This is a genomic window from Collimonas sp. NPDC087041 (genome assembly GCF_044745265.1).
Lineage (GTDB): Bacteria > Pseudomonadota > Gammaproteobacteria > Burkholderiales > Burkholderiaceae_D > Collimonas.
Map to the genome: position 1 here is coordinate 113,106 of NZ_JBIUZX010000003.1, position 56,561 is coordinate 169,666.

The 56,561-nt window shown below is 57.5% G+C and carries 55 protein-coding genes (2 of these 55 cut by a window edge); 22 read left to right on the forward strand and 33 right to left on the reverse strand.

The window, feature by feature from the left end; genetic code table 11:
- A protein-coding gene (locus ACIPF8_RS06360; protein ID WP_400418468.1) for an allantoate amidohydrolase crosses the window boundary here: on the forward strand, positions 1-526 show its end. The gene continues 713 nt to the left of window position 1, outside the view; only the last 526 of its 1,239 coding nucleotides appear in the window; the start codon falls outside the window, past its left edge; the stop codon is at positions 524-526.
- Between the two features lie 18 nt (positions 527-544).
- Positions 545-2,185 (forward strand): histidine ammonia-lyase, encoded by a 1,641-nt coding sequence (gene hutH, locus ACIPF8_RS06365; protein ID WP_400418471.1) that lies wholly within the window; start codon positions 545-547, stop codon positions 2,183-2,185.
- Between the two features lie 7 nt (positions 2,186-2,192).
- Here hutH and ACIPF8_RS06370 read toward each other — a convergent pair whose 3' ends face one another.
- From ACIPF8_RS06370 to ACIPF8_RS06420, 11 genes are all read right to left on the reverse strand, one after another.
- Positions 2,193-2,780, reverse strand: a complete 588-nt coding sequence (locus ACIPF8_RS06370; protein ID WP_400418474.1) for an RBBP9/YdeN family alpha/beta hydrolase — start codon at positions 2,778-2,780, stop codon at positions 2,193-2,195.
- Between the two features lie 2 nt (positions 2,781-2,782).
- The gene (locus ACIPF8_RS06375; protein WP_400418476.1) at positions 2,783-3,670 is read right to left on the reverse strand and encodes an EAL domain-containing protein; all 888 of its coding nucleotides are present in this window, start codon (positions 3,668-3,670) and stop codon (positions 2,783-2,785) included.
- Between the two features lie 43 nt (positions 3,671-3,713).
- The gene (locus ACIPF8_RS06380) at positions 3,714-3,929 is read right to left on the reverse strand and encodes a molybdopterin-binding protein (RefSeq protein ID WP_014007003.1); all 216 of its coding nucleotides are present in this window, start codon (positions 3,927-3,929) and stop codon (positions 3,714-3,716) included.
- 59 nt (positions 3,930-3,988) lie between these two features.
- Positions 3,989-4,204 carry a molybdopterin-binding protein gene (locus ACIPF8_RS06385; RefSeq protein WP_061532758.1) on the reverse strand — a complete coding sequence of 72 codons (216 nt, stop codon included), beginning with the start codon at positions 4,202-4,204 and terminating at the stop codon, positions 3,989-3,991.
- Positions 4,205-4,254: 50 nt separating this feature from the next.
- On the reverse strand, positions 4,255-5,124 hold the full coding sequence (locus ACIPF8_RS06390) for an ATP-binding cassette domain-containing protein (protein WP_400418480.1): 870 nt from the start codon (positions 5,122-5,124) through the stop codon (positions 4,255-4,257).
- 44 nt (positions 5,125-5,168) lie between these two features.
- Entirely contained in the window at positions 5,169-6,014 is an 846-nt protein-coding gene (gene ssuC / locus ACIPF8_RS06395) for an aliphatic sulfonate ABC transporter permease SsuC (RefSeq protein ID WP_400418482.1), read from the reverse strand.
- Between the two features lie 10 nt (positions 6,015-6,024).
- Positions 6,025-7,173 carry an FMNH2-dependent alkanesulfonate monooxygenase gene (gene ssuD / locus ACIPF8_RS06400; protein ID WP_400418484.1) on the reverse strand — a complete coding sequence of 383 codons (1,149 nt, stop codon included), beginning with the start codon at positions 7,171-7,173 and terminating at the stop codon, positions 6,025-6,027.
- A 31-nt stretch (positions 7,174-7,204) separates the two neighbouring features.
- On the reverse strand, positions 7,205-8,242 hold the full coding sequence (locus ACIPF8_RS06405) for a sulfonate ABC transporter substrate-binding protein (RefSeq protein WP_400418486.1): 1,038 nt from the start codon (positions 8,240-8,242) through the stop codon (positions 7,205-7,207).
- 11 nt (positions 8,243-8,253) lie between these two features.
- Positions 8,254-9,240, reverse strand: a complete 987-nt coding sequence (locus ACIPF8_RS06410) for a sulfonate ABC transporter substrate-binding protein (RefSeq protein WP_400418487.1) — start codon at positions 9,238-9,240, stop codon at positions 8,254-8,256.
- A gap of 106 nt (positions 9,241-9,346) precedes the next feature.
- Complete coding sequence (ssuE, locus tag ACIPF8_RS06415) at positions 9,347-9,937, reverse strand: NADPH-dependent FMN reductase (RefSeq protein ID WP_400418489.1); 591 nt, start codon at positions 9,935-9,937, stop codon at positions 9,347-9,349.
- 70 nt (positions 9,938-10,007) lie between these two features.
- The gene (locus ACIPF8_RS06420; protein WP_400418492.1) at positions 10,008-11,024 is read right to left on the reverse strand and encodes a sulfate ABC transporter substrate-binding protein; all 1,017 of its coding nucleotides are present in this window, start codon (positions 11,022-11,024) and stop codon (positions 10,008-10,010) included.
- A gap of 310 nt (positions 11,025-11,334) precedes the next feature.
- On the opposite strand from ACIPF8_RS06420, the gene ACIPF8_RS06425 reads away from it, so the two are divergent.
- Positions 11,335-11,805, forward strand: a complete 471-nt coding sequence (locus ACIPF8_RS06425) for a DM13 domain-containing protein (protein ID WP_400418495.1) — start codon at positions 11,335-11,337, stop codon at positions 11,803-11,805.
- 13 nt (positions 11,806-11,818) lie between these two features.
- On the opposite strand, the gene ACIPF8_RS06430 is transcribed toward ACIPF8_RS06425, so the two are convergent.
- The 3 genes from ACIPF8_RS06430 to ACIPF8_RS06440 form a co-directional block, all read right to left on the reverse strand.
- A complete protein-coding gene (locus tag ACIPF8_RS06430; protein ID WP_400418498.1) occupies positions 11,819-12,964 on the reverse strand; it encodes an MFS transporter in 1,146 nt (381 codons plus the stop codon).
- 29 nt (positions 12,965-12,993) lie between these two features.
- Entirely contained in the window at positions 12,994-13,770 is a 777-nt protein-coding gene (locus tag ACIPF8_RS06435; protein WP_400418501.1) for a DeoR/GlpR family DNA-binding transcription regulator, read from the reverse strand.
- Positions 13,771-13,949: 179 nt separating this feature from the next.
- Complete coding sequence (locus ACIPF8_RS06440) at positions 13,950-14,375, reverse strand: diacylglycerol kinase (RefSeq protein ID WP_400418504.1); 426 nt, start codon at positions 14,373-14,375, stop codon at positions 13,950-13,952.
- Positions 14,376-14,584: 209 nt separating this feature from the next.
- Here ACIPF8_RS06440 and ACIPF8_RS06445 point away from each other — a divergent pair, with 209 nt between their 5' ends.
- Positions 14,585-15,367, forward strand: a complete 783-nt coding sequence (locus tag ACIPF8_RS06445; RefSeq protein ID WP_061532749.1) for an IclR family transcriptional regulator — start codon at positions 14,585-14,587, stop codon at positions 15,365-15,367.
- A gap of 154 nt (positions 15,368-15,521) precedes the next feature.
- On the opposite strand, the gene pbpG is transcribed toward ACIPF8_RS06445, so the two are convergent.
- Positions 15,522-16,697: a D-alanyl-D-alanine endopeptidase gene (pbpG, locus tag ACIPF8_RS06450; protein WP_400418506.1), complete on the reverse strand. Its 1,176-nt coding sequence runs from the start codon at positions 16,695-16,697 to the stop codon at positions 15,522-15,524.
- Between the two features lie 433 nt (positions 16,698-17,130).
- Complete coding sequence (locus tag ACIPF8_RS06455; protein ID WP_400418508.1) at positions 17,131-17,898, reverse strand: class I SAM-dependent methyltransferase; 768 nt, start codon at positions 17,896-17,898, stop codon at positions 17,131-17,133.
- A gap of 137 nt (positions 17,899-18,035) precedes the next feature.
- Between ACIPF8_RS06455 and ACIPF8_RS06460 the strand changes: the two genes are divergently transcribed.
- Positions 18,036-18,818: a helix-turn-helix transcriptional regulator gene (locus tag ACIPF8_RS06460; RefSeq protein WP_400418511.1), complete on the forward strand. Its 783-nt coding sequence runs from the start codon at positions 18,036-18,038 to the stop codon at positions 18,816-18,818.
- Positions 18,819-18,835: 17 nt separating this feature from the next.
- Here ACIPF8_RS06460 and ACIPF8_RS06465 read toward each other — a convergent pair whose 3' ends face one another.
- The 3 genes from ACIPF8_RS06465 to ACIPF8_RS06475 all read right to left on the reverse strand — a co-directional run bounded on the left by ACIPF8_RS06465 (position 18,836) and on the right by ACIPF8_RS06475 (position 21,312).
- Positions 18,836-19,681, reverse strand: coding sequence for a DMT family transporter (locus ACIPF8_RS06465; protein ID WP_400419461.1), 846 nt, complete (start codon positions 19,679-19,681; stop codon positions 18,836-18,838).
- Between the two features lie 78 nt (positions 19,682-19,759).
- Positions 19,760-20,695 (reverse strand): histone deacetylase, encoded by a 936-nt coding sequence (locus ACIPF8_RS06470; RefSeq protein ID WP_400418514.1) that lies wholly within the window; start codon positions 20,693-20,695, stop codon positions 19,760-19,762.
- Between the two features lie 116 nt (positions 20,696-20,811).
- A complete protein-coding gene (locus ACIPF8_RS06475) occupies positions 20,812-21,312 on the reverse strand; it encodes a YybH family protein (protein WP_400418516.1) in 501 nt (166 codons plus the stop codon).
- A 301-nt stretch (positions 21,313-21,613) separates the two neighbouring features.
- On the opposite strand from ACIPF8_RS06475, the gene ACIPF8_RS06480 reads away from it, so the two are divergent.
- The gene (locus ACIPF8_RS06480; RefSeq protein ID WP_400418519.1) at positions 21,614-22,705 is read left to right on the forward strand and encodes a threonine aldolase family protein; all 1,092 of its coding nucleotides are present in this window, start codon (positions 21,614-21,616) and stop codon (positions 22,703-22,705) included.
- 105 nt (positions 22,706-22,810) lie between these two features.
- Here ACIPF8_RS06480 and rhaI read toward each other — a convergent pair whose 3' ends face one another.
- The 3 genes from rhaI to ACIPF8_RS06495 form a co-directional block, all read right to left on the reverse strand.
- Positions 22,811-24,106, reverse strand: coding sequence for an L-rhamnose catabolism isomerase (gene rhaI, locus ACIPF8_RS06485; protein ID WP_400418522.1), 1,296 nt, complete (start codon positions 24,104-24,106; stop codon positions 22,811-22,813).
- A 126-nt stretch (positions 24,107-24,232) separates the two neighbouring features.
- Complete coding sequence (locus ACIPF8_RS06490; protein ID WP_400418525.1) at positions 24,233-26,341, reverse strand: bifunctional rhamnulose-1-phosphate aldolase/short-chain dehydrogenase; 2,109 nt, start codon at positions 26,339-26,341, stop codon at positions 24,233-24,235.
- 45 nt (positions 26,342-26,386) lie between these two features.
- On the reverse strand, positions 26,387-26,644 hold the full coding sequence (locus ACIPF8_RS06495) for a hypothetical protein (protein ID WP_400418527.1): 258 nt from the start codon (positions 26,642-26,644) through the stop codon (positions 26,387-26,389).
- A 72-nt stretch (positions 26,645-26,716) separates the two neighbouring features.
- Here ACIPF8_RS06495 and ACIPF8_RS06500 point away from each other — a divergent pair, with 72 nt between their 5' ends.
- The 8 genes from ACIPF8_RS06500 to ACIPF8_RS06535 all read left to right on the forward strand — a co-directional run bounded on the left by ACIPF8_RS06500 (position 26,717) and on the right by ACIPF8_RS06535 (position 35,100).
- Positions 26,717-27,523 carry a DeoR/GlpR family DNA-binding transcription regulator gene (locus ACIPF8_RS06500; protein ID WP_400418529.1) on the forward strand — a complete coding sequence of 269 codons (807 nt, stop codon included), beginning with the start codon at positions 26,717-26,719 and terminating at the stop codon, positions 27,521-27,523.
- Positions 27,524-27,581: 58 nt separating this feature from the next.
- On the forward strand, positions 27,582-28,586 hold the full coding sequence (gene rhaS / locus ACIPF8_RS06505) for a rhamnose ABC transporter substrate-binding protein (protein WP_400418532.1): 1,005 nt from the start codon (positions 27,582-27,584) through the stop codon (positions 28,584-28,586).
- Positions 28,587-28,737: 151 nt separating this feature from the next.
- Positions 28,738-30,303 (forward strand): sugar ABC transporter ATP-binding protein, encoded by a 1,566-nt coding sequence (locus tag ACIPF8_RS06510; protein ID WP_400418534.1) that lies wholly within the window; start codon positions 28,738-28,740, stop codon positions 30,301-30,303.
- On the forward strand, positions 30,300-31,298 hold the full coding sequence (locus ACIPF8_RS06515) for an ABC transporter permease (RefSeq protein WP_400418537.1): 999 nt from the start codon (positions 30,300-30,302) through the stop codon (positions 31,296-31,298). The genes ACIPF8_RS06510 and ACIPF8_RS06515 overlap by 4 nt, the downstream gene beginning before the upstream one ends.
- A gap of 35 nt (positions 31,299-31,333) precedes the next feature.
- The gene (locus ACIPF8_RS06520; protein WP_400419464.1) at positions 31,334-32,320 is read left to right on the forward strand and encodes an ABC transporter permease; all 987 of its coding nucleotides are present in this window, start codon (positions 31,334-31,336) and stop codon (positions 32,318-32,320) included.
- 32 nt (positions 32,321-32,352) lie between these two features.
- Complete coding sequence (locus tag ACIPF8_RS06525; protein ID WP_400418540.1) at positions 32,353-32,682, forward strand: L-rhamnose mutarotase; 330 nt, start codon at positions 32,353-32,355, stop codon at positions 32,680-32,682.
- Between the two features lie 3 nt (positions 32,683-32,685).
- Positions 32,686-34,065 (forward strand): FGGY-family carbohydrate kinase, encoded by a 1,380-nt coding sequence (locus ACIPF8_RS06530; RefSeq protein ID WP_400418543.1) that lies wholly within the window; start codon positions 32,686-32,688, stop codon positions 34,063-34,065.
- A 465-nt stretch (positions 34,066-34,530) separates the two neighbouring features.
- Positions 34,531-35,100 carry a phasin family protein gene (locus tag ACIPF8_RS06535; RefSeq protein ID WP_400418545.1) on the forward strand — a complete coding sequence of 190 codons (570 nt, stop codon included), beginning with the start codon at positions 34,531-34,533 and terminating at the stop codon, positions 35,098-35,100.
- Between the two features lie 705 nt (positions 35,101-35,805).
- Here ACIPF8_RS06535 and ACIPF8_RS06540 read toward each other — a convergent pair.
- From ACIPF8_RS06540 to ACIPF8_RS06565, 6 genes are all read right to left on the reverse strand, one after another.
- Positions 35,806-38,358: a DUF349 domain-containing protein gene (locus ACIPF8_RS06540; protein WP_400418548.1), complete on the reverse strand. Its 2,553-nt coding sequence runs from the start codon at positions 38,356-38,358 to the stop codon at positions 35,806-35,808.
- 98 nt (positions 38,359-38,456) lie between these two features.
- Positions 38,457-39,260 carry a competence/damage-inducible protein A gene (locus ACIPF8_RS06545; protein WP_400418550.1) on the reverse strand — a complete coding sequence of 268 codons (804 nt, stop codon included), beginning with the start codon at positions 39,258-39,260 and terminating at the stop codon, positions 38,457-38,459.
- 150 nt (positions 39,261-39,410) lie between these two features.
- Positions 39,411-40,286, reverse strand: coding sequence for an EI24 domain-containing protein (locus ACIPF8_RS06550; protein WP_400418553.1), 876 nt, complete (start codon positions 40,284-40,286; stop codon positions 39,411-39,413).
- On the reverse strand, positions 40,286-41,272 hold the full coding sequence (locus ACIPF8_RS06555; RefSeq protein ID WP_400418556.1) for a sterol desaturase family protein: 987 nt from the start codon (positions 41,270-41,272) through the stop codon (positions 40,286-40,288). Before ACIPF8_RS06555 ends, ACIPF8_RS06550 begins: the two co-directional genes overlap by 1 nt.
- A 6-nt stretch (positions 41,273-41,278) precedes the next feature.
- Complete coding sequence (locus ACIPF8_RS06560) at positions 41,279-42,064, reverse strand: polysaccharide deacetylase family protein (protein WP_400419466.1); 786 nt, start codon at positions 42,062-42,064, stop codon at positions 41,279-41,281.
- A 68-nt stretch (positions 42,065-42,132) separates the two neighbouring features.
- Positions 42,133-43,152 (reverse strand): cytochrome D1 domain-containing protein, encoded by a 1,020-nt coding sequence (locus tag ACIPF8_RS06565; RefSeq protein ID WP_400418559.1) that lies wholly within the window; start codon positions 43,150-43,152, stop codon positions 42,133-42,135.
- 186 nt (positions 43,153-43,338) lie between these two features.
- On the opposite strand from ACIPF8_RS06565, the gene ACIPF8_RS06570 reads away from it, so the two are divergent.
- From ACIPF8_RS06570 to ACIPF8_RS06580, 3 genes are read left to right on the forward strand one after another with little or no spacing between them, the layout of a single operon-like run.
- On the forward strand, positions 43,339-43,695 hold the full coding sequence (locus ACIPF8_RS06570; protein ID WP_400418562.1) for an FKBP-type peptidyl-prolyl cis-trans isomerase: 357 nt from the start codon (positions 43,339-43,341) through the stop codon (positions 43,693-43,695).
- 37 nt (positions 43,696-43,732) lie between these two features.
- The gene (locus tag ACIPF8_RS06575) at positions 43,733-43,969 is read left to right on the forward strand and encodes a hypothetical protein (RefSeq protein WP_400418565.1); all 237 of its coding nucleotides are present in this window, start codon (positions 43,733-43,735) and stop codon (positions 43,967-43,969) included.
- A gap of 52 nt (positions 43,970-44,021) precedes the next feature.
- The gene (locus ACIPF8_RS06580; RefSeq protein WP_400418567.1) at positions 44,022-44,276 is read left to right on the forward strand and encodes an acyl-CoA-binding protein; all 255 of its coding nucleotides are present in this window, start codon (positions 44,022-44,024) and stop codon (positions 44,274-44,276) included.
- Between the two features lie 81 nt (positions 44,277-44,357).
- Here the strand turns inward: ACIPF8_RS06580 and ACIPF8_RS06585 are convergent, their stop codons facing one another.
- From ACIPF8_RS06585 to ACIPF8_RS06600, 4 genes are all read right to left on the reverse strand, one after another.
- On the reverse strand, positions 44,358-45,368 hold the full coding sequence (locus tag ACIPF8_RS06585) for a 2-hydroxyacid dehydrogenase (RefSeq protein WP_400418570.1): 1,011 nt from the start codon (positions 45,366-45,368) through the stop codon (positions 44,358-44,360).
- A gap of 10 nt (positions 45,369-45,378) precedes the next feature.
- Entirely contained in the window at positions 45,379-46,788 is a 1,410-nt protein-coding gene (locus tag ACIPF8_RS06590; protein ID WP_400418572.1) for a sodium:proton antiporter, read from the reverse strand.
- Positions 46,789-46,867: 79 nt separating this feature from the next.
- On the reverse strand, positions 46,868-48,058 hold the full coding sequence (pncB, locus tag ACIPF8_RS06595; RefSeq protein ID WP_400418576.1) for a nicotinate phosphoribosyltransferase: 1,191 nt from the start codon (positions 48,056-48,058) through the stop codon (positions 46,868-46,870).
- Between the two features lie 283 nt (positions 48,059-48,341).
- The gene (locus tag ACIPF8_RS06600) at positions 48,342-49,259 is read right to left on the reverse strand and encodes a cation diffusion facilitator family transporter (RefSeq protein ID WP_400418579.1); all 918 of its coding nucleotides are present in this window, start codon (positions 49,257-49,259) and stop codon (positions 48,342-48,344) included.
- Between the two features lie 294 nt (positions 49,260-49,553).
- Here ACIPF8_RS06600 and fdxA point away from each other — a divergent pair, with 294 nt between their 5' ends.
- From fdxA to ACIPF8_RS06625, 5 genes are all read left to right on the forward strand, one after another.
- On the forward strand, positions 49,554-49,877 hold the full coding sequence (gene fdxA / locus ACIPF8_RS06605) for a ferredoxin FdxA (RefSeq protein WP_061532733.1): 324 nt from the start codon (positions 49,554-49,556) through the stop codon (positions 49,875-49,877).
- 243 nt (positions 49,878-50,120) lie between these two features.
- The gene (locus tag ACIPF8_RS06610) at positions 50,121-51,209 is read left to right on the forward strand and encodes an NAD(P)/FAD-dependent oxidoreductase (RefSeq protein WP_400418582.1); all 1,089 of its coding nucleotides are present in this window, start codon (positions 50,121-50,123) and stop codon (positions 51,207-51,209) included.
- A 400-nt stretch (positions 51,210-51,609) separates the two neighbouring features.
- Entirely contained in the window at positions 51,610-53,025 is a 1,416-nt protein-coding gene (locus ACIPF8_RS06615) for an MBOAT family O-acyltransferase (RefSeq protein ID WP_400418584.1), read from the forward strand.
- A 24-nt stretch (positions 53,026-53,049) separates the two neighbouring features.
- Entirely contained in the window at positions 53,050-54,108 is a 1,059-nt protein-coding gene (locus ACIPF8_RS06620) for a DUF459 domain-containing protein (protein ID WP_400418587.1), read from the forward strand.
- Complete coding sequence (locus ACIPF8_RS06625) at positions 54,105-55,274, forward strand: alpha/beta hydrolase (RefSeq protein ID WP_400418588.1); 1,170 nt, start codon at positions 54,105-54,107, stop codon at positions 55,272-55,274. Before ACIPF8_RS06620 ends, ACIPF8_RS06625 begins: the two co-directional genes overlap by 4 nt.
- Before the next feature lie 107 nt (positions 55,275-55,381).
- Here the strand turns inward: ACIPF8_RS06625 and pnp are convergent, their stop codons facing one another.
- Positions 55,382-56,561, reverse strand: partial view of a polyribonucleotide nucleotidyltransferase gene (gene pnp, locus ACIPF8_RS06630; RefSeq protein WP_400418590.1) — the 3' portion only. Its footprint extends 956 nt past the window's final position; only the last 1,180 of its 2,136 coding nucleotides appear in the window; its start codon lies off the right edge, out of view; its stop codon occupies positions 55,382-55,384.

Sequence of the window (56,561 nt, forward strand, 5' to 3'; positions counted from 1 at the left end):
GCGCGATGCCGCCATGGCCGCAGCCGAGATCGGCTTGTATATAGAACAGCGTTGCAGTGGCACGCGCGGACTGGTCGGCACCGTCGGCCAGTTCAACGTGCCGAATGGCGCCGCCAACGTGGTGCCGGGGAAAACCATTTTCTCGATCGATATCCGCGCCGAACAAGATGCGATACGCCTGGCTGCGGTAAGCGATGTTTTGGCAAAGATCAAACAGATGGCCGCGCGCCGCAACGTCGTGATCCAGACCCGCAAGACCCACGAGGCCGTCAGCGTACCTTGCGCGCCGTGGCTGCAACAACAGCTGGCCGGCGCCATTGAAGAGAGCGGCCTGCCGCTACGCCACCTGCCCTCGGGCGCGGGTCACGACGCCATGGCGATGGCCGCCATCACCGACGTCGCGATGCTGTTTGTCCGTTGCGGCAACGGCGGCATCAGCCACCATCCGGATGAAATCATGAGTACCGCCGACGCCGCACTCGGCGCCCGCGTATTCAGCCGCTTTGTCGAAAATTTTAAACACTGACCACCTTTGGATGGGAACATGACTACTACCACCATCACCATCGACGGCTTCAACCTGACTGCACAGCAAGTGGTCGACGTCGCCCGCGCACCGCACCTGCCGGTAACCCTGGCCGACTCTTCGCGTGCCGCGCTGAAGGAAAGCCGCGACTACATCGAATCGACCTGGATGCACGATGAAGCGCCGATGATGTACAGCTTCAACACCGGCGTCGGCCTGCTGAAAGACACCCGCATCAAGGTCGAACACATCGAGCTGTTCCAGACCCAATTGATCAAGGCGCACTGCGCCGGCATCGGCGAGCCGTTCTCGGAAGAAGTCAGCCGCGCCACCATGCTGTTGCGCGCCAACGCTTTCGCCAGCAATTACTCGGCGCCACGGGTTGAAGTGGTTGATCGCCTGTTAGCTTTCCTGAACGCCGGCATCCATCCGATCATGCCGCAAAAGGGTTCCGTTGGCGCCTCCGGCGACCTCGCGCCTTTGTCCTATCTGGCGGCAGCAATCGCCGGTTTTGATGAAGCTGAAGTGATGTACCAGGGCCAGCGCATGAGTGCGCCTGAGGCCATCACCAAGTCCGGTGTCGGCCCTGTCAAATTCGATCTGAAAGCCAAGGATGCGTCAGCCCTGATCAACGGTTGCACCGCTTCGCTGGCTGTGGCGGTACTGGTGGCGCACGATGCGCGCAACCTGCTGAGCGATGCTTGCCTGTCGCTGGGATTGACGCTGGAAGCGATGCGCGCTGAAATGGCCGCATTCGATCACCGCATCCAGCAAGCCCGTCCACATGCTGGCCAGATCAAGACCGCCGCCATCATCCGCAAGCTGCTGGCCGGTTCCACCCGCACCACACATGAAGCGCGCGCGGTACAGTTTCCGGAAGAAAGCCGTCGCACCGATATCCCTTACACCGCGCGCATCCAGGATGTGTACTCGCTGCGCTGCTCACCGCAAGTCTACGGCCCGGTGTTCGATGCACTCGATTACATCGACAACATCGTCGACAAGGAAATCAATTCGGCCACCGACAACCCGCTGATCTTTGATAAAGAAGGCGGCGGTTTCGAGATCATCTCCGGCGGCAATTTCCACGGCCAGTACCTGGCGCAGGCGATGGATTTGCTGGCGATGGCGATCACCGATCTGGGCAGCATCTGCGAACGCCGCGTCGCGCGCCTGATCGATCCGACCCTGTCGTGGGGCTTGCCGCGCAACCTGATGAGCGGTGTACGCGGCGTCAACACCGGTTATCCGGTGGTGCAATGCTCGATGAGTTCGCTGGTGATGGAAAACCGCACGCTGTGCATGCCGGGTAGCGTCGACAGCATTCCGGCCAAAGGCAACAGCGAAGACCACGTGTCGAACTCGACCTGGTGTGCGCGCAAGGCGGCCACCGTGGTGGCCAACACGCAGTACATCATCGGCGTTGAAATGCTGCTGGCGGCGCAGGCCCTGACCATGACGGAAGATTTGCTGCCGGGCTTCGTGCTGGGTAAAGGCACGCAAGCTGCGTACCAGGAAATCCGCCGTCAGATTCCGGCTTGCCTGGAAGGCGATCGCTGGTTCCACAACGATATCGCGGTGGCGCAGTCGTTCGTGGTCAGCGGCTCGGTGCGCAATGCGGTGATCAAGCAGATTGGTGAGTTTGTCCAGGCAGCGTAACGCTGCTTCAGCGCTGCACGGTGGAGCGGCGGGCCGGTTCCCGCTGCCCCCAAGCGCCGGGAAATAAGGATGTCTGCTGCACCAGGCGCTGCAGCAGCGATTGACCATACAGCCAATCGCCCAGGTTGGACTCGGCGTTGATGTGTCCCAGTGCCCCGGCGTCGACGTAGTCGGCGCCCCAGGTTTGCGCCCACTGCCGGGCACGGCCGCTTTCCATCCACGGATCGTTGAGGCTGCCGACCACGATTGCCGGCACCGGCAGTTGTCCGCGCACAGCCTGGCTGACATCGAATTTATCGGGATCGGCCGGCGCCACTAGCAGCGCCCCGGCCAAATTGGGTATGTCGGTCAAGGCGGCATGCACCGTAGTGAGGCAACCGAAGCTGTGGGCGATCACCAATGTCGGTTGTTCCGATTGCCGCAACTGATGCTGCAAACGTTGCGACCAGACTTCCAGCACCGGTGCATCCCACTTCTCTTGCTCAACCCGCTCGAACGCCGGATAGAGACGTTGCCATCGCGATTGCCAATGCAGCGGGCCGCTGTTATACAGCCCCGGGGCTACCAGCACACGAAACGATGACAATGTCGGCATCTTCAGCCTCCTTCTGTATCCAGCACCTCAGCTGAGGCGCCGCCCTGCGTATCGGTCAACGCGGAGAAAGCATGCAATGAAGCCTGCGGCAAATCCCACAGGAATCCCTGGGCATGCAACGGCCAGGCAATTTCCTGCGCCAGTTGCTGCAACACCTCCAGATCACGCGCCTTTTCCAGCCTCTTGAAAATCACCTGGATGCCGCGCGCCGCACAATCCTGCAGCAAATCCACGGTCTGTGGATCCTGATTAATGCCACGCGCATCAATCTTGACAACATCCGGCTTGACTCTTTCTAGCAAGACCTGTGCCTGTGCTACATCGTCAGCATTCACCGCCAAGCGGAAATGATTGCGCCGGTAGTTGTCCAACACATAATTCAACAGCCAGCCCTGGTTTTCGGTGATGGTCGGCAGTTGCAATACGATTCGCTCTTGCGGCAAGCCCAGCAGTGTCAGGATACGCCGGAATGCCATGCCGTGATTGCTGTCGACCGCAGCCAGCAGGCGCGCGTGCACGCTCAGGTACAAATCGGTGCCGGCCGCCTCCGGTTGCCGGTAGAAATTGATCGAGTGCAGCATGCGGCACAAGCGGTCGAGCTCGATCGATTCATCGTCGCTGGCGGCGTGATCCAGCAATTTCCACAGGTACAGGCCGTTGTCGTTGGCCGAGTAACTATGGGCGAAGCCTTCATGGCCGACGGCGACGCCCTTACCCGCCGTACCATCGATGCGCCGCACCGGCTGGAATGCGGTAGTCAGCGTGGTGTTGAAATAGCGCCCTTGGGCGCGCCCATCCTGGTCCAGCCAGACCCGGCTGTCGCTGCGAGTTTCGTCGTGCGCGCCGCCGTTCAAACGGGCCAGGTATTGCTCCAGAGCTGGAAAGGACATGGCTGCCTCTTTAGGGTCAGTCGAAAGGATCAACGCGCGGCAATCAGATCTTGGCGATCGACACTTCGGTCGCCTTGACCAGCGCCACCACTTCAGTGCCGATCACCAGGCCCAGGTCCTTCACGGAACGCGTGGTGATCACCGAAGTGACGATGCCGGCAGGAGTTTCAACATCGACTTCCGACACCACAGTGCCTTCGATGATCGCCTTGATCTTGCCCTTGAATTGATTACGTACGTTGATAGCTTGGATAGTCATGATTTTTTCCCGAGAGAATACGATTGAACAGCAAATGAAAAATTTGTAAAAATGGAAATTTAAAGCTTGGCGATGGAGACTTCAGTCGCCTTCACCAGCGCCACCACTTCGGAACCAACCACCAACCCCAGGTCGCGCACCGAACGGGTAGTGATCACCGACGACACGATGCCGGAAGGAGTTTCGATATCGAGCGCGGATAACACCTCATCCTCGGTAATGCTCTGGATCTTGCCGCGGAACTGGTTGCGGACATTAATTGCCTGGATGCTCATGCTTTCTCCTTTGGTAATACGGTTATGTCAAAAACGCTTGCCTCAAAAAATCAAACAGCCCAGCCAACCTGGCTGAACGTACGTTGTAGCGACAGATCGCCGAGGGCCGCATCCGGCTGCGGCGCCGGGTGTTTCAGCACGCGCGCCAAAATCCGCTCTTCCAGCTGAGCGAAGGCCAGGTTGCCGCGCGCCCTTGGACGCGGCAAATCGACCCGTTCGTCCAGCGTGATCTCGCCATCCTCGATCAGCAGCACCCGGTCCGCCAGCGCAATCGCCTCTTGCACATCATGCGTCACCAGCACCGCGGTAAAGCCGCGCGCTTCCCACAGCGATTCGATCAGCTGCTGCATCTCGATGCGGGTCAGCGCATCCAGCGCACCAAGCGGTTCATCCAGCAACAGCAATTCCGGATCATGAACCAGCGCCCGCGCCAGCGCCACCCGTTGCCGCTGGCCACCCGACAGCACTGCCGGCCATTCGTTGGCACGCTGCTCCAGGCCGACCTGGGCCAGTGCCTTGGCCGAAGCCTGCGAGGCGCGCGGCAATCCGAGGCCGACGTTGGCCAGCACGCGCTTCCACGGCAGCAGGCGCGAGTCCTGAAACATGATGCGAATTTCCGGCTGCTTGGCAGGACTGGCGCACGCCGCGCAATCGGCATCATTACCGAAATCAATACGCCCCGCGCTTTGCTGCTCCAACCCGGCGATCAGACGCAGCAAGGTGCTCTTGCCGCAACCGCTGCGGCCGACAATGGCCACAAATTCGCCGGCGCCAATCTCAACATTGAGCGTCTTCAGCACTTCCCGATCGGCGTACGATTTCGAGACAGCGCGCACGCTGATGCCGACGCCACGGCCGCCAGTCACGCCATGCCCGGCGACGGCTTTTACTTCGGCATTTTCAACAGGATCATTTTGCATATTCGATTCCAATTTCTTTGATACGCATGAGCGGCAAGCCGCGCTTACTGATAACCGGGATGCCAGCGCAGCCAATAGCGCTCCAGTCCACGCGCCAGCATGTCAGCCAGCTTGCCCAGCAGCGCGTACAGCAGGATGCCGACCAACACCACATCGGTTTGCAGGAATTCACGGGCGTTCATCGTCATGTAACCGATCCCAGCTTGCGCCGAAATGGTCTCAGCCACGATCAGCAACACCCACACCAGTCCCAGCGAGAAGCGCACGCCAACCAGGATCGACGGCAACGCGCCCGGCAGGATCACATCCCGATACAGCGGCCAGCCGGATAAACCATAGCTCCGCGCCATTTCAATCAAACCCTTGTCGACCGAACGGATGCCGTGGAAAGTATTCAAATAGAGCGGGAAAAATACGCCGATCGACACCAGGAACAGCTTCGACGATTCATCGATGCCAAACCACAAGATCACCAACGGAATCAGCGCCAGCGCCGGAATATTGCGAATCATCTGGATGCTGGTGTCGAGCAGGGTTTCCGCCCGCTTGAAAGTACCGGTCAGCAAACCCAGCAACAATCCCAGGCCGCCGCCAACGGCAAATCCGGAAATCGCCCGCCAGGCGCTGATGCGTACGTGCGTCCACAGCTCGCCCGATATCGTCAACGACCAGGCCGCACGCGCCACAGCCCATGGCTCCGGCAAGATGCGGCTCGACAGCCAGCCGACCTTGGCGGCGAACTCCCAACCGAGGATCAGCAACACCGGCAGCAGCCATGGCAGCAGCCTTTCCTTCCAGATCCGGGCGGCTCGCCCTTTTTCCTTGGCGCGGGCTTGCGATGGCCGCTTTGCCGAAGCTGCCGATGTGATGGTGCTACTGATTGCGCTCATGCCGCCTCCTTCAACTTTGCGATGCCTTCGGCAGCAAGCCGTTGGCAATCACTTCACCGAACGGCCCGGTCAGAGGCTGTTCACCGGATGCCTCGCGGCCCTTGCCCAGCAACGGGAACACCAGTTCGGCAAAGCGATAGGATTCTTCCAGATGCGGGTAGCCGGACAGGATGAAAGTATCGATTCCCAGCGCTTCATATTCGCGCATGCGTTCGGCCACGGTCTCGGCATCGCCGACCAGCGCAGTACCGGCGCCTCCGCGCACCAGGCCGACGCCGGCCCAGAGGTTCGGCGCAACTTCCAGCTTGTCGCGGCGGCCGCCATGCAATGCCGCCATGCGGCGTTGGCCTTCCGAATCCATCTTGGAAAATGCTGCCTGTGCGCGGGCAATCACATCATCGTCGACATGGCTGATCAGCTCTTCAGCGGCAGCCCAGGCGGCTTGATTGGTGTCGCGCACGATCACGTGCAGGCGAATCCCGAAACGTACCGTGCGGCCGTGCTTGGCGGCACGCGCGCGGATATCGGCAATTTTCTCGGCAACTGCAGCCGGTGGCTCACCCCAGGTCAGGTAGACATCGACCTGCTCTGCCGCCAGTTCATGCGCCGGCTCCGAAGAGCCACCAAAATACAGCGGTGGATACGGCTTCTGCACCGACGGATACAAGGTCTTGGCGCCCTTCACCTTGATGTGCTTGCCGATGAAGTTATAGCCACTGTCGCCACCTTCTCCAGACAAGGCGGCGCGCCAGACTTTCAGGAATTCAGAAGTGATTTCATAACGTTCGGCATGCTCGGCAAACAAGCCGTCAGCCTCCAGTTCCGCCTGGTCGCCGCCGGTCACCACATTGATCAGCAAGCGGCCGTTCGACAGGCGATCGAAAGTCGACGCCATGCGTATCGCCAAGCCCGGCGTACTCAAGCCGGGGCGGATCGCCACCAGGAATTTCAGGCGCTGGGTAAAGCCGATCAGGCTCGACGCCGTCACCCAGGCATCCTCGCAAGAGCGTCCGGTCGGCAGCAGCACGCCGTCATAGCCGAGCGTATCGGCGGCAACCGCGATCTGCTTCATGTAATCGAAGTTGACCGGACGCGCACCGTGCGAAGTGCCAAGATAACGGCTGTCGCCGTGGGTGGGGATAAACCAGAAAACGTTCATGACTGCTTCCGTATTCGTTAAAAAATAAAATTTACTGCCGCGCCAATGCTGCTGGCTTCGGCTGCCAGACAATATCGGCGACCTTTATTGCACGCGGAATCAAGCCGATTTCCTTGAAGCTGTCGGCTACCCGTTGCTGATCCGCCACCATCTCTGGACTAATCACCGTAGTTGGCGACGGCGCTGCACGACGGCTCAGGAACAGATGCACAGTGGCCAGATTCAGGCCGCTGATATCGGAAATCAATTGCGCGACTTCCTTGCGATTTTGCAGCTGGTACTGGTCGGCCTTGGTCAGTTCATCCAGCAAGGTCAGCACAGTGCCAGGATAGTTTTCGGCAAAAGCACGTGACGCCAGATAAAACGAATTGTTGTTCGACAAGCCGCGACCATTGGTCAGCACACGCGGCTTGAAGCTCAATTCAGCGGCGCCGTAGTACGGATCCCAGATCGCCCAGGCATCGACGCTACCGCGCTCAAACGCAGCGCGTGCATCGGCCGGCGCCAAATAGATCGGTTGGATATCGGCCCAGGTCAGTCCGGCTTTTTTCACCGCCTGCACCAACAGGAAATGTGCGCTCGAACCTTTTTGAACCGCGATCCGCTTGCCTTTCAAATCTGCCAGCTTGTGGATCTGCGAAGCCGCCTGCACCAGGATTGCGGAACTGTTCGGTTTCGGCGGTTCAGCGCCGACGTACAACAGATCCTTGTTGGCGGCCTGGGCAAACACCGGCGGACTATCGCCGGTCAACCCGAAATCCAGGCTGCCGGCCGACAAGGCCTCCAGCAATTGCGGTCCTGCCGGAAACTCCAGCCAGACAATCTTGCTGTTCTTGAAGCGCTGTTCCAGCGTATTGCGCTGCTTCAGGATCACCAGGTTGACCGCACTTTTCTGGAAACCGATGCGTATCTGCTCCGGTTCTTTCTTGTCCGCTTGTATCTGCGCCTGCGCCATGGCCATTGGCACCAGCCCGGCCAGCAGCAACAGCAAGGTCGCGCCGGTGTTGCGTGCAATGCGAGCGCCCCATTCACCGACCGCTTTTTTCACACTTGGTATGGCGAGTGTCATGATGATTGCGCTCAGGTTTTGTTCGCCAGCACAGCGTCATGGGTCGAGATCTTCTTTGGAATCAGTTTCAATTCGTAGAAGGTATCGGCTATCCTTTGCTGCTCATCCAGCACCTTGCTGTCGATCGGCTTGTAGATATGGGCGTAATGCTTGAGGCCGATTTCGATCACATCTGCATCCAATCCCTGGATCGGCGCCAGCTGCGCAGCTGCTTCCTTGTAATTGGCCCGGATCCATTGGCCTTCCTTGCCGACTTCTTCCAGGATCGTGCTGATCACTGCCTGATTCTTTTCTGCGTACTTGCGCGCGCTCAGGAAAAATTGGTGATGGCTGACCACGCCCGTGCCGCTGGCAAGTACGCGCGCATCGATCTGTTTGATGGCGGCGCTCTGGAACGGATCCCAGATCGCCCAGCCATCGACTGCGCCGCGCTCGAACGCTGCACGTGCATCAGCCGGCGCCAGGTAGATCGGCTGGAATTCACCATAGCCGACGCCGCCTTTCTTCAGCAGGCTGATCACCAGCCAGTGCACATCGGAGCCTTTGTTAAAAGCGATTTTCTTGCCCTTCAACTCGGCCAGTGTCTTGATCGGCGAATTCTTCGGCACCAGGATGCTTTCCGCTTCCGGTGTCGGGATTTCATAGGCGCTGTAGACAAAATCGGCGCCGGCAGCTTGCGCCACAATCGGCGGCGCTTCACCGACATAACCGAAATCGACCGAGCCGACATTCAGCGCTTCCAGCAATTGCGGCCCAGCCGCAAACTCGGCCCACTTGACCTCGATGCCTTGCGCCGCCAGCCTTTTTTCCAATGTGCCGTGCGCTTTCAACAGCACCAGCGTGCTGGCCGCTTTCTGATAGCCGATGCGCAGCACCTGCTTGTCCTGCGCCTGCGCCAGTTGCGGTGCGCCGACAATGAATGCGCCGGCGATTACAGCCGACAACAGCGCCAGTACATGGCGACGGGTATGTTGTTTGTTCCTGGTCGAATCGGTCATTGCATGCTTCCTGATATTTTTAGACAAAGCGATCCCCCGCCACTGGAAAAATGGCTTTTTTGATGACTACCGGGCGGGGTAAATTATTTAATAGGGCGTCGGGTTATTACACGCTACATCGCACTTGCGAAAATGGGATCGGATGGAATTCATTGCTGGCGGCCTTGTTCAATGCCTGCAAACTATCCGACAGCTGCTGCACACCCTCATTGATGCGCTGGACAATATTTTCATCAAGACTCAGGCCGTCTTGCTCCGACCACAACACCTGCGCCTCTGTCGCATAAATGCTCGGCAACACATGCTTGGCAGCCAGCGAAGACAACACCGGCCGCAGCGCGTAATCCAGCGCCAACATATGCGACTGACTGCCGCCGGTCGCCAGCGGCAACACCAGCTTGTCGGTCAATCCGAACTGCGGCAGCAAATCCAGGAAGGCCTTCAGCACACCGCTGTAAGCCGCCTTGTAGACCGGTGTCGCCACCACCACCGCAGTGGCTTGCGCCACTTGCGACAACGCGGCCAGAATTTCCGGATTCTTGAAATCGGCCCGCAGCAGCGCATCGCCGGGTAAGTCGCGTACATCCAGTTTGCTGTATCGATGGCCCAGCAGCGCCAGCTTTTCACCTACATGATGCAATACCCTGGTAGAACGGGAAGGCGCCGACGGGCTACCGGCCAACAGCAAAATAGTCATTTATGGCAATCTTGAAAACTGATATGGCGTCGCCATCGATAGCGACGCCAGGGTTAAACGACGATACGAATTATTTCGCGCCCGGCTGGTAAATCTTGTCGAACACGCCGCCATCGCTGAAGTGCGTTTTCTGGGCCTTGGTCCAGCCGCCGAAAGTGTCGTCGATGGTGAACAGGCTCAGCTTCGGAAACTTCGACGCGTACTTGGCTGCAACCTTAGGATCAGTAGGACGGTAGTAATTGCGTGCCGCGATTTCCTGGCCTTCAGGCGAGTACAGGTATTCCAGGTAGGCTTGCGCAATCTTGCGCGTTCCACGCTTGTCGACCACCTTGTCGACCACGGCAACCGGCGGTTCAGCCAGGATGCTCAGCGACGGGAACACGGTATCGAACTTGCCCTTGCCAAACTCGGCTTCCACCAGGTAAGCCTCGTTTTCCCACGACAGCAGTACATCGCCAACGCCGCGTTCCGCAAATGTCACGGTCGAACCGCGCGCGCCGGAATCCAGCACCGGCACATTCTTGTACAGCTTGGTGATGAAATCGCGTGCCTTGGCGTCGTCGTTATTATTTTTCTTCAACGCATAGCCGTAGGCTGCCAGGTAAGCCCAGCGTGCGCCGCCGGAAGTCTTTGGATTGGCCACCACCACCGATACGCCCGGCTTGACCAGGTCGTCCCAATCCTTGATCCCCTTTGGATTACCCTTGCGCACCAGCAGCACAATGGTCGAGGTATATGGGGTGCTGTTGTGCGGCAAGCGCTTTTGCCAATCGGCTGGCAGCAGCTTGGCCTTCTCTGAAATCTCGTCAATGTCGTAAGCCAGCGCCAGAGTCACCACATCGGCTTCCAGGCCGTCGATCACCGAACGCCCCTGCTTGCCGGAACCGCCATGCGATGCCTTGATCGTGACATTGTCGCCTGTCTTTTCTTTCCAGTATTTGGCAAAGGCCTTGTTGTAGTCCTGGTATAGCTCGCGTGTCGGATCATAAGAGACATTGAGCAGCGAAAAATCTGCCGCATGGACAATCTGCGCACTCTGCGCAACCAGGGCAATGGCAATCACCGTACGAACGATTTTCTTCAACATATTCTTCTTCCCTCGTGAACGTTTTTGTTTTGAGGAGTACAGATTAATGAGGCGCCTTTAAAAACAGAACGAATTCTTTCTTCTCTCGTTATGCGCAAAACAGATATGCATGGACCTGCCGAATGAATAAGGACGGTGCATATTCCAGCTGAATTGGTATAAAGCTGGCCGTATGGAAATGTGCGGCAGGCGGTGGAAGGAAGGGATTGCCAGGCGATCTTATTAAAAATGTAAGGATCGAAGGATGTGTGCGACTAGACAAGGTAATTCGCTGCAACTTCGTTCAACGCCATTTTTACCAGGATCGCAAATGAAAAAAATCTTCGCCTACACCGCCTCGCATCTGCTGGCTGCCGTCATCGGCTTTGCCGCCGGCATTTACCTGCTGCCCATCCTGACGGCAGGAGAAGGCCCGACCGCCGCGCAACTGAAACAGGCGGCCGGCAACGCACAATATAAAGGGGTGTTCAAGAAGGATTTGGCCGGCAGCGATTTTGTGCACTGGGCGCAAGGCACAGTTGCCGTCGGCGACAAGCAAATTGCCTTTGAAGGCAGTGTCGCTCCTGGTCCCGACTACAAGGTGTACCTGACGTCCGAATTCGTCGACAGCAAGCAAGGCTTCCTCGATATCAAGAAGCAAGCGCTGCGGGTGGGTGAAGTAAAGACCTTCGACGGCTTTATCGTTGACTTGCCGCCAGGAGTCGACCTGTCGCGCTACAACACCGTTGTCATCTGGTGCGAGGCCTACTCGCAGTTCATCAGCGCGGCGCAATTCCGCTGAGCCGACGGCCCGCTCAGGCAGCTTTCTTCGACGCGGCGCCCAAGTGGGCGCTGGCCGCCACCAGCAGCAGCGCACAACCCAGCATGGCAAACGCTACGTTGAGGCTGGTCGCATGCGCGATAAAGCCGATCAGCGCCGGCCCGGCCAGGATGCCGGCGTAGCCGAGGGTGGTGATGGCAGCAATCGCCAGCCCGGCCGGCATCGTGGCCTGGTTACCCGCAGCACTGAACAGGATCGGCACGATATTGGAGGCGCCCAGGCCGATCAAGATAAACCCTATCAAGGCGACAGCTGCGGTCGCCGCCGAGACAGCCAGGAAGAAGCCGCCGGCCGCACACAGGCCGCCCAGCAACAGCACGCGCTTGCCGCCGAAGCGCTTGACGATGCGGTCGCCGGTCAGGCGGCCGGTCGTCATGGCGATGGCAAAGGCGGCGTAGCCAAGCCCTCCTTGGCTGGCGTCCAGGCCACGCGCAGCAGTCAGGAACAGCGCGCTCCAGTCAAGGATCGCCCCCTCGACCAGGAACACGATGAAACACAGCACGCCGATAAAAATCACCGCGCCATGCGGCAGCACAAACAGCGCGTCGCGATCGGACTGCTCCGGCTCCCGCAGCAAATGCGGCGCAGCCACCAGCAACACGAGTGCAACCAGCAGCACCGCAGCCACGCTCGACCAGAATGGACTCAAACCGCCCCACAGCAGCAGCGCCATGCCGCCAGCGCCGACGAATCCGCCGACACTGAACAAACCATGGAAACCCGACATCAACGCACCGCCGCTGGCTTTTTCCACCATCACCGCCTGCACATTCATGGCCACATCCAGTGTGCCGATGGCGGCGCCGAATACAAATAGTGCAATGCCCAACTGCAGTGGACTGTCCGCCAGCGCCAAGCAAGGCAACAGCAGACAGGTCAGCGCGCCCGCAGTCAGGATCACGCGCCGGCAACCGAGGCGCGCCGCCAGTACGCCTGTCAGCGGCATCGCCAGCAAAGAACCGACGCCAAGGCAAAGCAGCAGCAAACCAAGCGATCCCTCATTCAGTCCAAGCCGCGCCTTTGCATATGGCACCAACGGCGCCCAGGCGGACATGCACAGACCGGCGCTAAGAAAGGCAAGACGGGTGGCAAGGCGTTGCTTGGGGCCGATCTGGTTCATGGCATGGCTTTCGGAAAAATGGAGGACGATTATTCGACGTCGGCGCGCAGCAATTGCACGCCATGGCTGGCGAATGCCGCCAGTTGCTCGGGGTCGGCATCCTGCTCGACCACCAGGTGCGTGAGATGCCCCGCAGTGAGCACCGAATACGGCGCCGCGGTGCCTACCTTCTCGCTGGTGACGGCCACCGCTACTGCCCGGCTGGCGGCCGCCAGGCTGCGCTTGAATTCGGCTTCTTCATAATTGAAGCAAGTGACGCCGGCCGCGGCATCGATGCCGCAGCCGCCCAGGAAAAACAAATCCGGCCGCAACCGTTCGGCATCGCGCAATGCGGCAGCGCCGAGGCTGGCGCCGCTGCGCCGGTCAACCCGGCCGCCGATCAGGATCAATTCGATTGCCGCACGTTCCTGCAGCGCCACAGCAATCGTCGGCGCATTGGTAATGACAGTCAGCGGCAACTCCGGCAGTGCCTCAGCGATAGCCAAGTTGGTCGAACCGGCATCGATGAACAGCACACTGTCGGCAGTAACCAGCCGCACCGCCGCGCGTGCCAGCCGGGCCTTGCGTTCCACCGCTTCCATCCGCCGTTCCGCCAGCGGCGCGTTGGTAGGCGAGATTGGCAGCGCGCCGCCATACACGCGCTGGCACAGCCCGGCTGCGGCCAGGTCGCGCAAATCGCGACGAATGGTGTCTTCCGACACATTCAATTGCTGCGCCAGATCCTGCGCCAGGACCCGTCCCTGCGTCTGCAAAGACTGCCGGATCAGCGCATGACGCTCTTTCAGAAGGAGGTGGGTCAGGGCCATTTTTATCCAATCGAACCAAAATACGCATAAACACGTACAAATATACACAAACGTGCAAACAAGGGCAATATTTTAGTGCCGACCAAAAGAATCAGTAAATTGAATCAATGAATGGGAAAAGATCCGCGCAGGGACGGCGGAGTGGGCATCCAGGTTGCTTCAGGATGCCGCAGCGTCAATCAGGAAAACAACAGGGGATAAAGAATGACAGCCCAGGTGGCGACGGCCAGGATGCAGGTCAGCAACACGGCGGCGCTGCCAAAATCCTTGGCGTTCTTCGACAATGGATTACGCTCCAGCGAAACGCGATCGACTACCGCTTCAATCGCCGAATTGATCAGTTCGATGATGATGATCCAGACCAGCACGGCAATCAGCATCAGTTTCTGTATCACGGAAACCGGCAGCAACAAGGCGACGATGATGCCGGGAATCACCAGCATCAGCTCCTGGCGAAACGCATGCTCGTTTTTCCAGGCCGACTTGAAACCTTCTATCGAATAGAAAAATGCCGAGAAAATTCGTTTGAAACCGCTGGTGCTCTTGAATTCGCTGATGCGCTGCGTAGGCTCTTGCGACTGCGGTGATTGCGGTTTTTTGCTCATGCTGTGCTGATTTTGAAAGTTAGCGCAGGGTTGCGCCGACAGATTTTAACAGTCTTGTTGCGGCGCACGCCAAATGCTTGCAATTGTTTTTTCGTCATGCCAGATACCTGCGCTACCAACTTGTGCCGCCACTCTAATCGGTGACAATACTAAAGCATAATTTTTCACATTATGATATAAAGATTCCATTGCAATGCACCAATAGCCCAATGAAAACAGCCACGACTGACGACGCCGGTAAAATTTCCATCCAGGTCATCGAACGCATGATTTCGCTACTGGATACCCTGGCGCTCTACCCCGATCCGGTCAGCCTGAAAGAACTTTCGGCGGTCACCGGTCTGCATCCATCCACCGCACACCGCATTCTCAACGACCTCGTGGTGAAGCGCTTTGTCGACCGCTCCGAGCCGGGCAGCTATCGGCTTGGCATGCGCCTGCTGGAATTGGGCAATGTGGTCAAGAGCCGTCTCAACGTGCGGGAAGCAGCGCTCGACTTCATGCGCGGCCTGCATCGCAAGACCAATCAGACAGTGAACTTGTCGGTGCGCCAAAGCGACGAAATCGTCTACATCGACCGCGCCTTTTCCGAGCGCTCCGGCATGCAGGTGGTGCGCGCCATCGGCGGCCGCGCGCCGCTGCATCTGACCTCTACCGGCAAGCTGTTCCTGTCCATCGACGATCCGAAAATGGTGCGCGCTTACGCCACCCGCACCGGACTGGCCGGCCACAACAAGAATTCCATCACCGACCTCAGCAAGCTGGAACGCGAACTGAGCCTGGTGCGTGCGCTCGGCTATGCACGCGATAACGAAGAACTGGAACTCGGCGTGCGCTGCATGGCAGCCGGCATCCGCGACGATTCCGGCAAGATGGTGGCAGGACTGTCGATCTCGGCGCCGGCGGATCGCCTGCAGGAAGAATGGGTAGAGGATTTGATCAGCACCGCGAACCAGATTTCCGCCGTGCTCGGCTATTCGTCGCAACAGTAATCGTAACAATATAGGACTGCGCCCGCAGCCAAGCCTGCCGCGCAATAAACAAGCAGCCAATAAAAAGAGCTTATTCGTCAATCGAATAAGCTCTTTTTTACGTTCAGTACATCAGAGGCGGGGCCAACACTGCATCGCCGACACACCTCAGGAATTAACTCTGGCGGTCTGCAACCTTAACGCCGGTCAAGGTCGATGGATGCGCTTCAGCCAGCCAGCGGCGTACGCGATCGGCATCGGCCTGGCGCGAATACTTGCCGCGCGAATCGAGGAACACCATCACGATCTGACGGCCATCGATGGTGGTCTGCATGACCATGCAGCGCCCTGCTTCGTTGATGTAGCCGGTCTTTTGCAGGCCGATCTGCCATTCAGGATTTTCCACCAGGTGATTGGATGTCGAATATTGCAGCGAGCGGCCGCCTGGTTCAACTACATACTTGGAATCCGTCGAGTACTGGCGAATGATCGGATGCTGATAAGCCGCCATCACCAGGCGCGACAGATCGCGGGCGCTGGCAACGTTCAGGTGCGACAGGCCGGTCGAATCAACATAGTGGGTTTCGGTCATGCCGAGTGCCTTGGCCTTGGCATTCATGGCTGCGACGAATGCCGGCAAGCCACCTGGATAGTTACGGCCAAGCGCAGATGCTGCGCGGTTCTCGGAACTCATCAAGGCAATGTGCAGCATGTCGGCACGGGTCAGTTGCGAACCAATGCGCAAACGCGAGCTGCTGTGTTTTTCGCGATCGATATCATCGTCGGTCACGCTCAATACTTCGTTCATGTCCTGCTTCGATTCAACCACTACCATGCTGGTCATCAGCTTGGTCAGCGATGCGATCGGCAAGGCAACCTGGGAATTCTTGTCCAGCAAAACTTCCGAGCTGTTCTGATCCAACACCAGCGCAACACTGGATTTCAACTCCAGCGGATCGCGCGTCAGGTTCAGTCCAGCCTGCTCACCGGCCGACAGGACTGGCGGCAAGGCCGGCACAACCGGCGCAAAAGCGACGCGCTGATAAGTCACCTTGCGGCGACCATGCACCATCACGACTTTCTTGACCAGTTTTTCGTTCTTGTCAAACGATGCGATGCTGCCTTGCTTGTGGCCACGCGCTGCAATCACCTGATGTTTTCTGGAACCGCCTGCGGCAGCGGTTTTCTTGCCGGTTGCTTTGGAAGCGGTTTTGGCGGTTGTTTTAGCCGCAGTTTTTTTAGTGTTCTTCTTAGCGCTAACATGCTTCGCTTCAGCCAAAGCAGGAGTAGCGGGCGCGATCGCGAGCACCAGAAAGAGTGATAAAAAAACAACTAGCGCGGATTTGCCCATTTGCGGCTCCAATATTCGGCGAACGATAACTTTGTGGCAGTGTAGGCAAATCTCTGAAAAACCGCAAGAAAATTAGATAGTTAGCGCACTAATTTAAACGACTTTCGATGCCAGGAGAATGATTTGCCGGCTAGATTTTAGCGTAATTACGAAGCATTCCATTTCACGATTCCACGGAAAATTTGTAACGACCTTGACATAATTGTCATTATGATCTCTTTTTACACTTTCACAATTAATTAAATTGCTTGATATCGCTTAATTATTCGGGCCTGGAAAAATCGAAAAAAAAAGAACCTGGAGCTCAAAAAAATGGCCCGCATGCATCGCGGGCCAATCAGATTGCAACTCTCGCTTTTATATCCATCTACACCCGCCATCGCGCATAGCCCTCGGCTACGCTTCGTTGCGAGATCGGAAATGGTATATCAAATTATTTATCGCACTCGATCAGCACGGAATCGATGGCAAACGAGTAATCCTCTTGCAAGCCGAAGTAAGTCGACACTTCTGAGGGCGCGGCATCCCACAATGACTTGATCGCCGTCACCCGCGCGGATGGCGTACGCATCCGCGCCACCCAGGCATCGAATTGCAGCGCCAGCTTCCAGCTGTTATTCGCCGTCACCTTGAATCCGGCCTGGGTCAACAATGCCGTCCAGGCCGACAGGCTGCGATTGCGCACATGTGATGTATCGCGTAACAACTCGATCGATTGCAGATAGGTATCGGCCAACACATCTTCCGGCGACGCGGTATCGATGACGATGCACTTGCCGCCCGGCTTGAGCACGCGCGCCATTTCCGCCAACGCCCGCGGCAAGTCTTTCCAGTGATGCGCGCTGTAGCGGGTACACACAAAATCGAAAGAGTTGTCATCGAACGGCAACTGATCCGCACTCCCCTGTTTCACCGAGAGATTTTTCAAACCGCGCGCGCCAGCCGCTTGCCGGACCACTTCCAGCATTTCGTTCGCCAGATCGTATGCAACCACTTGACCGACCTGCGGCGCAATCGCAAAGCCGGCGTGCCCGCCTCCGCAGCCGACGTCAAGCGCCCTGCCTTGCGGGAAGCGGGCAGCGTAATCGGCCAGTTGCTGCAAGTCGGCGCCTTGCGCGTGAACGGTGCTGGTCAGGTAAGCGGCAGCCGTGCTGCCGAATTGTTCGGAAATTACCTTGTCATGGTTGCGTGCGGCGGTCATCGGGCTCTCCTGGGCATCGGATAAAAAGGTGGTAGCAATAAATCGAATTCAGATTCCAAGTGTAGTTATTTTTTATCCTGTTACAAGACCAGTGTTTATACTATTACCTTTAACAACAGGATAAAACCAGGAGCAACATGGACGATGCCGGCAAACGCAAGGCTCTCGGCGATTTCATCAAGACCCAGCGCGCCCAGCTGTCGCCGGCAGAGCTGAGCCTGGGAGGCAGCGCGCGCCGCCGCACGCCGGGCCTGCGGCGTGAAGAAGTCGCGCAGTTATGCGGCATCAGCGTGACCTGGTACACCTGGATCGAGCAAGGACGCACGGTTTCAGTATCGGCGGCGGCGCTGGCGCGAATTGCCGATGCGCTGCACCTGTCGCGCGCCAAGCGCGCTTACCTGTTTGAGCTGTCAGGCAAAAAGGACCCGCAATCGCAAGATACGGCGGACCAGAAAATCCCGGATGAAATATTGGCCGTCACCGCCAACATCAAGACCCCCGCCTACCTGCTGGATCGCTACTGGAATGCGGTCGCCTGGAACCGCGCCGCCAAAACCCTGTTCGTCGGCTGGCTGGATCAAAAGGCCGGCAGCAAGAACCTGCTGGAGTACACCTACTCCACGCCGGAAGCCGCCAGATTGATCAGCGATTGGGAACAACGGGCGCGCCGGCTGGTGGCGGAATTTCGCGCCGATTGCGGGATGTATCTGGACGAGCCGCAGATTGCCGACCTGGTCGCCCGATTGAGCGCCAGTAGCGCGGCGTTCAAGCGCGCCTGGAGCCTGCACGACGTAACTGAAAAAGAAGGCGGCGAACGCCGCTTCAATCATCCAAGCTTGGGTCAGCTGGCGTACCGCCAAGTCAATCTGCGGGTTGCCAACCGGCCGGAGCTGAAGCTGGTGATGCTGCTGCCGGATTGATGCGCTTATTTCCTCGCCTATTTCTTGACGACGAAAGCCACGCCGCACACAGCGACCACCATGCCGATGATTCCCATCAGGCTGAACACTTCGCCGAACATAAGCCATGCCATCACCGCCGTGGTTGGCGGCGTCAGGTAGAGCAAACTGGTTACCTGCGTCGCGGCGCTCTTGCGTATCAATGCAAACAACAGGAAGATCGCGCCGATCGACAAGGCCAGGATCGACCACAGCAAGGCGCCGATGAAACGCGGCGTCCATTGCACCGTGTCCAGCGTCAGGTTCAAGTGTTCGTAAAAAATCGCAAATGGCAGCAGCACCGCGGTCGAGGCGGCAAACTGGATCAGCGTACCGGTACGCAAATCGAAATGCGCGCATTTGTGTTTCTGATACAGCGTACCGAGCGTAATCGATAGCAGCGCCATCAGGCACAGCGCAATGCTTTGCCACGACAAGCCGACCAACGAAATCTTGGCCGCCACCACCAGGCCGACGCCGCACAGGCCAAGCGCCAATCCCAGCCATTGCCGCGGCCGCACCGATTCGCCGATCAAGGGCGCGGCAAACGCGGTCAGGATCGGCTGCATGCCAACGATCAAAGCCGACAATCCAGCCGGCATGCCAAGCTTGATTGCACACCAGACGCCCGCCAGATAGCCGGCCTGCAGCAACACCCCCGCAAACGCAATATGACGCATCTGCCCGACCGGCCACGGCGCGCGCATCAGCAGCACCAACGGCAACAACACCAGCAGTACGCCAACGAATCGCAACAACAGGAAAGTCAATGGCGGCGCATACGGCAGGCCGAATTTGGCGACCACGAAACCGGTGCTCCAGATCAGGACGAACACCAGCGGCATCGCGGCCAGCAGGCGATGGCCGGGCGGCGCAGAAGCCGCCAGCGCGGAAGGAGGAACAGGAACTGCTGGACGCATGGTTTATCCGGGTTGGGTAAGCGGCTGGGCCGCACGCTGCTGACGCGCGTGACGCGCCGCAAGCGAGATAGTTTGCAGATGGATCGCCACCGTGTCTTGTATGTTCTTGCCATATCCACCTGCCATTGCGACCGCAACCGGTATCGCATGCCGGCCGGCGGTGGCCAGCACCATGGCGTCACGCCGCGCCAGGCCATCGAAACTCAGCTTCAAGCGCCCCAGCCGGTCGCCTTCATGCGGATCGGCGCCTGCCAGGAAAATGATCAGTTGCGGCGCAAACCGTTGCATCATTTGCTGCAACGCCTGCTGCAATGCCTCCAGATAGGTGTCGTCGCCGGTGCCATCCGGCAGCGCCACATCGAGATCGCTGCGCTCCTTGTCGAAGGGATAATTGTGCGCGCCGTGCAGGGATAAAGTGAAAACCGAATCGTCATTGGCCAGGATCGATGCTGTGCCGTTGCCTTGATGAACATCCAGATCGACAATTGCCACCCGCTGCACCATGCGCTCGGCCTGCATCAACCGTGCGGCGATCGCGGCATCGTTGAATACGCAAAAACCGCCGCCCTGATCGGCAAATGCATGGTGCGTGCCGCCCGCGAGATTGACGGCAATCCGGTCCGGCGTCGTGATGGCAGCGCGGCAGGCGGCGATGGTGGCGCCGGCCGAACGCCGCGAGCGCTCCACCATCTGCGGCGTCCACGGGAAGCCGATCGCCTTCTGCACGCTATCGCTCAATGTGCCGTTGCTGACATCGGCGATATAACGCGGGTGATGCGCCAATGCCAGAACACCGTCGCTGGTGGTCGGCGCTTCCTGGAATTCGATGTCGGCGACGGTCGCCAACGCACCTTCGTGGATGAGGCGATATTTTTGCATCGGGAAGCGATGACCTGCCGGCAGAGGCAGCACGAAATGGTCGCTGTAGAAGGCTTTCAAGGGACTGACCACATGCAATAAAAGTATCAGTCTAACACTGGCTGCCGAGGAAGCCTTGGGGTGAAAATAAGCCGGCAGCCGCCACGATTCCAATCGAAGGCGGTGACAACACTCTGTCAGGATTTCGGAAGCGGATATGCGGTATAAAATTCGCTCGCTATTTTCCAAGCGCCGTTCACCTTCAGCAGCTGGATGACTTTCCAGCCATAACCGCCCGCCTGCGAGCCCGCTTCTTTTGTCACGAAGTCCAGCGTGGCCTGCGCAAGATTATCGTCCTGCTCTATGCGGACGTGATAGAAATTCTGCTCGTACTTCTTGCCGCTCAAGAAAACTGCCTGGCGAAAATCCTCGTATTGGCGCGTATCAAGATGGGCGCCATGGGTATCCAGGGAGCTGGTCGACATGAACGGTATTTTCTCATCGAGAAGGAGCGCTGCAAATGCCTTCTCGTCGCCGCTGTTCACTGACCTTGTGTATGAGGCCAACACCTGTTCAATCGCTTGCCGGTCTTCAGTTGAGGAACGGTGGACTGAAAGAAAAGACGGGGCCAGCTGCGCCGCAGTCGTTGCCGTAACGGGTAGTAAAAATAGCGTTGCAAGAAAAATCAGAAATTTCATTGTGGCTCCTGATATTGAAATGAAGGTTATGGAATGCCAAGCCTTTGCAAGCCGCGTTTTTCGATAAGATGTGAGTGTGACTCATAGTTTCGAGTTCTGCTTGTGACTGGTACTCGTTAGCATTTGATTTGGAAATGCGTAGGTGCGGCAAGGATGCAGAGGTAGTCCCAAGCGACAACGGCATGCGAGCGGCGTTGCATGGATCAAATGAAAATGACACACGTGGCAAAAACGTCAAATCCCCGTAAGATAGCAAGCTCCTTTACCCCCAACCTGGCCAAAAACTCCTCCGTCACCCAATATGCCCACCCCGAATCTACGCAATCAGTGCCATACCTTCTTTTCCTCATCAGCGCCGCGCTCCGCCGCCGTGGATTTTTCCGCGATGGCGGCCTGGTGCGAAGCGCATGATATCCAGCATGACAGCTATGGCGAAGGCAAGCTGATCCAGGATTTCGAGAACAAGGTGGCCGGCCTGCTCGGCTTTGAAGCTGCCCGCTTCGTCATCAGCGGCACGATGGCGCAATCGGTGGCGCTGCGCATCGCTTGCCAGGACAAGAACAACCGGCTGGTGGCGCTGCATCCGACGGCGCACATCCTGGGTCATGAAAGTAGCAATTACCAGCTGCTCGACCATTTCACAGTGATCAATGTCGGCAAACCGTTTCGGCCATGGACCGCAGATGACCTGAAAGCCGTGCCGGATCATCTCGGGGCCGCGCTATACGAACTGCCCATGCGCGAAATCGGCGGCCAGTTGCCGGCCTGGGAACAACTGGAAGCGCTCAAGCAATACTGCGGCGAAAAGAATATTCATTTGCACCTGGACGGCGCGCGCCTGTGGGAAGCCGCCACCGGCTATGGCCAACCGCTGTCCAGCGTCGCAGCCGGTTTTGACAGCGCCTATGTCTCGCTCTACAAAGGCATTGGCGGTCTGGGCGGCGCCCTATTGCTGGGCAAGCAGGATTTCATCAGCCGCGCTACCGAATGGATGAAGCGCATGGGTGGCAATGTCTATCAGCGCTCACCCTATGTGGTGGCAGCGGCGATGCAGTTTGATGAAAAACTGGCGCGCATGCCGGCCTACCTGCAACGCACCCGCGAACTGTATCAGTTGCTCACTCGCTATCCGGATTGGCAGATCAATCCGCGTCAGCCGCATTGCAATATGCTGCATCTCTATTTTCCGGTCGAGCGCGAGACGCTGATTGCGGCGCGCGACCAGCTCGCCATGGAACATGGTGTCTGGCTGTTTGGCGGCGCCAATGACGCGGCGTTACCGCAGCAAAGCTATATTGAGTGGTATGTGGGAGAAGCGCTGCTGTCGCTATCGGATCAACAGGTAATTGCGGCGCTGGATCAATTCCAGGCGTTGCTGACGTCCTCCCGATGACGACAAAAGCCGAGTGGGAACAGTTGTTCCAGCTCGGCTTCAATCGACATCAATACCCTGGCGATGCTGACCAGCGCGTCTGCCGACGCACTTCAGCTATCGTTCTTAAACTATGCCGCTGCCGCTAGCGCCAGCCTTTGGCGGGCGTTGCGCGCCTTTTTGCTCGCGATATCCAGCGCTGCGATAGCATCCAACCGGGTCGGCCGCCGCGCCTGAACGGACACGCGCCATCGCCAGGATTGGACTCACATCGGTGCGGAACGCCTGCTTCAAGGTCTGCGCCGCCTGCAGCACATCGTTCTTTTCCTGATGCTGCTGCAACGCTGCACGGTCTACGATGGCTGATTGGATAAAGGCACGTTGCACTTCGATCGCGCTGCTCATCAGGCTTTCGATCGGATCGGTCACGTTGTGCGACTGATCCAGCATGTACGATGGCTTGAACGCCGCGCCGTCGCGCTGTGCGGCATCTGCCAGCTCATTGAAGATCAGGAACAGCTGGAACGGATTGATGCTACCGGAATCCAGGTCGTCATCGCCGTATTTGCTGTCATTGAAATGGAAACCACCCAATTTACCAAACTGCGCAAGGCGCGCGACGATCATTTCGATATTGGTATTGGGCGCGTGGTGCCCAAGGTCGACCAGGCATTTTGCTTGCGGCCCCAACTCCGTCGCGCAGGCATAGCTGGTACCCCAGTCGGCGATGGTGGTTGCATAGAATGCCGGTTCAAACAGCTTGTGTTCTATGTACACCAACCAATCTGCCGGCAACGCGCTGTAGATTTCGCGCATGCTGCCCAGATAACGCTCAAGAGCGCCGCGCAGATTGTGCTGCCCCGGGAAATTGGCGCCATCGCCGACCCAGACCGTCAACGCTTTCGAACCCAGTGCCCGCCCCAACTCGATGCATTCGATATTGTGCGCCACCGCTTGCGCGCGCGCTGCCGCACTGCCGGCAGTCAAGCTGCCATTCTTGTAGGAATGCGCTTGTCCGGCCTGGTCCTGGAATGTATTTGAATTGACCGCATCAAAACCCAATCCGTATCCGTTTGCGATTTCGCGCAAGGCAGCTGGATCTGTAACTTTGTCCCATGGAAAATGCAGCGATACAGTGGGTGTTGCACGCGTCAATTGATGGATCGCCGCGCAGTCCTCCAGCTTCTCGAATACATTGCGCGGCTCACCCAAGCCCGGAAAGCGTGCAAAACGAGTGCCGCCGGTTCCCACGCCCCAGCTCGGCAGCGCAACCGCAAAAGTCTGCGCCAATGCTGTCAATTGTTCGATATCCCGGCCACGTCGCGCCAGCATGCCGCCCAAGGCGGCGTAATCGGCTTCCAGATTGTTGCGCATTGCGGCGTTGTGTTCGGCCACCAGGCCGGCATCGATGACTGTGTTCATGCTGTGTCTCCTTGTTTTCAGCAGCCAGGCGGCAAGGCCTGCTGCTTCAATTATATTTATCCATGGTGTGCGAAGCGCACCCTGCTTTTTCTGTTGTCATTTTCCATCATCGATCCGGGATCGAACTTAGCGGGTAAAAGCCGCAGCGTTCCCGGCATCGACGTTGATGATGTTGCCGGTACTCTTGGCCGACTTGTCGCTGGCCAGGAAATACACCGCCTCGGCAATGTCTTCCGGCAGCACGCTGCGTTTCAGCATGCTGCGCTGACGATAAAATTCCTCGATGTCTTCAGCCCCGATCTTGTTCGACGCGGCGCGCTCTTCCTTCCATTTTCCGTCCCATATCCGGGAGCCGCGAATCACTGCATCCGGATTGACCACATTGACGCGTATGCCGTGCTCCGCACCTTCCAATGCAATGCAGCGGGCCAGGTGGATTTCCGCCGCTTTGGCCGTACAATAGGCTGACGCGCCTGCAGAGGCCACCAAGCCATTCTTGCTGGCGACAAAGACCATGCTGCCGCCGATTTTCTGCTGCTTCATCATGCGGAAAGCGGCGCGGCTGACCAGGAAATAACCGGTCACCAGGATCGACTGGTTACGCTCCCAGATTTCCAGGGTAGTGTCTTCCAGCGGCGCCGAGGACGCAATCCCCGCATTCGAAATCAACAGGTCTACGCCGCCGAAGCGCAATGCGGTCGCGCTCAATATGGCGTCGACATCTTGCTCGCTGGTGATATTGGCGGCGACAGTGGCGACGTTATCGCGCCCCGCAACCTTGTCCAGCGACTGCCGAGCCTGCTGCAGCGCCTCGGCGTCAATATCGGTCAGCATCACGCATGCCCCTTCCTGCAACAGCTGGCGCGCCACCGCCTGGCCAATGCCGCCGGCGCCGCCGGTGACCAGTGCAATGCGTCCCGCCAGGCTCTTCGGCTTTGGCATGCGCTGCAACTTGGCTTCTTCCAGCAGCCAGTATTCAATATCAAAGGCTTCCTGTTCCGGCAAGCCAACGTATGTATCAACACCATTGGCGCCGCGCATCACGTTGATTGCGTTCACATAGAATTCGGCGGCAATCCGTGCGGTTGCCTTGTCCTTGGCGAAGGACAGCATGCCGACGCCGGGAATCAGGTAAATGATCGGGTTGGCGTCACGCACGGCCGGACTGTTGTCGCGCTTGCAGCGCTCGTAATAGGCAATGTAATCGGCGCGATAAGCAACCAATGCATCGTCCAGGCCCGCAATCAAACGCTCAAAGTCCTGCTTGGCCGGATCGAAATCGAGCACCAGCGGCCGGATTTTTGTGCGCAGGAAATGATCCGGACAGGAAGTGCCCAGCGCGGCCAGCGGCAACAGATCGGCGCTGCAAACGAACTCAAGCACGGCGGCGCTATCATCGAAATGCCCGAGCTTGTATTCATCCTTGCTGATCTTGCCGCGCAACAGCGGCATCAGGCGAGCTGCCAGCGCCGCACGTTCAGGCGCCGCCAGCGGTTCGGCTTTGCCGCCGCCGAATGCCGGCTGGCGGCTATTCGCTGTCAGCCAGTCTTCTGCGCGCTTGATGATCGCCAGCGTAGTTTCATAACAGGATTTGGCGGTATCGCCCCAGGTGAACAAGCCATGGCCTTCCAGCACGATGCCTTTCAACTGCGGTTGCGCTTTCGATAAGGCTTCCAGCTTCAACCCCAGATCATAACCGGGGCGCTGCCACGGCAACCAGCCGAGATCACCTTCAAATACCTTGTGTGTCAACGCCTCGCTATTGGCGCAGGCTGCAATCGCGATTACCGCATCCGGATGCATGTGGTCGACGTGCTTGCGGTTGATATAGGCATGTAGCGGCGTATCGATGCTGGCTGCGCGCGGATTCAGGTTGAAGGTGCAATGCGGCAGGTAGGCCACCATTTCATCTTCCAGTGCCAATCCGCGGTAGCGATTTTTGAGCGATCGCAGCTTATCCATGTACAGCGTCGAAAAGCCGTCTATCTTGATGCTGCCAAGATCGCCGCCGGAACCCTTGACCCACAGGACCTCGACTTCGTCGCCAGTCAAGTGATCGCTCATGACAATCTTGGCGGAGGTATTGCCGCCGCCGAAATTGGTGATGCGCATGTCCGAACCCAACAGGTTGGAGCGGTACAGCAACAACTCCGGCTCGCTCATCTTGGCAGCAAGCGCATCGTCCCAGAGTGAGTGAATGGGCTCTTGCTGCGTAGTGCCAATAGTTGCTGTCATACAGTCTCCATTATCAATTTATGAATGCATTTTTCTCTGAGCGATTCAACGCCGCTCAGAATCAATCAGGTTCAATCGTTGCGTGATGCCATTGCTTTGCAACGGGAGAACGATAGCGACAAGTAGAAAGCAGCCGGCAATCAGTGTCAATCTGCGCGCAATCAAATTGGCGATCGAAACGCAAATAATCATCACATTGATCAGATGCCAGTCATTTTTCTGATCGCCATTCAAATAATCATCTAGTTGATTGATTGATGATTGACTTCCATTTCTCAAATGCTTAGTCTGTTTTACCGACAAAGAGGTCGTCCTGATTTGACTGCCGGCATTCGCCGCAACAAGCAAAAGAGATGACCCAGCGAGGAGACAGCAGTGGTAAATCACAAGCGCCGTAAAGGTTTGCTGAAATTACTTGCCGAGCACAATACGGCAAGCGTAGAGCAATTGGTCGATTGGCTGAACTCCTCTCCGGCGACAGTGCGGCGCGATATCGTCTGGCTGGCTGAACGCAATCTGTTGACCCGTACCCGCGGCGGCGCAGAAAACCTGCGACCAAAAAAACGCACCTTTGCGCTGTCCGGCGAAACCTTCCAGAACAATATTGAACGCTTTGCGGCGCAAAAGCGCGCCATCGCCAGATACGCCACCGGCATGTGCGCCGAGGGCGAAACGATCATCATCAATGGCGGCACCACGACCTACATGATGGTTGAGTTTCTCGCCGAACGGCGCCTGAAAATCCTGACCAACTCATTCCTGATGGCAGAGCGCCTGCTGATGTCTAGCGAAAACGACATCATCCTGCCCGGCGGCCAGGTGTATCGCGAGCAAAACGTGATCCTCAGTCCGTTCGACAACGACATCACGCAACACCACTACGCCGCCAAGATGTTCATGGGCGTATATGGACTCTCGATGCTGGGCTTGATGGAAGCCGATCCACTGTTGATCCAGGCCGAAACCCGCCTGATCAGCCAGACTGAAGAATTAATCGTACTGGCCGACAGCTCAAAATTCGCCAAGAAAGCAGGCTTGATCCTGTGTGGTTTGAACCGCGTCTCGTGCGTGATCACCGACACCGGCGTGTCGGATGCGGCAGTGCAGATGCTGGAACAGGCCGGCGTGCAAGTGATCACCGTGACGCCGGAAGCCGTACCGAAGGAAACGTCGCACAACTAAATCCAACAAGGCTGCCGGACATCCGGTCCACAGTCACATCCCGCAAGGAGACATCGCAATGAAACTAAATAAAATATTGTTCGCAGCATTGACTATCGGCATGATTGGCGGTCTGGCGAGCAATGTACAAGCGGCTGAAAAAATGAAAATTGCGATGGTGGTTAAAAACCTCGGCAATGGTTTTTTTGACGCCGCGCATACCGGCGCCAATGAAGCCGCCAAGGAGCTCGGCGATGTCGAAGTGATTTACACCGGCCCGACCACGCCAACAGCAGAAGGCCAGATCGAAATCATCAACTCCCTGATCAGCCAGAAGGTGAATGCCATCGTGATTTCGGCAAACGACGCAAATGCGCTAGTGCCGATTACAAAGAAGGCGATGCAGCGCGGTATAAAGGTGCTCTCTTTCGATAGCGGTATCGCCAAGGAAGGACGGCTGATGCAACTCAATCCATCCAACGCACAATTGATCGGCCTGAAACAGATCCAGATGGCATCGGACGCAATCGGCGGCGCCGGCGACATAGCGATCCTGTCTGCGACAGCACAGGCGACGAATCAGAATATCTGGATCGGTGAAATGAAAAAAGCCTTGGCCAAACCGGAATTTGCGAAAATGAAACTGGTCGCCACCGTCTACGGCGACGACCAATCCGACAAGAGCTATCGCGAAGCGATCGGTCTGTTGCGCAGCAATCCGAACCTGAAAGCCATCATTGCACCAACCACAGTCGGCATCAATGCCGCCGGCAAAGCGGTAGTGGATGAACACCTGGTCGGCAAAGTTTATGTCACCGGCCTGGGCTTGCCGTCTGAAATGGCGGGACACGTAAAGAGCGGCGCAGTGAAAAGTTTCGCGATCTGGAATCCGATCGATCTCGGCTATGCCGTCACCTACGCCGCACATGAATTCGTCAAGGGCACTGCTACAGACAAGCCAGGTAGCAGCGTGTCGGTAGGCCGCATGGGCAAGATCACGCTTGACGCCAACGGCGAAGCGGCACTGGCTCCACCATTTACTTACGACAAGGATAACGTCGACAAGTTTTCCAAAATCTTCTAAGACGAGATGCCCCGTGCGGACGCTGTTGCAGAGCACTGCGGCAGCACCGCAGAATGGTTTTCTACAAGATGGATGCATGAACGATTTCGCCATAACGCGTACAACCTGATGCCGCTCGCCTCCCCCTATCATCATTGCTTGTGAAGCCACCATGTCATTGAATACTGCGCCAAGCACTTCCCCAGATTCACCGCCTGCAAAGCTCCGACCACCGGTACTGGCGCTATCGGGTATCTGCAAACGTTTTCAGGGCGTGATTGCCCTCCATGATGTCGGCCTGACGATTCACGCCGGCGAAGTGATGGCATTGATTGGTGAAAATGGTGCGGGAAAATCCACCTTGGTCAAAACACTGACCGGCATTTATCAGGCAGATGGCGGCACCATTCATATGGAAGGAGAGCCGGTCTCATTCGCCACTCCTCAAGCAGCGATGCAAGCCGGCATCACCGCCGTCCATCAGGAAACCGTCATGTTCGACGAACTCACCGTGGCCGAAAACATATACATTGGTCGTCAGCCGCAACATGGCTTTCCAGCCCGAATTGATTGGGGTTTCATTGAAGCTGAGGCAGAAAAATTGTTCGCCCGGCTGGAGGTATCTCTGCCGGTGCGGGCCAAGGTCAAGGATCTCAGCGTAGCGCAGCGTCATTTTGTTGAAATCGCCCGCGCCCTTTCGCAAAACGCCCGCGTCGTGATCATGGATGAACCGACGGCCTCTTTGTCACAACGCGAAATCCACGAGTTGTACCGCATCATCGGCCAGCTGCGCGCCGCCGGGACAGCGGTGATTTTCATTTCACACAAGTTCGACGAGATCTTTGCCGTTGCCGACCGTTACACGGTGCTGCGCGACGGTCATTTTGTTGCGACCGGGGCATTGTCCGAGATTACCGAATCGGACCTGGTGTCGCTGATGGTGGGACGGGAGATTCATCAGGTCTTCCCAAAGATCGATGTCACGCTTGGTCCGACATTATTGGAAGTCGAGGATTTTTGTCATCCGACCGAATTCAACAAAGTCAGTTTTTCGATACAACAAGGTGAAATTGTCGGTTTCTATGGCCTGGTCGGCGCCGGTCGTTCGGAAGTCATGCAGGCACTGTTCGGCCTCACGCACGATGTTAGCGGTAGCGTCAAGCTGAACGGCAAAGTTGTTTCGATCAATACCGCCAGCGATGCCATCGCGCATGGCATCGCCTATGTCCCCGAGGATCGGCAGCACCAGGGAGCGCATTTGTCGCTGCCCATCGTGCACAACATCACACTGCCGATTCTTTCCAAAATCGGCTTCTTCCTGCTTGGACGACGTGCAAAAGAAACTGCCATCGCACGCCATTTCAGCGAGCAACTTGAGTTGAAAGCCGGTCACTTCACGCAAATGGTGTCGGAGCTGTCCGGCGGCAATCAGCAAAAGGTGGTGCTTGCCAAATGGCTGGCGACCAATCCGAAAGTGATCATCCTGGATGAGCCGACCAAGGGCATCGATATCGGCTCCAAAGCTGCGGTGCATCGCTTCATCAGCGAGCTGGTCGCGCAGGGCTTGTCGGTGATTCTAGTGTCATCCGAATTGCCGGAGGTGCTGGGAATGGCGGATCGCATCGTGGTGATGCATCAGGGCCGCATCAAGAAAACCTTTTCGCGGGCCGAAGCGACGCCGGAAAACGTGGTCGCTGCGGCATCCGGCAGCGAATTGCCTTCAGAGGAATATGCATGAATTTGTTAAAACAACGCGAAACCTTGCTGGGCCTGCTGATCATTCTGTTGATCGGCATGGTTGGGCTGCGGGCGCCAATATTCCTGAGCCTGTCGAGCATGTCCAACCTGCTGACCGACAGCACCTTGCTGATCATGCTGGCGCTGACGCAAATGTTCGTCATCGTCACGCGTGGCATCGATCTGTCGATCGCCTCCAATCTTGCGCTATCAGGCATGATGTCGGCGCTGCTGGCAGCAAAATTTCCGCAACTGTCGGTGGCGCTGATCATTCTGGCGGCGCTCGGCATCGGCCTGTTCCTCGGCTTGATCAATGGCTGGCTGATCGGATCGCTGAATCTGCCGCCGATCGTCGTCACGCTGGGCACCATGAGCGTGTATCGCGGCCTGGTGTTTGTGCTGTCGGGCGGCGCCTGGGTCTCTTCAAATCAAATGCCGGCAGCATTTATCGCCTTCCCGCTGAACCGCCTGCTCGGCGTTACCTATCTTGTCTGGATTGCGGCGGCCGCCATTCTGGTGACCTGGTTCATTGCACGCTATACCCGCTTCGGCAGGGATTTGTATGCGATCGGCAATCAACCGGTGGCGGCGCGCTACGTCGGCATTCCGATCGCCCGCCGGCTGCTCTGGACGTACGGCTTTTCGGGCATGATGGCCGGCCTGTGCGGTTATTTATGGGTGGCGCGTTACGCGGTCGCGTATACCGAAATTGCCTATGGTTTTGAATTCACCGTGATTGCCGCCTGCGTGATCGGCGGCATCAGCATTGCCGGAGGCGTCGGCACCGTAGCAGGCGCTGTGCTGGGCGCATTGTTCCTGTCGGTGATCAATAACGCCCTGCCGATCGTCAAAGTGTCGCCGTTCTGGCAAAGCGCGCTAACCGGCATCGTCATCCTGACCGCCGTGGTGATCAATGCGCGCAGCAATAAAAAGACCGGTAGACAGATATTGCCGCTGCACCTGCTCAATCCATCAGATAACAGGAGAGCTGCGTGAACGCGACATCCCCTGCCTCAGCGACCAAGACCACCATGACTTCCCGTTACACCATTCGCGATCGCAACGGTTTCCGTATCGGGGAATTGATGCGCCGCTGGGAAACCTTGCTGGCCCTGCTATTTGTTGCTGTGTTCGTTACCAACAGCCTGCTGGTTCCGCATTTTTTCGATTTTTACAACCTGGTCGACAGCACTTTCAATTTCAGTGAAAAGGCCATGATTGCGCTGCCGATGGCCTTGCTGATCATTTGCCGGGAAATCGACATCTCGGTTTCCGGCATCCTGGCACTGTCGTCAGTGGCGATGGGCCTGGCCAATCACTATGGCATACCGCCGCAAGGATTGCTCTTTGTGGCGCTGGCGACAGGTACCGCCTGCGGCATGTTGAACGGCATTCTGGTGACCCGTTTTGCATTGCCGTCGATCGTGGTGACGATCGGCACCGTGTCGCTGTTTCGTGGCTTGTCGAGCGTGATCCTCGGTGATCAGGCGTTCACCGGCTACCCGCAATTGCTGGTGGACTGGGGCCAAGGCTATTTCTTCGACGTGATTCCGCGTGAATTTGCTGTACTCATCGTGTTAGCCATACTGTTTGCCTTTCTGCTACACGCGACCAGTTGGGGTCGGCGAATTTATGCGATCGGCAACAATCCTGTCGCAGCACGGTTTTCGGGCATCCCGGTGGACCGCTATCGTCTGGCGCTCTTCATGCTGACCGGCGCCATGGCGGGCCTGGCCGGTTATTTCCTGACCGGACGCATAGGCAGCACTCGTCCCAATATTGCCTTGGGCTGGGAGCTGGAAGTTATCACTATGGTCATCCTTGGCGGCGTCAGCATCGCCGGCGGTGCCGGCAGTATCGGCGGTGTCTTGCTGGCGGTGCTGACCTTGGGCATGGTGACGTATGGACTGGCGCTGGCCAATGTCCCCGGCATTATCATGACCATCGTGGTCGGTGTGCTGCTGCTGATCACGATTGCCTTACCAAGGCTGTTGGGCGGCAGGCGCGTCAATAAATAGTCCTTCTCAATCGGCTTCGCCAGACAAACACGATGGAAAAAATCGCTTTCAGGATGCAACTCAAAGCTGGCAATATCGCCGAATACAAACGGCGGCATGACGCGATCTGGCCGGAGCTGGCCGATCTGTTATCCGACACGGGGATACGCGATTACAGCATCTTTCTCGATGAGGCGAGCGGCATGCTGTTTGCAGTGCTGCTCCGCACCGAGAACCACCGCATGGATGCGTTGCCGCAGCATCCAATCATGCAGCGCTGGTGGGCGCATATGGCGAACCTGATGGAAACCGAGGTGAACTCGGTGGCCCCATTGGTCGTACCGCTGCTGCCTATGTTCCACTTAGCGCCCCATCTGGATTAATCAATGGAATTCACCACGGGTGCAACGGTTGTTCTGGACATTGGCAAAACCAACGTCAAACTGACCCTGCTCGATGCCGGCGGCAAGTCTCTGGCAGAACAACGCTGTCCCAACATTATCGTCAACGACGAGCCGTATCCACATCACGATACCGAGCGCATATGGGATTGGCTGCTGGCTACGCTCCGTCTATTTTCGCAACGCGCCGATATTGCGGCGATCGTCCCTGTCACGCATGGCGCCACCGCAGCGCTGGTCGACGCTGATGACTTGGTGCTGCCGGTGCTTGATTACGAATCCACCTTGCCGCAAACGCTGGATCGCCAATACCAGGCGCTGCGCCCATCATTTGCAGAAACGTTTTCGCCAGACTTGCCTGCCGGGCTGAATTTGGGGCGCCAATTGTATTGGCTGGCACAAAGCTTTCCGAGTGAATTTGGCCGTACCCGCCACATCCTGACCTATCCGCAATACTGGGCTTGGCGGCTGTCCGGCGTCGCTGCCGGCGAAATGACTTCGCTTGGCTGTCATACCGATCTATGGCAACCGCTGCAGCAAACATACTCGACGCTGGTAGAGCGCATGGGCTGGGAAAATCTGTTGCCGCCGCGGCAGCCGGGATGGACTGCCCTGGGGCCGCTACGCCGGGAATTATTGCAGGCCACCGGCTTGCCGGAGCACTGCCAAATCCTGTGCGGCATCCACGACAGCAACGCCTCACTATTGCGCTACATCGGTAATGTACCGGACGCGATGCCGCGCACTGTGCTATCGACCGGCACTTGGGTTATCGCTGCGGCGTTCGGCAAACCGCTCGACGGCTTGAACGAACACCTGGACATGCTGGCCAACGTCAATGTGCTGGGACAGCCGGTGGCCTGCATGCGCTTCATGGGCGGCCGCGAATTCGCGACGCTGGCCGGCCCCGAACCGAAACAATGCAGTCAGGTCGACTTGCAAGGCCTGATCGACCAAGCCACATTGGCGCTGCCCTGCTTTGCGGAATCCGGCGGACCGTTTTTCGGGCAAGTCGGCAGCATTTCAGGACCTCCCCCGCAAACTGCTGAAGAGCGTTATGCGCTGGCTACGTTGTACTGCGTGCTGATGACGGACTATTGCCTGACTGCGCTGGAATCAGACGGACCAATCGTGGTTGAGGGCAGCTTCACCGATAACCCTTATTTTTCAGGATTACTGGCAGCGTTACGCAAACACCAGGCGGTATCATTTTCGGACGACACCAGCGGCACCACCTGCGGTGGCTGGATGCTGCATCACTGGGGACACACTTCTGCCGTCCATTGCGAATCGGCGGCATTGATGCAGCTGAACGGATGGGAAGCCTACAGAAATCGTTGGTTTGGGCTCGTTCAGCAGACCTGAAAATAAATACGTGACAACTCCTCTGGCAGTCGTGCCGCTCTGAATCGGCATGCCGATCCAAGACAAGTAGGCCGACGTCGATTTTTGAATTATCGATAACGCAACTGCCAAAATTAGCAGGATGACAATCCACTTTTCCCCCTTTATTATTAAACCCGGTAAGAAAAGACAAGCCTTTAACAAATAGTTTGAGAAGCACTTTCAAGCCAATTTGACAACAAATCTCGTGCTTTGCGCTTGCTGCAGAAAATACCTGTTTGTCAATTAAGGAAAATCTCTGCATATTTATATTGCAGCGCACAAAAATCTTCTTGACAGCCGTTCAGAATAATTTACAATCAAATTGTTGCGTCGCACAATGCACGTTTGAAGTCACTGGCAGTCGCAATCAACGGCTAGTTCATAGCCACCTTAGCCGCCTTACTTATGTCGTATTTTTTACAGCATCAAACCCTAGGAGAAGCCATGTCTACCGTTGCAGAACAATTCTCGGCCGCCGCCAAAGCAAATTTCGAATCCAATCTGGCGCTGTTTACCGATTTCACTACCAAGGCATTTTCCGGCGTGGAAAAGCTGATCGACCTCAACCTGAGCGCTGCCAAGGCTTCGCTGGAAGAGTCGAACGCTGCCACCCAGAAGCTGTTTGCCGCCAAGGATCCACAAGAATTCTTTTCGCTGAGCGCATCGCTGGCACAGCCGAACACTGAAAAAGCTATCGCTTATGGCCGTCATTTCGCCAGCATCGCTTCGAGCACCCAGGCTGAACTGACTAAAGCTGCTGAAGCGCAAGTTGCTGAACACAAGCGCAAGGTCATCGAGTTCGTCGACCAGGCTTCGAAGAATGCTCCTCCTGGCGCAGAAGGCGCAGTTGCTTTCGTCAAATCGGCAATCGGCAGCGCTAACGCTGGTTACGAGCAGTTCGCCAAGAGCACCAAGCAGGCTGTTGAAACTCTCGAAAGCAATGTCAATAACGCTGTCGATCAATTGTCGCAAGCTGCTACCAAGACTGCTACTGCTGCCCGCGCCAAGAAGTAATCATTTGCTGGCGGGCTTATGTCCGCCGCGCGAAATCTTCTCGGTATCCGGCAACACGGTATCGACTTACCCCGGATATCCGGGGTATTTTTTTGCCTGGCCATAATCCACCAAGCAGTGAGTTAAATGGAGTCGGCTTTTTTTCGGCAACTTTGTCACCGAAATAGTTAAATGGGGTCAGAGTTTTTTTTCGCGGCCTTTTGCGAAAATTACTCTGACCCCATTTAACGGACCACGGGGTACGTGCGGCGGTGCATTAGTCTTGTTCGTCCGAAGTTACTTAAAACGGTTACTACTCCGTGGAGGCTTGCCGGGGGCGGCCCGGCAGCCGCTCACTTTTTGCTTCGCCAAAAAGTAAGCAAAAAGGCGATCGCACAGCCGTTGCCCGCCTACGGCGGGTTCCCAAATGAGCCGCGCGCCAGTCGGATGGGACACAAACTCGCTGCGCTCAAACATGTGTCCCATAATTCCCGACTGGCACCCATCTCATTTGGCAACGTCAGCATGCGAAAAGTCACAAACAACGGCAACGTCAACGTCAAAAGCCAATTCAAAACCAACAGCAACGTCAAAACCAGTCCCGAGAAGTTAAATGGGGTCGGAGTTTTTTTCGCGGTCTTTTGCGAAAATTACACTTCCCGCGCAGCTCTGACCCCATTTAACGGACCACGGAGCGCATGCCGTTGTATCCGTGTTTGCCTGATCTCAAAACTTCGCCAACGCCACCAATTTCAATAACCGCCCCAGCGCCTGCTCGTCCATCGCTGCCGGCAAGTCGCAGATATGCAACAGTTGTTGCTCGATATTTCTCGCAGTTGCGCCGGCTTTCAATGATGCCTGCAGCACTTCGACCTGCAATTGCAAGCGTTCGCGCGATAGCTCTGGTGGGCTTTCGGCGCTGGCGAGGATTTCGGCGCGTAGTAACTCCTGTTGCAACAATGGACGATTGGCTTCCAATGTCGCAGCGTATCCGTCGCTATTTTGCAACGCCCGTTCAAAGCGGGCAGCGATGATTTTCTCGAAGCTTGGCGCTAGTGGCGGCAATGCCGCCCAGCTTTGCCGCCGGTCGGATTCATCATCATCCGCGGCAGTGCCTAAATTGGCTTCGGCTTTTTGACACAGGATCAGCTTGTCGCGCAAGGCGTCGGCTTGCGCCACTGCTGCCTGACGACGGCTTTGCTCCAGGCGCGCCTGGATTGTGGCGACCGCAGCCTGGAAACGGGCTTCGATCTGCGCCTGCTCGGCACGCGGAACTTGTCCGGCGCGCGCCCATTCTTGCTGGGCCTGCTGCAGGATTTTCGGCAGCGCCGTCTCCGGTTCCACGGATGCAGCCTCCAGCAACGCGCATTGTTCCTCGCGCAGCCGCAGATTGTCGCGCCGCTCAGCATCGGCGCTAGACGCCGACTCCTTGCGTTGGGCAAAAATGGCATCGCAAGCAGCGCGGAAACGTAACCACAACTCCTGCTCTTCCTGACGCGGCAACGGCAAGGCTTTGGCCTGTTCTTGCCAGCGCTGCTGCAATTCGCGTACACGGTCGGCCGTATCGCGCTGATTGGCGGGCAGTTGCGCCGCTTCGTCGATCAGTCTTTCGCGCCGGGCGATTTCGCTGCGCTGTTGCGCCGCCAGCGGCGTCAACAGGACCTGGATTGCGGCGGCAAATGCGCTATCGAGGGCTTTCTTCTCGCTGCGATTGATTGGCCCCTGGCTCTTCCAGGCCTGCTGTTTCTGCTGGCAAAACTGGGCGATGGCTTTCCAGTCAGGCGCGACTCCCGCCACCGGCTCTGCCGGCAACGCGGCTTGCGCGTACTGCTGCACTTCATCGATCAGTGCGCGCGCATTGACTTGATTCGCCTGGCGCTGTTCGGCCTGTTGCTGGAAATGCGCAGCGACCGGCGCATAGGCAGTCGTGCAGGCAGCGTCGAAACTTTCCCACAGCACTTTCGGCGCCGATCCGGAACTGCCGTCGAGGGATTTCCAGCGCGCCCGCAGGCTGCCGATTTTCTTGGCCAGCTCAGCCGGCGCCAACTCTTGCCCGGCCAGCTCCTGCGCCGCCTTGGTCAATTCTTCGCGCGAGACATTGCCGCCCCATCGCGCCCAACCTTGCAAGCGGGTCAGTTCGCTGCGCGCCTGCGCCAGGCGGCTGACTTGCGCCGCGCTTGGTTTGTGCGTCTTGAAATCGATGGCGCGCAGGGTCTTGTCGAAATCCATCGCCGCCTGCAAAGCGCCGTCTTCCAGAGATTTCTCCAGGCCTTCCAATGCCTCCGCAATGCTGGCTCGTTCGCCATTGTCCGCCGCTGCTTGCTCGGCCTTCGGCGCTGCCTGGATTTTTTCCGGCTTGCTGACCACGACCGTATGCTGTTTCAGCAATGCCTGATAACGCTGTTCAAGCTCATCGCCCAGCGCAGCCGCAGGCAAGCTCGGCAAGGCCGACCAGGCGCTTTTCAATGTTGCCGGATTCAGGGCTTCCGTCGCCCCCTCCCATGTCGCCAGCAAGTCGCGGCGCGCTTGCAGCGCGACTTCATGTTGCTGCAGATCGGCCAGCAATTTGCGCAGCGCTTGCGCTTCCTGCGCGAAATCAACCGCCAGATGGCGCGGCAATGTCACTGCTTCGGCATGACTGGAGCAAGCCGTCATCTGCGCTTCCAATGCATCCAGCGCCGCCGTTTGCGCCGCATGCTGTCCATCCGTCCTGGCCTGCTGATGCAACTCGCGCACGTCGGCCAGCAAGCCGATGGCGCTACGCTGCAAGCCTGCCTGATCTGCCAGGCGGCCGGCCAGTGCAGCCCGTATCTGTTCAAATTCCTGCAACAGCCCGGCCGGCGCGTCCTTGGCGTTCCAGCCGCGATCCAGTTCCGCGACCTGATTCGGCATCAGCAACGGCTCTTGCAGCAAACGTTGCGCCTGCGTCACGCTGGCGCTTGCCTTGTCGGTGACCAATTGCTGTTGCCGCGCGCTGTCGAGGCGGCCTTGCATCAATTTGGCGACACGCCGATCGGTATTGCGGCAGGCTTGCAATACCTTTTCCAACGCCTCGCGGCTGCTCACCAGTTGCGCTGCCCGCAGACGAGCATCGGCAAAGCTCGATTGCAGAATGAACTCAACCGCTGCCGCTTCATCGCCCAAGGCCTCGGCTTGGCTCAGCGCTTGCTGCTTTGCCTGGTCGGATGCTTGACGGGCTTCGGCGCGCACTGCGGCTTGCACTTCAGCGACGGGTTGAGGCGCGGGACGATCTGCGCGTTTGAAGAGGAATCCGAACATGTGATGTCAATCAGATGGAGCGCATTGCCGTCGGCATCGCTGGCGGCAAGCGCAATTGGTTAAATGAATGTGGATTGGCAATGAATCGCTGTCTGGGCTTATGCGGGCCGGTACTCGGCCTTCAGTTGATCCAGCCCGGCCAGCATTTTCTTGAACGCCGCAGCGCTTTGCACCGGCTCGCCCTTGACGCCGAGATCGATGTGGCGCCGGGTATTCGCATCGCCGACATGCGGCAGGCTGAACACCTTCACCAACGGGAATTCCGCTTCGATCGCTTCCATCAACGGCGTCAACGACGATTCCATCGCTTCGAACACCAGCACCGATTGTTCCAGTTGCGGATTTTGATGAAACCGGTCGGCGTAGTAAGTGTCCAGTACCCACTCGAACATAGGCCAGGCCATCACCGGGAAGCCTGGCGCAAAATAATGTGCTCCGCCACCGTGTTGGTGGCGAATCGAGAAGCCAGGGATCTTGTTGTAAGGATTCGGGATGATGTCGGCGCCTTGTGGGAACTCGCCCATCTTCAGCCGATGCAGATTGTCAGGCGTGTCGAAATCAACGACATGCCCGGCGTCGCGTGCGGTATCGGCAATCCGTTCACGGATTTTCTCGCGCGCCTGCGGATGCAGCACCAGCGGCACGCCAAGTGCGGCTGCCGCGCATTGGCGGGTATGGTCGTCCGGCGTAGCACCGATGCCACCGGTGCAAAACACGATGTCGCCGCTGTCAAACGTCCGCTTGAGCGTTGCTGTGATGCGCGCCGGATCGTCGCCGACATATTCCGCCCAGTCGAGGCTCAAGCCGCGTGCCGAAAGCATTTCCAGGATTTTGGGGAAGTGTTTGTCGACTCTCCTGCCTGACAGGATTTCGTCGCCGATGATGATGAGTCCGATTGCCATGAAAATCGCCGCTTAGTTGAAGATGCTGAGTTAAAGATGATTAGCTGAAGCTGAAGGAGATGTATAACTGGAAACACCTGCCTTGTTAAACCTCGCAACATAAGCCGGCCATCTTACCCCCGAATATTGACGGCGGCATGAAAGCCGACTTTATTCTGGAACCGAAGTATCCGACAGTTGATGGATTTCCTGCTTGTCCTTGCTGTTAGCCATGATGACAGCAGCCTGGCCGGCCGCACGATATTTGGCCAACGCTTCCAGGCAATAATATTCAAACCACAAGCCGGTAAATACAAACACCAGCACATATAACCAAATCGAACCGGCCGCCAGCAGCGGAAAAACCACCAGCCACAGCGCCCCGCCCAGCCACAAGACGGTCGGCGCCGCGCCCAAGGCGCCGGTAATCACGCCGATCACCAGCAGCGGCCAGCGATGAATCCGCAGGATCGCCCGCAGTTCTTCCTTGTCGGCGTGGGCCGCCAACGCTTCGTAGGCAAACACCCGGTAAGTCAACCAGCCCCATAACACCAGCGGAATCAGGAAGGCAAACGGCGGAATCAGCCACAGCGGCAACGTCACCAGCCACAGCACGCAAAACAAGAGGAAAGCTGAAAACGAAGTCCAGATGCTGCCGAGCAGCGAGCCGCCCTTGCGCAGTTCTAGTTCAGCAAAATGGCGGCGGCCGACATGACGCGCCGTTGCCGGCAAGGCAAATGCGCCGACGAACAGCAGCGCAGTGAGGATCATCAACGGCAGCAAAGCCCACAGCGCCAACCAAGGCACGATGACGGTCTTGAGCGCCCCCAGGCCGAGCCAGGCCGGCATGTAATTGGAGAAGCCCATGCCATCGTTGCCGGCAAAGTAATTTTTTTGCAGCCAGTCGATCAGCGGTTGCAAGCCCCACCACAGCGCCAAGCCCCAGATCAGGATCGACAGGAAAAATGGCAGGAAAGTCAGCATCAGCATGCGGTAATGCAGCTGCGACAATAAAGCCCTGCCGAAGGCGACCAGTACCGGGCGCATCAGCGGGCCGACTTTCTGGAAAATTCAACCATGCGTTTCAACCCCAGCCACTGCTGCGACCAAAAGCCGCGGCCGTAATCGCGGGCTGGCTTGTCGGCCGTAGCGATCTGGTCGCGCACGCCGGTGTGCTCGAAGGTCTTGGCGAAATGGGCGGTGCGGAACAAGCTGTCCCAGAATGAAAACAACACGCCGAAATTATGTCCGCCCAAGGTGCCCTTGCCTTTGCTCTCATGGCCGATGCCGATCGCATGGTGCCAGCGATGAAACCGCGGCGACACCACGATGGCGTCGCCCAGCCGGCCGAAATGAATCCGTACATTAGCATGCTGCAGGCTTTGCAGCATGCGCGTGATCGACACCAGCAGCACATATTGCGCCGGCTCGACACCAATCGCCAGCGCCACCAATGCCATCGTGACATCGTGGATCACACCGTCCAGCAAGTGGTTGCGATCGTCGCTCCACAAGTTCATGTTCTGCTGGCTATGATGCAAGCTGTGCAAACCCCACAACCAGCCGAAACCGTGCTGTGCGCGGTGATACCAGTATTCGCAGAAATCCAGCACCAGCAGGTACAACAGGAAAGTCACCAGCGGCTTGTCGGTAAGACCGGGCAGCAGGTTTTCCAGGTTGAATGGATTGATTCCCTCCAGGTGCAGCAGCTCGGTGACTTTTGCCACCAGCGGATCGATCAGGAAAAACACCAGCAACGAAAATGCGCCGAGCCGATACAGCACGGTATAGATGAAATCGATCCAGCGCGCGCGGCGATCGGTGATCGCATGCACCGGGATCACACTCTCCAGCGGCCGCAGGACGAGAAACAGCAGGACCAGCTCACAGACGCCGATCAGGAACCATTCGGTGCCGTCGAACGCGTCTTCCAGGTATTCGCTGAAACCGGCGTGGAACATGAGCGGCTGCACCACCGATTGGAACAGCCAAGCCTGGGCGCCCGCAAACCAATTTATCAAGGTGTCGATCATGATGCCTTACGCACCCTTCCCTACTTTAGGCGCTGCGACCGGCCCTTTCAGGTTGCCCTTGTAGGCAGGATGGTCACGCAGCGTAGCAAAACAGAAACCCTTTTTTTCCAAGCCGCTGATCAGCGGTTCCAGCACTGCCGGCGCCCAAGGATCCTTGCGCGACCAGATGCCCAGATGGGCCATCACGATATCGCCATCCTTGAGGTTTTTCAAGCTACGCTCAAGCAACATCCGGTTCGGCCATTTATCGCTCGGCAGCTCGTCGCCGGAAAACCCCGCCTCGGCCCATGCCACATGCTTGTATCCGCAGGCTTCGCCCGCCGCCAGCGTGCGCGGCGTCAGATGACCGCCGGGCGTACGCCAGAAGTGGTCGATATGGGTTCCGGTCAGGCTCTGGAAGCGTTGGTCGACGCGGTTCAGCTCGTCGCAATACTGCTGCGGCGTCCAGGCCTGCAGCTTGCCGCCGTTGGCGCCGAATTGCGGCTTCACTTCGATTTTGCCGTCAGGCAGATCGCGCTTGGCGTAGACATGATCGAATGTGTGGCTGCCAAAAGCATGGCCGTCGGCCACCAGCGATTTCCAGAAAGGCGCCCAGCTCGGATCGAGCGTGTAATCGCCGTTGACGGTTTTTTCATTTGCCATGAAAAACGTCGCCTTGATGTGGTGACGGCGCAGGGTCTGGGCGATGTACTCAGCCTGAGACTGGCTGCCGGTGTCGAAAGTCAGATAGATCGTGCCGGTGCAAGCCTTGGACGATGCCGCAGCAGCCTGCTCCGCCAATGCTGCCGGCATGGATGCAATCAGCGCCGCCATGACGCCAACGGCCAGCAAACTGCGCTTTCCCGGAAAGACCATGCGCATCACAATTCAGGAGCGCGGTTGCTGAAATAGATGCCGTGCGGCGAACGCCCCACCGGGATCGACTTGATCACCTTGCGGGTTTCCAGGTCGACAACCGACACCTTCTTGACCCAGCGCTGCGTAACCCACATGGTCTTGCCGTCGGCGGTAATTTCCATGCAATCCGGACCGCCGGGGACAGCGATGCTGCCAACGCTTTCCAGTTTGTTCAGGTCGAGGATGTTGATCGTGCCCGAGACACGGTTCGAGACGAATACGTGGCGGTTGTCGCCTTGCGGACGGAAGTTGTGCGCGCCGTCGCCGGTCTTGATTTTCTTGACGATTTTTTGGGTGCGCCAGTCGACCACCGCAACATAATCGCTGCCCATCACACCCACCAGCAGGTATTTATTATCCGGCGTCATGTATACGCCAGCCGGCTGCTTGCCGATCGGCATGGTCCACTTGACCTTTTGCGTGGCCAGGTCGACCGCTGCCAGCTCATCGCTGCCCTGCAGGCTGATGAAGGCCAGCGAACTGTCGGCGGTAAACGCCATATGGCTTGGCATCGATGGCAGCGGCAGGCGCTTGGCCAGTTTCAGGTTCTTGCCGTCATAGCCATAGATGTCGATCCGATCCAGCCGCAGGCCGTTGGCGATGAACCACTTCTGGTTTGGCGAAAAGCCGATCTGGTATGGGTCGACAATATCTTTTACCTGGCTTTGAATCTGGCCGTTCGTCGGATCCAGGAACAACAGCGAATTGCCGGTGGCGGCAGCGACGATCAGCGATTTGTTATCAGGTGTCGGCATCAGATGATGCGGCTCCTTGCCAACCGGAAAAGTATTAATTTCTTTATAAGTTGTCTGATCCAGCAAGGTGATGGTGGCGTCACGGGAATTGAGCACCACCACGACATTGCCTGCGGTCGAAGCGGCAGGAGCGGCGGGCACTGCAGGAGAAGCCGGGGCAGCAAATGTGGAAAATGCGGTCAGCAAACCGCAGGCAGCGACGATGGAACGACGAACAAAAGCTGGCATAGCGAAACTTTGAAAAGCGAAAAGGGCTATTTTACCGCGCATGATTCAGGCCCACGGATTTAAATGACTTGGCCGGCCCTGCCAAAACGCAGCGGCAATCGCTTGCCGGCACGGGCTAGCGAGCATTTTTTAGTTTACACTGCGACCACTTGCAGTCAAATTACCACCACTCTATAAAGGACCATAATGTCGACCATTACTACCGTTTCAGGCCTGCAGTATGAAGAAGTCAGCGTTGGCGACGGTGCTGAAGCCAAAGCAGGCAATCATGTGACCGTACATTACACCGGCTGGTTGCAAAACCCGGACGGCAGCGCCGGCAAGAAATTCGATTCCAGCAAGGATCGCGGCGACCCGTTTGAATTCCCGCTGGGTGCCGGCCATGTCATCAAAGGCTGGGACGAAGGCGTCCAAGGCATGAAAATCGGCGGCGTCCGCAAGCTGACCATCCCGGCAGCGCTTGGCTATGGCCCGCGCGGCGCCGGTGGTGTGATCCCACCGAACGCAACACTGATTTTTGAAGTCGAACTGCTGGGCGTCTAAATCCTGCACTGCGATTCGATCATCCGATAGCCGCCTGATGAAATATTTCGGCCTGCCTGACGCCGTCTCGATTACCTGCGTGGCCACGCCATTGCTGCTTGCCGCGTTGCTGCTTGCCGCGTTGCTGCTTGACGGTTGCACCGTGGTCAGCGTCACCAGCAGCGTGGTCGGCGCCGGCGTCAGTGTCGGCAGTGCGGCGGTCGGTGTTGCTTCTACTGTCGTTGTCGGCACCGTCAAGGCAGGTTCTGCCGTGGTTGGCGCCGTCACCGACTGAACTTGCTCTGACCTTACTTTTTCCCGATCCATCTACACGAGACGAGATTCCCATGACACTTCAAGCCCAATTTGAACAAGCCCAGGCCGACTCCAAGACGTTGAGCGAGCGCCCTGACAACATGACGATGTTAAAACTCTACGCGCTGTTCAAGCAAGGCAGCAGCGGCGATGTCCAAGGCGAGCGCCCTGGCATGACCGATTTTGTCGGCCGCGCCAAGTGGGATGCATGGAACGAGCTGAAAGACACTAGCAAGGAAGCGGCGCAACAACAGTACATCGACCTGGTTGAAAGCTTGAAAGACTAAAAGACCGAAACTGGTCTGTGAAAAACGGGAAAGGCGCGAAATAGCTATCTATCTCGCGCCTTTCTTTATTTTCAAGCGACTTTATTTATCTGCCAGCATTACCTTGCCCAGCACTTCAGGATTGAGCAAGTTGGGCGGAAACGGCCGATCTTTATCCGGCAACAAAGCCGCCAGCAGGTTACGCGCGGCGCAATCCGCCATGGCCCGCCGCGTCGGCTCCGATGCACTGGCGATATGCGGCGTCAACACCACATTCGACAAACCCAGGAAATCCGGATGCAAGGCTGGTTCGTTCTCGAACACGTCGAGTCCAGCCGCCGCAATCTTGTGCTCGCGCAAAGCAGCAATCAGGGCCACGTCGTCAACGATGCCGCCGCGCGCCAGATTCACCAATGTCGCTCCCGACTTCATCAACGCCAACTCGGCAGCGCCGATGGTATGGTGCGATTCCTTCGAATACGGCAGCACCAGGATCACATGGTCGGCTTGCTGCAACAACTCTTCCTTGCTGACGTAACGCGCCTGGTTGGCGCGCGCCTCCAGCTCCGGCGACAGCCGTGAACGGTTGTGATACAGGACCTGCATGTCGAAGCCCAGCGAACGTCGCGCAATCGCCTGGCCGATGCGGCCCATGCCGATGATGCCGAGCGTAGCACCGTGCACGTCGGCGCCAAGGAAACTGTCGTAACGCCATTGTTTCCAATGCCCGGCGCGCAGCCAATGCTCGGATTCGGTCACGCGCCGGGCAGTCGCCATCAGCAACGCCCAGCCGAAATCGGCAGTGGTTTCATTGAGTACGTCGGGTGTGTTGGTGACCATCACACCGGCTTTGGTGGCTGCCGCGACATCGATGTTGTTGTAGCCGACAGCCTGGTTGCAGACCGCCTTCAGGCGCGGGCTTGCAGCCAGCAGTTCCGCCGAAATACGTTCGCTGGCGGTGGCGATCACACCATCCTTATCCTGCAGGCGTGCCGCCAATTCGGCGGCGCTGAAAATATGATCTTCCTGGTTGCTTTCAACGTCGAAATACTGCTGCAACCCGGCGATCACTTCCGGGAATACCGCACGCGCCATCAATATCTTTGGTTTCATTGCTCAGCCATTAACGGAAGAAAATAAAGGTCATCACCACAAACAATGGCACCAGCACCACGCATGCCCAAGCCATGTAGCCGAAGAAGGAAGGCATGCGGATGCCGCGCTCCTCGGCAATGGCCTTGACCATCAGGTTCGGCGCATTGCCGATGTAGCTATTGGCGCCCATGAACACGGCACCGCAGGAAATCGCTGCCAGCGTTGCCGCCAGTTTGGTCATCAGTTCGGTTGCATCGCCGGATGCCGTGTTGAAGAACACCAGGTAAGTCGGCGCATTATCGAGGAACGACGACAGCACGCCGGTGGCCCAGAAATACATGACATTGTTTGGCTGACCGTCGGCGCCGGTGACGGCACTGACCACGGCACCAAAGGCGCCGTGCTCGCCAGCACGCAACATGGCAATCACCGGAGCAATCGTGACAAAAATCCCGGCAAACAATTTGGCCACTTCGAGGATCGGGCCCCAGGAAAAATCATTGCCTTCGCGGGCGATTTTCGGCGTGAGCCACAGCGAAACCAGGATCACCACAACCAGCAAGCCGTCGCGCAGCAAATTCTGCAATTCCACCGTTGTGCCGTAAATGTCGTAGCTGACGCCCGGCTTCCAGAAGCCGCTCATCAACACCAGCAGCACGACCAGGCCCAGCAACACAAAATTGAATTTTCCTTCGAAACGCAGCTTGGCGTCGTCCGGCGTCGGATCCAGCGATGGGGAGAATTCTTCTTCGCGGTTGTGGAAATAATAGCGGTCGAGGAAATAAAAAATGACCAGCAGGGAACCCCACATGAACATGGTTTCGCCAAAGATGTTCTTGAAGGTCCAGGAAAAATCAACGCCCTTCAGGAAGCCCAGGAACAGCGGCGGATCGCCAAGCGGAGTCAAGGCGCCGCCGGCATTGGCAACCAGGAAAATGAAAAACACGACGATATGCACTACGTGCTTGCGGTTGTCGTTGGCCCTGATCAATGGCCGGATCAGCAGCATGGAAGCACCAGTGGTGCCCATCAGGCTGGCCAGCACAGTGCCGATTGCCAACAAGCCGGTATTCAAGGCCGGGGTGCCGTGCAGATTGCCGCGCAAACATATCCCGCCGGCCACGACGAACAAGGCTGTCAGCAAAATGATAAATGGAAAATACTCTGCCAGGAAAGCATGCACGACGCCGGCTACCGCTGTCGGCACACCCAAGCCGACCGCACACGGTATCAGGAATGCCAACGACCAGATCGCTGCAATCTTGCCGAAATGATGGTGCCAGAAGGTCGGCGCCAGTAGCGGTCCGAGTGCTATCGACAGCAGCAGGCCCATGAATGGCACGCCCCACCAGATGGATAGTTGGCTACCGTCAAGTTCCGCGGCCTGGGCCGCCAAGGGTAGAAATGCGATCAGGCTAGCAAGTATTTTTTTATGCAATGTAGTCTTCCGAATAAGCGAATGAATAGGAATCAACCAGCATTTTAATCTGTAACCGCTAGTAATCAAATAAACAACGTCATGTTGGCGTCGCCGGGTCGGCAATCTGGAAAACTTGTCGCAGGTAATTCAGGTAAGCCTTGTCGTCGCACATGTTCTTGGATGGCGTGTCCGACAGCTTGGCCACCGGCTGGCCATTGCAACGCACCATCTTCATGACGATTTGCAACGGCGTATAGCCGAGGTCGTTGGTCAGGTTGGTGCCGACGCCGAAGGCAACGCGGGTGCGATCCTTGAAGCGCAGGTACAGCTCGTTGACCTTGCCGAAATCGAGGCTGTCGGAAAACACCAGCGTCTTGGTGGCAGGATCGACCCGGTGATTCTGGTAATGCTTGATCAGGCGCTCGCCCCATTCGAACGGATCGCCGGAATCGTGGCGTGCGCCATCGAACAACTTACAGAAATACAAATCGAAATCGCGCAGGAACGCCTCCATGCCGTAGACATCCGATAACGCAATGCCGAGGTCGCCGCGATACTCCTTGGCCCACATTTCAAAACCGTAGATCTGCGAATCGCGCAAACGCGGACCGAGCGACTGACAGGCCTGAAGGTATTCATGCGCCATCGTGCCGAGCGGCGTCAGGCCGTATTTCATCGCGAAATGAACGTTGGAAGTACCGACCAGGTGCTGAGAAAAATCGCGCTGCAGGGTCTGCACCACTTCCTCGTGCCAACGGCCCGAAAAACGTCGCCGGGTACCGTAGTCGGCCACCTTGCAGCCGGCCATCGCGGCATCGTCGCGGATCAGCGCCATTTTGCTTTGCAAGCGCCGGCGCCCCTCGATCAGGTCCGGCTCACTTTGCGTGGCGCGGAAATAGACCTCGTTGACAATCGACAGCACCGGCACTTCAAACAGGATGGTGTGCAGCCACGGCCCCTTGACCACGATATCGATCTCGCCGTTATCGGCTGCCGACGGCTGCACGCTGATGTATTTCTGCTGCAGATGGAACAGCCCGAGAAACTCGATGAAATCGCTCTTCAAGAAACGCAGGCTGCTCAAGTAGGCCAACTCCGACTCCTGGAACCGCAAGCGGCACAGGCCGGCGATTTCATCACGGATCTCGTCGACATACGGACGCAAATCGACGCCCTGGTTGCGGCATTTGTAACGGTACTCAACTTCAGCCGCGGGAAAATGATGCAAGACCACCTGCATCATCGTGAATTTATACAAATCGGTATCGAGCAGCGAGGTGATGATCATGATCTTTGAATGCGGGGGTAATGATGAAGGGTGTTAGCGAAACCCGGGAACGACCCGAACCAGTCTCGCATCTTACCGCAGCAGTTTGATTGCGGTTTTATTTGTTGTGTGCAGTGTCATAGCCCACTTTCAGCTTGGGGCGCGGCACCATCGGCTGGGCTTGTGCATGCCCAGCTTGAGGCTGGCTATGCAAGGCTTAAGCCTCCTCTAAAAGATAGCAACATGATAATGTTATCTTACTGCCCCATGCCACAGAAATTTTTACGCCAACTTATCCTGCACCCTACCCGCGTGGCGGATGATCCGGCTCAAAGAAGCACCAGCGCACCTGCGGCCAGCGCTCCTGGATTTGCGCCTCGATCTGGTTGATCGTATCAACCAGCGCCACATCCGAAGGCTGCGGCTGCATCACCGCCTGGACCGCGATCATGACCTGCTCGCCCCACTGCATCGAAATCAGATTACGCACGTTGGCAACACCGGGATGCGCTTCGATCTGCGCCTTGATGCCGGCGTGCACCTCGGGCGCAGCGGATTCACCGGTAACCATCGCCTTGACTTCGCGGATCACCAGCACCGCGACGATCATCAGCAATGCGCCAACCGCAATCGTGCCGCAGGCGTCCCATAGCGGATTGCCGGTGATTACGGTCAGCAGCACCGCGGCAAAAGCCAACGCCAAGCCCGCCAGCGCAGCAATATCCTCGCCAGCCACCACCATCAGCTCCGACTGCCGGGTCTCGCGAAACCATTGCATGAAGGGCTTGCCGTGCGAAATCTTGCGGATCTCAACCATCGCCCCGCGCAGTGAAAACGCCTCCAGCACTACCGATATGCCCAGCACGCCGAGCGCCACCAGCGGATTGCTGATCGGCTCCGGATGACTCAAGTGCTCAATGCCCTTCATCACCGAAAACGCACCGCCAACGAAAAACAACAGTAGCGCCACCATCATCGCCCAGAAATACACGACACGTGCATAACCCATCGGATGCGACACATCGGCCGGCTTTTTGGCTTCCTTCAAACCGATCAGCAAGAACACCTGGTTGGTGCAATCGGCCAGCGAATGAATCCCCTCTGCCAGCATGGCTCCGGAACCGGTGAAGAGCGCGGCGGCAAACTTCGCCAGCGCGATCCCGCCGTTGGCGCCTAAGGCGTAGAAAATGGCTTTGGTGGAACTTTCGGTGGAAGATGACATAATTATTTGGCGGCAACAAATAGGCTCACAATAGCCACTTTGGCAATTTCACGCAAGTTGCAGGGACGGTCGCCGCAAGAGCCAGGAGCGCAAGCCGAAATCGCGCAAATGACCGCATTTCAAGCAAATGTGATTTTTACATTTGCTTATATGGATTCTATATAACCACAATTTGTAGGAAAACCTGAATTACCTTAAAATACAAGGCTTTGCGACTGGGCGAATATATGAGCGTCACTTGCTCGACACCACCCCGGCGCCGCCTCAAGACCATTTACAGATAGGACTGTTGTTATGACCCACGTTGTGACCGAATCCTGCATTCGCTGCCGCTATACCGACTGCGTGGATGTATGCCCGGTTGATTGCTTCCGCCAAGGCCCGAATTTCCTCTCGATCGACCCGGACGAATGCATCGATTGCGCTGTGTGCGTCGCCGAATGTCCGGTCAACGCCATCTACGCCGAGGAAGATGTGCCTGCGGACCAACAGCAGTTCATCAAGCTCAATGAAGATCTGTCGCGCCACTGGCCGTCGATCACCAAGACGGTAGCGCCGCTGGCGGATGCCGATGCGTGGAAAGACGTCAAAGAAAAACTGGAATTTTTGCAACGTTAATTGAAGCACCGGCCATCTCAAAAGGATGGCCAAAGCAGCAACAGCGCTAATTCATTCATTTTAGCCCGGCCATTACCCCCAGCCATTAGCGCAACCGATATTCGCCGCCAGCCTGGCATGCTCGCCGAGTGCGAGACGCCAGGGCCGCGTTTAACTTTATTCCAATCGCCGCTGCAGCCAGCGCTCAGACTCAAGGCCGCGGCGTTTTGGGGGACCCAACTGAAACAGGAATCAGATCGTCGCATGGATACCAACGTCAAGCTTGATGCAGCAACCAATTCTGTCAATAACGCCCCGATCGAGACGGATGCCGTCATCATCGGCGCCGGTCCGGTCGGCCTGTTCCAGGTCTTCGAACTCGGCCTGCTCGAGATCAAGGCGCACGTCATCGACTCGCTGCCGGTCGTCGGCGGCCAATGCGTCGAACTGTATCCGGACAAGCCAATATACGACATCCCTGCAGTACCAGTCTGCACCGGCCAGGAACTGACCGACAACCTGCTCAAGCAGATCGAGCCGTTTGAACCGACCTTCCACCTTGGCCAGGAAGTCACGCTGGTGGCGCGCCGCGAAGACAACCGCTTCGACGTCGAAACCTCGACCGGCACCCGCTTCATCACCAAGACCATCTTCATCGCTGCCGGCGTCGGCTCGTTCCAGCCGCGCACCATCAAGGTCGACGGCATTGATCAGTACGACAACACGCAGCTGTTCTACCGCGTCAAGGATCCAGTTCAGTTCCACGGCAAGAACCTGGTGATCTGCGGCGGCGGCGATTCGGCGCTGGACTGGGCGCTGGACATGGTCGGCAAAGCGGAATCGGTCGTGCTGCTGCATCGTCGCGAAGAATTCCGCGCCGCGCCTGCTTCGGTCGCCAAGATGAAAGCCTTGTGCGAAGCCTACGAAATGCAATTCCTGGTCGGCCAGGTGACTGGTCACGAAGCCAAGGACGGCAAGCTGAGCGAGATCAAGGTAACCGGTCCGGACGGCGTGACACGCCGCCTGCCGCTGGATACGCTGCTGGTATTTTTCGGCCTGTCGCCGAAACTCGGCCCGATCGCCGAATGGAGCCTGGACATCGAACGCAAGCAGTTGAAAGTGGTCGATACCGAGAAGTTCGAAACCAACATTCCGGGCATCTTCGCCGTCGGCGACATCAACACTTATCCGGGCAAGAAGAAACTGATCCTGTCAGGCTTCCACGAAGCAGCGCTGGCCGCCTTCGGCGCCGCGCCATACATCTTCCCGGACAAGAAAATCCACATGCAATACACCACCACATCGCCGAAGCTGCACAAGATCCTGGGTGTGGAATCGCCAGTATTCGATTAAAACCTGCCGCGTCACTCAATAAAAAGCTGTCCGAGAAGCAATTCTCGGACAGCTTTTTTTATTAATGGCAGTACTGGGCAACCAGCACACAAACGCGATTTAACATCCGCAATAACTACGTTTCGCTACTTTTCTCTTCGTGCATTCCGGGCGTCAGGAATGGGTAGCATATTTTTATTGTCTTATTGTTAAATTGTTTTATTGACATCTATATCGATTCGGATCAGAATCCGGCTGCTCGTGACGCAGGAACTACAGGGACGGCTTAAAAAGAACCCATTCCATGTGACACAGACATCAAGCTCAACAAGGCAAAACATGCACCCTTGCCCCAGCCCCGCCTGCTTCCGACCAAGCTCGTGGCTGCGGCGCAGGCGTGCAGGTAGTTCTCAGGATCGTCATGCTGTTTCCCACCGTCGAATACGCACTATTTTTTCTACTGACACTAGGCGTTGCGTGGCCGTTAGTACGATGGAGAAACTGGCACAACGGCTTTTTACTGCTCGCCAGCTATGTGTTCTATGGTTTTTGGAACTGGAACTACGTCCCCCTGCTGTTTGCCATCTCATTATTTGCCGGCTTGGTGGCGCAGCGCATTCAGCGTTGCTCTGAGAACAAAGTACGCAAGGCTTGGCTGACATTTGGGGTCATCGTCTGCTTAACAGTTCTCTGCTATTACAAATACACCGCATTTCTACTGCTCAATCTATTTGAGCTGTGGCCTCACGCCGCCAAGCTCTCCGTATTTCAAATAGACAGCCCATTATTACCGCTTGGAATTTCATTCTTCGTATTCCATGCGATTTCGCTGATGTCCGATGTTTACCGCGATAAATTAAAAGAGCCGCTCCATATTCCGGATGCATTGCTTTATGTAGCGTTCTTTCCGCAGCTGATCGCCGGACCGATCCTGCGCGCATCGACTTTCATTCCACAACTGACAAAGTCGCCTGACCCGCAGGCGATCGCAGTGAATCGCGGCCTGATGCTGATCGTGCTCGGCTTGGTCAAAAAAGTAATCATCTCTAGCCAGCTTGCAGTCTCCCTGGTCGACCCAGCTTTCGCCGCACCGCAAGCATTGGCCGGTCCGGACATGCTGCTCGCCGTATACGGTTATGCGATACAGATCTATTGTGATTTCTCCGGCTATACCGACATCGCGATCGGCTGCGCTTTGTTACTTGGCTACCATTTCCCCGATAACTTTAACCGCCCCTACACCGCCACCGATCCGCGCGATTTCTGGCGGCGCTGGCACATCTCATTATCCAGCTGGCTGCGCGATTACCTTTTTATTCCGTTAGGCGGATCGCATGGCGGTCGTTGGCTCACATCACGTAACTTACTCATCACCATGCTGTTGGGCGGACTTTGGCACGGTGCAGCGTGGTCCTTCGTGATCTGGGGCGGCCTGCATGGCTGCTACCTGATACTGCATCGCTTCTGGCTCTCTTTACCTTGGTTGATGCGCTTCAGAGAAACCACCGTCTGGCGCTGGATGTCGCGCTTTCTACTATTTAACGCAGTGTGTGCCGCCTGGATATTCTTTCGCGCAGCATCGCTACCGCAAGCACTAGACATATTCGCTCGATTCACCGTAAGCGGGCCGTTAACCTTGGCCAAGGACAGTGTGATTGCTCTGCTCTTGCTAGGCCTGATCGGACAATACGCGCCGGCCCGTTGGCAAGGGGCGCTGGAACGTGAATTTTCAAAATGGCCGACCGCGATGCGCGGAGCCGGATTTGCGATCGTGCTGTTCGCTATCGAATTGCTCGTTCCTGGCGGCGTTGTGCCGTTCATCTACTTCCAGTTCTAAGTCATGAGCCTACAACGACAACCCTTGACCGATTCGATCCGTGGCCTAAGCGGCTTGATAGCGGTCTTTGTGCTGGTCATCGCAATGCTGGAGTCCGGCGGCCTGCACAATTGGGCGCAACACCTAGAACTCGGCCCGTGGCGCAGCATTGCCTTGCCCGTCGCCGCTACATTGGATACATCACTGGCGCCAATCGGCATCGATCGCGTGCGCCAGCGCGCATTGGCGAATCTGGCGCTGCTGCGTAGCAGCGACACGCCAGACACGCCAACCGCCGCTCCTGCCGCTCCCGCTGTATCCGCAGCAACGCCCGGCACGACCACTTCTGCCCCCAACACTGCGGCGACGAGTGGCATTGACAGTTCCACGGTGCCCTCCAGCGTCGACTCCTCTGCACACAGCTCGGACAATCCTCGCCTCATTGCACTTGTCGGCGATTCGATGATGGCGGTAGGCATTAGCCCGCCTTTGCTAAGCGAGATGGTCGAGCATCCTCAACTGAAGGCGCTGCGCGCATTTCGTTCAGGCACCGGCTTGAGCCGACCCGACGTATTTGACTGGATACAGCAGTATCCCATCATGCTGAATGGGCGGCATCCCGCAGTCGCGATAGTCGCGATCGGCGCCAATGATGCCCAAGATGTCGCTGTAGACGGCAAAGTACTGGCCTTTGGCACGGAACAATGGAACACGCTCTACAAAATGCGCTTAAGGACCTTTCTCGACATGCTAACGCGCGACGGTACCCAAGTGATCTGGATCAGTCTGCCCCCCATGCAAAACCCAAAATTCCATGCGCGCATGAGCGCAATCAATCTCCTTGCCCAACAAGTAGTCAGTGAAAATTCGCATGCGTCCTGGTGGGACATCACTTCCCTTGTTGGCAGCCCCGATGGCCGCTTTCTTGAGTTCGCTAAAACACCAGACGGAAAAATTACGCGGATTCGGGCTGCCGACGGCATCCATTTTTCCGATCCTGGCGGCAGCCTCCTCACCCCTACGCTGCTACAGTGGATTGAACCTTCCGCAGAATCTGCAACGGCCAATCTTTCACCACCTACAAATCCGATGAGTGCACCGTGATCAAACCAAGCTTTCCTCTATTCTGCCGCATGCTGTCCTGCGGCCTGGTAACAATATTCATGCAAGGCTGCGCGTCGGCTGAACAAGCGCGCGATGCGCAAGTGACATGCCAGTCAGGTATTGGCTGTGAAGCGGCGCAGGAAGACCAGGCGACGCTAGAAGCACGCTTCGGTCCGCAAGCACTAAAGCAGCGGCATACCCATGCCGCCGTTGATGTGCTGACGCTCGGCGACGGCGCGCAACGCGTCTACGTTTTCATTCCCACGCAGCCGTCATTGCGCGGCAAAGTACCGATGGTGTTTCTGCATCATGGCTGGCAAGGGATGAATCCACGCAACTTCGGCGGCCTGATCGACCATCTGGCGCGCAGCGGCCAGGTAGTCATCTACCCGGTCTATCAGCAATCCGCGCAAACCTCACCGCAAATCGTCACACATGAGGCAGCCCAGGCTGACCGCCGTGCCCTGACAGCGTTGGAACAACAACGCAACCTCACCCCAGACCCGACACGGGTACTGTATTACGGCTATTCGATGGGAGCGGCGATCTCGCTCAACCTGGCGCTGGACTATCAGAAATACCAACTCCCGGCGCCAAGCGCCCTGGTCCTGACCGCACCCGGCGATGCTTACCATGTCGCTCACGGCAAACTTGGCCAAAGCATCATCGGCGCAATAGAACAGCTACCTCCCGAGCTCCCTGTCGCCATTCTTACCGGCGCTGACGACACCTCGATAGGACTGCCAACCGCCCGCACTTTAGCCTCCCGGCTTTGCGGTATTCGTGCAGATCGTCGAGTACTGATGGTGCTGCCCAGCGATGAGAACAACAACAAGAAAGTGTTTGCCGCTCATGGCGCTCCCGGCGCTCCCGACAGTCGATATGATTTCCCGCTAACGCGACGCCAGGCAGGCGCAGGCGATCTGCCGAATCGCGCTATCCCGACGCAGCTCCAGGGGCGCAACGACTTCGAAGCCTCGGCTTCATTCAATCAGCTGGATATATACGGCTTTTGGAAGGTGATTGACGCGATGACCGACGGCTTGCGTGACGGAAAACTATCCAGCACCGTCTTCGGTAACGGCACAGCCGCACAACGCTATCTCGGCAGTTGGCCCGATGGCAGCCGGTACAAACCAATCACCATTGAACAACCCTGTCATTAGGGCCTGTTAACATTTTCGAACGTAAGCCAGCGGCGTCGTCTTTACTGTGGGTAAACGTAAAAAAGCCCGGGATGCATCTGCATCCCGGGCTTTTTCTTGCAGCTGAATTACTGTGCAGCTACCGGAGCAGCTTCGCCGCCTTCGTCAGCCTGCGCTGCCTTCATCGACAGTTTCAGACGGCCGCGGTCGTCGGTTTCGAGAACCTTGACGCGTACTTGCTGGCCTTCTTTCAGGTAGTCGGCAACGGCATTGACGCGCTCATTGGCGATCTGGCTGATGTGCAGCAGACCGTCTTTGCCCGGCAATACTTGTACGATTGCGCCGAAGTCCAGCAGCTTCAGTACGGTGCCTTCGTAGACCTTGCCTACTTCAACCGAAGCAGTCAGTTCTTCGATACGGCGCTTGGCTTCCTGGCCGGCAGCAGCGTCGACTGAAGCGATGGTGACCACGCCTTCGTCGCTGATGTCGATCTGGGTACCGGTTTCTTCGGTCAGCGCGCGAATCACGGCGCCGCCCTTGCCGATTACGTCACGGATTTTTTCCGGATTGATCTTGATGGTGATCAGGCGCGGAGCGAAATCGGACAGCTCGGTTTTACCGTGCGGTACGGCTTCTTGCATCTTGCCGAGGATATGGATACGGCCTTCTTTAGCTTGCCCCAAAGCGACTTGCATGATTTCCTTGGTGATGCCCTGGATCTTGATATCCATCTGCAATGCAGTGATACCGTTAGCTGTACCAGCTACCTTGAAGTCCATGTCGCCCAGGTGATCTTCGTCGCCCAGGATATCTGTCAGGACGGCGAACTTGCTGCCATCCTTGATCAGGCCCATGGCGATACCAGCCACGTGGGCTTGCATCGGCACGCCGGCATCCATCAACGCCAGGCAGCCGCCGCAGACCGAAGCCATCGACGAGGAACCGTTGGATTCGGTGATTTCCGATACCAGGCGCACCGAGTAGCTGAAATCTTCCGGTGCCGGCAAGGCTGCTTGCAGAGCACGCTTGGCCAGACGGCCGTGACCGATTTCGCGGCGCTTTGGCGTACCAACGCGGCCGGTTTCGCCGGTAGCGAACGGAGGCATGTTGTAATGCAGCATGAAGCGGTCCGAGTACTCGCCCATCAGCGCGTCGATCTTTTGTTCGTCGCGTGCAGTGCCCAGCGTGGCAACTACCAGCGCTTGGGTTTCGCCACGAGTGAACAGTGCCGAACCGTGGGTACGCGGCAGCACGCCGGTACGGATCGTGATCGGACGCACGGTGCGTGTGTCGCGGCCGTCGATACGT

Excerpts from the sequence above, each read along its gene's own strand:
- ACIPF8_RS06405 (WP_400418486.1), bottom strand. The coding sequence starts at position 8,242 with ATGACACTCGCCATACCAAGTGTGAAAAAAGCGGTCGGTGAATGGGGC.
- ACIPF8_RS06410 (WP_400418487.1), bottom strand. The coding sequence starts at position 9,240 with ATGACCGATTCGACCAGGAACAAACAACATACCCGTCGCCATGTACTG.
- rhaS (WP_400418532.1), top strand. The coding sequence starts at position 27,582 with ATGAAACTAAATAAAATATTGTTCGCAGCATTGACTATCGGCATGATT.
- ACIPF8_RS06375 (WP_400418476.1), bottom strand. The coding sequence starts at position 3,670 with ATGTCCTTTCCAGCTCTGGAGCAATACCTGGCCCGTTTGAACGGCGGC.
- ACIPF8_RS06460 (WP_400418511.1), top strand. The coding sequence starts at position 18,036 with ATGGACGATGCCGGCAAACGCAAGGCTCTCGGCGATTTCATCAAGACC.
- ACIPF8_RS06525 (WP_400418540.1), top strand. The coding sequence starts at position 32,353 with ATGGAAAAAATCGCTTTCAGGATGCAACTCAAAGCTGGCAATATCGCC.
- ACIPF8_RS06490 (WP_400418525.1), bottom strand. The coding sequence starts at position 26,341 with ATGACAGCAACTATTGGCACTACGCAGCAAGAGCCCATTCACTCACTC.
- ACIPF8_RS06430 (WP_400418498.1), bottom strand. The coding sequence starts at position 12,964 with ATGAACCAGATCGGCCCCAAGCAACGCCTTGCCACCCGTCTTGCCTTT.
- ACIPF8_RS06570 (WP_400418562.1), top strand. The coding sequence starts at position 43,339 with ATGTCGACCATTACTACCGTTTCAGGCCTGCAGTATGAAGAAGTCAGC.
- hutH (WP_400418471.1), top strand. The coding sequence starts at position 545 with ATGACTACTACCACCATCACCATCGACGGCTTCAACCTGACTGCACAG.
- ACIPF8_RS06585 (WP_400418570.1), bottom strand. The coding sequence starts at position 45,368 with ATGAAACCAAAGATATTGATGGCGCGTGCGGTATTCCCGGAAGTGATC.
- ACIPF8_RS06385 (WP_061532758.1), bottom strand. The coding sequence starts at position 4,204 with ATGAGCATCCAGGCAATTAATGTCCGCAACCAGTTCCGCGGCAAGATC.
- ACIPF8_RS06540 (WP_400418548.1), bottom strand. The coding sequence starts at position 38,358 with ATGTTCGGATTCCTCTTCAAACGCGCAGATCGTCCCGCGCCTCAACCC.
- ACIPF8_RS06600 (WP_400418579.1), bottom strand. The coding sequence starts at position 49,259 with ATGTCATCTTCCACCGAAAGTTCCACCAAAGCCATTTTCTACGCCTTA.
- ACIPF8_RS06560 (WP_400419466.1), bottom strand. The coding sequence starts at position 42,064 with ATGCCGGCAGCATTGGCGGAGCAGGCTGCTGCGGCATCGTCCAAGGCT.
- ACIPF8_RS06615 (WP_400418584.1), top strand. The coding sequence starts at position 51,610 with ATGCTGTTTCCCACCGTCGAATACGCACTATTTTTTCTACTGACACTA.
- ACIPF8_RS06480 (WP_400418519.1), top strand. The coding sequence starts at position 21,614 with ATGCCCACCCCGAATCTACGCAATCAGTGCCATACCTTCTTTTCCTCA.
- rhaI (WP_400418522.1), bottom strand. The coding sequence starts at position 24,106 with ATGAACACAGTCATCGATGCCGGCCTGGTGGCCGAACACAACGCCGCA.
- ACIPF8_RS06370 (WP_400418474.1), bottom strand. The coding sequence starts at position 2,780 with ATGCCGACATTGTCATCGTTTCGTGTGCTGGTAGCCCCGGGGCTGTAT.
- ACIPF8_RS06440 (WP_400418504.1), bottom strand. The coding sequence starts at position 14,375 with ATGAGCAAAAAACCGCAATCACCGCAGTCGCAAGAGCCTACGCAGCGC.
- ACIPF8_RS06425 (WP_400418495.1), top strand. The coding sequence starts at position 11,335 with ATGAAAAAAATCTTCGCCTACACCGCCTCGCATCTGCTGGCTGCCGTC.
- ACIPF8_RS06465 (WP_400419461.1), bottom strand. The coding sequence starts at position 19,681 with ATGCCGCTGGTGTTCGTCCTGATCTGGAGCACCGGTTTCGTGGTCGCC.
- ACIPF8_RS06445 (WP_061532749.1), top strand. The coding sequence starts at position 14,585 with ATGAAAACAGCCACGACTGACGACGCCGGTAAAATTTCCATCCAGGTC.
- ACIPF8_RS06530 (WP_400418543.1), top strand. The coding sequence starts at position 32,686 with ATGGAATTCACCACGGGTGCAACGGTTGTTCTGGACATTGGCAAAACC.
- pbpG (WP_400418506.1), bottom strand. The coding sequence starts at position 16,697 with ATGGGCAAATCCGCGCTAGTTGTTTTTTTATCACTCTTTCTGGTGCTC.
- ACIPF8_RS06610 (WP_400418582.1), top strand. The coding sequence starts at position 50,121 with ATGGATACCAACGTCAAGCTTGATGCAGCAACCAATTCTGTCAATAAC.
- ssuD (WP_400418484.1), bottom strand. The coding sequence starts at position 7,173 with ATGAACGTTTTCTGGTTTATCCCCACCCACGGCGACAGCCGTTATCTT.
- ACIPF8_RS06575 (WP_400418565.1), top strand. The coding sequence starts at position 43,733 with ATGAAATATTTCGGCCTGCCTGACGCCGTCTCGATTACCTGCGTGGCC.
- ACIPF8_RS06535 (WP_400418545.1), top strand. The coding sequence starts at position 34,531 with ATGTCTACCGTTGCAGAACAATTCTCGGCCGCCGCCAAAGCAAATTTC.
- ssuE (WP_400418489.1), bottom strand. The coding sequence starts at position 9,937 with ATGACTATTTTGCTGTTGGCCGGTAGCCCGTCGGCGCCTTCCCGTTCT.
- ACIPF8_RS06515 (WP_400418537.1), top strand. The coding sequence starts at position 30,300 with ATGAATTTGTTAAAACAACGCGAAACCTTGCTGGGCCTGCTGATCATT.
- ACIPF8_RS06520 (WP_400419464.1), top strand. The coding sequence starts at position 31,334 with ATGACTTCCCGTTACACCATTCGCGATCGCAACGGTTTCCGTATCGGG.
- ACIPF8_RS06510 (WP_400418534.1), top strand. The coding sequence starts at position 28,738 with ATGTCATTGAATACTGCGCCAAGCACTTCCCCAGATTCACCGCCTGCA.
- ACIPF8_RS06435 (WP_400418501.1), bottom strand. The coding sequence starts at position 13,770 with ATGGCCCTGACCCACCTCCTTCTGAAAGAGCGTCATGCGCTGATCCGG.
- fdxA (WP_061532733.1), top strand. The coding sequence starts at position 49,554 with ATGACCCACGTTGTGACCGAATCCTGCATTCGCTGCCGCTATACCGAC.
- ACIPF8_RS06380 (WP_014007003.1), bottom strand. The coding sequence starts at position 3,929 with ATGACTATCCAAGCTATCAACGTACGTAATCAATTCAAGGGCAAGATC.
- ACIPF8_RS06555 (WP_400418556.1), bottom strand. The coding sequence starts at position 41,272 with ATGATCGACACCTTGATAAATTGGTTTGCGGGCGCCCAGGCTTGGCTG.
- ssuC (WP_400418482.1), bottom strand. The coding sequence starts at position 6,014 with ATGAGCGCAATCAGTAGCACCATCACATCGGCAGCTTCGGCAAAGCGG.
- pncB (WP_400418576.1), bottom strand. The coding sequence starts at position 48,058 with ATGATCATCACCTCGCTGCTCGATACCGATTTGTATAAATTCACGATG.
- ACIPF8_RS06580 (WP_400418567.1), top strand. The coding sequence starts at position 44,022 with ATGACACTTCAAGCCCAATTTGAACAAGCCCAGGCCGACTCCAAGACG.
- ACIPF8_RS06455 (WP_400418508.1), bottom strand. The coding sequence starts at position 17,898 with ATGACCGCCGCACGCAACCATGACAAGGTAATTTCCGAACAATTCGGC.
- ACIPF8_RS06545 (WP_400418550.1), bottom strand. The coding sequence starts at position 39,260 with ATGGCAATCGGACTCATCATCATCGGCGACGAAATCCTGTCAGGCAGG.
- ACIPF8_RS06390 (WP_400418480.1), bottom strand. The coding sequence starts at position 5,124 with ATGCAAAATGATCCTGTTGAAAATGCCGAAGTAAAAGCCGTCGCCGGG.
- ACIPF8_RS06550 (WP_400418553.1), bottom strand. The coding sequence starts at position 40,286 with ATGCGCCCGGTACTGGTCGCCTTCGGCAGGGCTTTATTGTCGCAGCTG.
- ACIPF8_RS06475 (WP_400418516.1), bottom strand. The coding sequence starts at position 21,312 with ATGAAATTTCTGATTTTTCTTGCAACGCTATTTTTACTACCCGTTACG.
- ACIPF8_RS06420 (WP_400418492.1), bottom strand. The coding sequence starts at position 11,024 with ATGTTGAAGAAAATCGTTCGTACGGTGATTGCCATTGCCCTGGTTGCG.
- ACIPF8_RS06565 (WP_400418559.1), bottom strand. The coding sequence starts at position 43,152 with ATGCCAGCTTTTGTTCGTCGTTCCATCGTCGCTGCCTGCGGTTTGCTG.